This is a genomic window from Sulfuricurvum sp., assembly GCF_028712165.1.
Classification (GTDB): Bacteria; Campylobacterota; Campylobacteria; order Campylobacterales; family Sulfurimonadaceae; genus Sulfuricurvum.
Window position 1 is genome coordinate 1 of sequence record NZ_JAQTQR010000011.1, and the last position, 47047, is coordinate 47047.

Sequence of the window (47047 nt, forward strand, 5' to 3'; positions counted from 1 at the left end):
CTCCCGAAACGGGACTTCGGGTACTCCATACCGTTCGGCAGATGAATCTGCCGATCTCACGGTCGGCATTTACGGCAGGAGAAACCGTCGTCGATTATCTGGATGCATTCGATGTCGATCTCTTCCTCACGACCGATGTAGCCGATGCACAGCAGGTGATCGACAGCCGTACCTGCGCCGCCGCCGTCGTCAAAGCCCCGCCCAAACAGATGGATTCGATCCCGGAGGGGCAAGTTAGGATCGCGTTTGACGGTGATGCGGTTCTGTTCGATGAGAGCAGCGAACTCCTCTTTAAACAACACGGCATCGAAGCGTTTCATGCCGCAGAAGATGCAGCGCAGAATACGCCTCTGGGAGAAGGACCGTATGCGACGCTGCTCAAAAAACTCTCACGTCTCCAAGACCGCCTCCCGATCCGTGTCGAGTATTCCCCTATCCGTATCGCCATCGTCACGGCACGCAACTCGCCTGCTGAGATGCGGGTGATCAAAACACTGCGCGAATGGGGAGTCTATGTGGATGAAGCGTTTTTTCTCGGAGGGGTGGAAAAGAGCCGTGTATTAAAAGCGTTCAAACCCCATATCTTTTTCGATGATCAGGATGTCCACCTCGACAGTGCTTCACACGATGTGCCATCGGGAAAAGTACCTTATCACAGCGATTCATTGCTCAATAAATGAAAATTGTTTTGCTTTTACGGTCTGTCCAACGGTACATCGAATAAAATCAAATGGGCATCTTTTTCTGCCCTGATTTCAAAAGTATCATCACAGATAACTTGAAGTTCATCGCGATGTTTGAGCGTTTGCCCGCATACATTTACCTCTCCGTCAATCACCAATAGAAGTCTGCCGTGTCCCTTTTTGGTTGAATCCGACACAAGGGTATGTCCGGGAAATAAACGGGCCGTCTTAATGCACACATCTTGATTTATCTGCATTGATTTTTTACGCCCGTCACCGCTCACAATGAGAGACCAGCGGTTCATTGTATCCAGACCATTGCAATCGCGCTGCTGGTAATATGGCGGCAGCCCTTTTTCTTTCGGATGAATCCATATTTGGAAAAGTTCTACCCTCTCTGTCGACGATGGATTAAATTCGGAGTGCTGAATACCGCTTCCAGCCGACATATACTGTATCTGACCGGCAGAAATGATACCTCGATTGCCAACCGTATCTTCATGTTCGAGCGAACCTTTCAATACAATCGTAATGATCTCCATATCTTGATGAGGGTGCATTTTAAAACCCCCTTCCGGTTCGATAATATCATCATTGATAACACGCAGGGCACCGAATCCCATTCGATCACGGTTATGGTAATCGGCAAAACTAAAACTGAATCTGCTGTGCAACCAGCCGTGTTCAGCGGATCCCCGTTCATCAGCTTTATGAATCACTGTTCTCATTTTAACCCCCTTTTAGACAAGAGTTTGTACACCCTACCCCGATTTTGGTGTTGCTTTTATTGTTAATTTTATCATACTTATATAAATTATTCCTTGCATAATATAATATAAAGAAACCGTTTATTTCATGATGTTACAATATGCATAATTTATCATAGGAGTTTTAAATGCGTCTTTTATCTTTGATTACAAGTATCCTATTGGCAGGTACAACTTCTCTGATAGCAGGAGAATTCACTCTGCACAGTAATGATCTCTCCGGCCAATTGACCAAAACTCAGGAATTCTCCGGATTTGGATGTGACGGACGGAATATCTCTCCCGAACTGCATTGGAGTGATGCCCCTAAGGGGACAAAAAGTTTCGCCGTAACGGTCTATGATCCTGATGCTCCGACGGGGAGCGGATGGTGGCATTGGGTTGTCGTCAATATCCCTGCATCGGTGACATCCCTTCCGTCTGATTTTGGCAATATTGCAAAACCTCAAAAGCTCAATGTCATCCAAACCGTTACCGATTTCGGCAAAGCCGGATTCGGCGGAGCCTGCCCGCCTAAGGGCGATCATCCTCATCGTTATATGTTTACCGTCCATGCGCTCAATGTCGATCATCTCGATTTGGATGAGAAAGCCTCACCTGCGTTGGCAGGGTATATGATCAATGCCCACTCGATCGGCAAAGCGACAATGGTATCGTATTACGGACGATAATTCCTGCACCGTTTTCTAAACATCATACTCTTCACCAAGTTCAGAGCGAGTCAGTCTAAGCCGCTCTGCCAATACGGCAGCGAGTGAGAGCATAAAATGGAAAGATGCTTTTTTATGATGTTCGGAAAACAGATCGAAAGATTCGCGTGTTATACAATAGACATCGGTATCCGCTCCGGCGATGCTGTTGGTGTAATGCGGCACCCCTTCCAAAAATGAGAACTCTCCGAAAAAATTATTCTTTCCTACCGTACTGAGGTGAACACTCTTACGCTCCGGATAGGGGAGCATAATACGAACCAAACCGCGTCGAATCAGAAATATTTCCCCGTTTCCTTCACCTTGGTTATAAATGACTTCCCCTTTTTTGTACGATCTACACTCAACCAAACTGCGGATCTCATCAATCGTATCCGTTTTACGCCCTTTGAAAAGGTCAAACTCCCCTAATTCCAGAGGCAGCTCAGCACTGTCTTCGGCAATCGTTTCACCTATAATTTTATCTTCCGTCCATTCGATTGCATCATCAAGATCATCAAACACTTTGATCGGGCTCAAGTGTTTTAAAAGTCCGACATGATTGAAATAACTCTCCACATCTTCACCTGTCGGTAACTTGTGAGGCAATCGGCATAAAAGGAGATAGCCCTCTTTATCGTGAAGAATATCTTTAATCTGCAAAAGAATATGGGCAGCCGTCAAATCAACCGTCTGAACCCGCTTCATATCGATAATGATGTATTTTTTGCTTTGTAAATCCTCGCGCAGCATCGTATAAAGCTGATTGGCCGTTCCGAAAAAAAGGCTTCCGTGCAGTTCATAGATAGAGAATTCATCTCCTTTTTCACGTAATATAGCATTCTCCTCCTTGCTTCGGACGATTTTACTCCGAGCATCCGTTCCGTCTTGATGCCGATAAACAACCGAGGCCCCTATCTGCTGAATGATATACAAAAGAATCGCCAGCAACAATCCGACCCCGGCAGCAGCAATCAAACTAATGGTGAGGGCACTGATCGCCACTGCAACAATAATAAAAAAGTCCAAAGCCGTTTGGCGTGTTCGAAGGAGTTTGAAACTATGACGGTCTATCATCCGAAATCCGACTACAATCAAAATCCCTGCCAATGCGGCAACCGGAATCCATGCGACAAACGAACCCAAAATAGCAAATGCGATAATGGCCGTAATCCCCTCAATGAGCCCTGAAAGACGGGTCGTAGCACCGCTGGTCAAGTTGACCATCGTCGCCCCCATCATCCCCGATCCGGGCATACCGCCGACCAATGCTGTGAGGATATTACTCGAACCTTGCGCTATGAGTTCTCTATTCGAATTGTGAAACGAGTGGGTCATTGAATCCAACACGATGCAGGTTTTCAGCGTATCGATCGACAGTAATGCCGCTAAAGTCAATGCCGGAAAAAAGAGCAGATAGAAATCATGCCATGACAGATGCAGCATCTCTTGAAAATGGCGCATCAGAGAATGGATAAAATCACTGCTTCCTGCATTGCTTCCAAGCTCTCCGATGACAAACGGGTTGTTAGGCTGAAGCAAAGCAGGATCAATCATCCCAAGAGTAAAATACGCAACCACACCGACAGATAATGCAATTATAACCGCAGGAATGATCCGGAACAGTCGATCCGCATAGAGCATCGTCCCTATCGTTATGAGCCCTACAGTAATACTCTGCCATTGCCACAGGGCCGGGTATTGGAGAGATTTCCAAAAATGTACTCCCTGAGGAATACCCAAAAATTTGGGGGTCTGTGATGCGACAATATACAAACCGACTCCGCTGAGATAACCGCTGACGACAGGAAAAGGCATGTATTTGATCAAGCGTCCCAATCCGACAGCACCGAAAAGTACCTGAAAGATACCGGCGAGAAGTGCGACGACCATCAGCATAACGATGATCAAATCAGGACCGAAATCAAGATTAGTGTAATTGAGGGCAAATGCGGATAAGACTGCTGCTGCAGGGGCACTCGGAGCGGATATCAGGCGGTGTGTTCCCCCGGCCAACGATGCCGTGATACCAATCACCGCAACCCCTAAAATCCCGGCTATCGCGCCGTAGGCACCGTAACTTTCTCCCATCGTTGCATAAATGGTCACACCAAAAGCGATAGCTGAGGGCATCGCCACCAGCATTGCGGCGGTTCCACCCCAAAAATCACCTGCAAAATTAGCTGTTTTAAACATCAAAGCAATCCCAAAAGTTTCTAAAATTATAAAAGAAATCTATTGTACCCAAAAACCGATATCATGGTACAATCCCATCCATGAAAACAGACCGTACCGATACCCGCAGAGGCATAACCTATATGCTGTTTGCCTCTTTTTTGTTTGCTCTTACCATGTTGTTTGCAAAACTCCTCTCAAGCTCGATGGGCTCGGTTGAGGTAACGTTTTGGCGCAACGCTATCGGTTTGATTGCGATAGGGATGTTTGTTCTTCGAAAACCGATGCAAAATGTCGGCGGCAGACCGTTTACCCTCGTCTTTCGCGGAGTTATAGGAACCCTGGCTCTTTTGACATTTTTTTACACTATCAGTACTTCTACTCTCTCAAATGCCATTGTGTATGCCAAAACAGAACCTATCTTCACCTCGTTGCTCGCCTTTTTCCTGCTCGGTGAAAAATTAAAATTACCTGCCATATTTTCGGTATTCATCGGGTTTGCAGGCGTCGCGATGTTGAGCGGTATGAACATGGGGTATCTCCATATTATGGGAATTTTGACGGGGCTGCTCTCTGCATTGGCCTACACGAGTGTCCGAAGCCTTAAAGCCTATTATGACGAGCGTACCGTCGTCCTCTCCTTTATGCTCTCCGGTGTACTCATCCCGGCGCTTTTAATGATTATTTCGGAATACACTACCTCTGAACTCTTTGCCTTTGCCCTCTCAAGATTTACCATCCCTCACGGTGTCGACTGGATTTGGATCATACTGATGGGAATTGCGGCAGCATATGGACAGATCTATATGACACGTGCCTATTTCTATGCCAAAGCGGGGATCGTCAGTACGGCAAGCTACTCCGTCATACTGTTTGCGACATTGTTCGGAATGATGTTGGGAGATCTCCTCCCGACGCCGATGGTTATTGCGGGAGGATTTTTAATCGTCCTTAGCGGAGTGATTCTTTCACGACAAAAATAGAATATCCTTACAATTTTTTTTCTATTTTATCAGCGATTGAATTCCCTAAACGATCCAATGGGGTATCATTCATTTGATCCTCAAAGCTTTTTGGATGAGTTTTAGTAGTGATATTTTTCTCAATATTAACTGTTTGATTCGACTCTTTTGAAACCTCTTCAGATACATTATTTTCTCTTGCTCTCTCTTCCAAATAGGAATCCAGAAAAAATGCTTTAAACATAAGCAAAACAATCGCCAAAATAATCAAATATACAAATTTCTGCATTAAATCTTTCTCTCCAAATTCAATATTATTAATTATAGAAGACATATTATCCAATATTGTTAAATAAACTAAAAAAAATAGATAGAAATAGAACAATTTAAGCTCTCTTAGAAAGAGAATATGATTACTTATATAATAGTTATTATAATAAGTATTTAAGCTCTGCTGTTCTACAATCCCGAAAATTTAATAAGGATTGTCATGAGTTTCGAATCCGACAAGTCAATAGGCTTTCTCATTGCGAAAGCACGAAATGTCCTCAAAAATGAATTCGAAAAAGAGCTCAAACCCTATTCTCTATCCTATGCTCACCGTATTATTCTCATTCGATTATGTGAAAAAGACGGTTTGACCCAAAAGGATTTGGCGGAAGATACCTATTTCGAACAGTCCAACCTTACCCTGATGCTCAATAAGTTGGAACTCAAAGGGCTGGTCGAGCGGGTTCAAAAAGAGAGTGACCGAAGAGCGTATCTCGTAACCATTACCCCTAAAGGGAGAAAGCTGAGAAATGCATTGGTTCAAATGGGTGAAAATGTAATGGAAAGAGCGTTACACGGAGTCAATGATACACAAAAAACAGAACTTGCGAAATTGCTGCAATCCGTTCATGAAAATCTAAAAAGTACAAAACAATGAGATACAAAAGGCAACTTCTTGCACTGCTGCCGATTCTGTTACTGAGCGGCTGTGTACCAAAAATCAATAAAGCCGAACCGATTTCAGACAATACCGTCACAAGTGATATCGAAAAAAATATCACTATGTATGATACTGCCGATACTCAACTCGTACGTGATTGGTGGAGAGGCTATGGAGATACGCAGCTCGACACAATCATTGCTGAAGCATTGTCGAATGCTCCGACACTTAAAAGCGTTGAAGCACGATATTCTCAGGCCAACAGTATCATCCAAAGCGTTGAGTCGCGCAATATGCCGCATCTTGCTGCAAAGGCAAGTGTTATCCGAGAACGCTTCAGCGAAAACCATATTTTCCCGGCACCTTTGGGAGGAAGCACGAACAATCAGTATCAGCCCTCATTGACTCTCGATTATGATTTTGACTTTTGGAATGAGCGCGGATCGCGAATACTTGCGGCAAAAAACAATGCGTACGCCCAAAAAGCAACGATCGAAGCCTCCAAAATCGCTTTATCAAGCGCCATTTGTGAAACCTATCTCTCATGGAATTTTGATGAGCAAAAGCTGACTGTTTTGAGCACTTTGGAAAAAACAACAACGGAAGAACTCGCCATCATCACCAGACAGCATCGCCTCGGACTGATCGATGCTACCGAAATCAACACTAAAAAAAGTGCCCTTTCCCAAATAACACAACGGATAGCGGAACTCCATCGTGTGATTGAAGGGAAAAAAGAGAGTATCTGCGTATTGGCGGGGTTTCTCCCCTCTTATGCCGAAAGGATGAAAACTCCTCATATCACCAATGCATTCAGTGCCCCTGTGCCGAAAGAGATAATGCTCAATCTCCTCGCACACCGTTCAGACGTTACTATCGCTAAATACATAGCGCTGAGCAAAAGCCAAATGATCGAGAATGCCAAAGCCAAGTTTTACCCTAATATCAGCCTCTCCGGGCTTATCGGGTTTACCTCTTTCAGCTGGGCAAGACTGTTGGATCACTCCTCATACACTCCCTCTGCAGGTGTCGCTCTTTCGTTGCCGCTATTGGATTGGGGTGAGAGAAATGCGAATCTCCAAAGCAATGTAGGCGACTACAACAGCTCTGTATACGATTACAACCAAATCGTAATAAAAGCAGCGAATGAAGTTGTCGTATTGCTCAAGCAATCCAAACTGATCGAGTCCCAACTGCAACTCCATCATGAGGATATGGATGCCCGCAATGCAAACGTAGCCATCAGTCGTAAAAAACACCAACTTGGATTGAGTAATAAGCTCCCATACCTTTCCGCCCAAAAGACAACGTTTGAGGGGGAGATTGAAACATACTCATTGATGGATACGAAGGCTTATATTCAAATCGAATTGATCAAATCTTTAGGCGCGGGATATCGCGACACAAAAGAGTAATCGATGCATGCTCTAAAACTCCCATTTATACTGCAAATGAGACAAGCATCCCTTGAGTGGCTTGAAACAGACGCACCGATTCTCATTTATATGGTCAAAGCTACCATTGCCGGATTGATCGCCCTTTGGATATCTATGAAACTAAACCTTCCGGATCCCCGAACCGCTATTTTTACCGTTTTTATCGTTATGCAGCCTCAGAGCGGTCTGGTTTTTTCCAAAAGCTATTATCGCGTCGTCGGAACGATCGTCGGTGTAGGGATCTCACTGCTTATGATGGGATTCTTTGCCCAGGATCCGATCTGGTTTATCACTTTCTTTGCGATTTGGATCGGTATTTGTACCGCGGCAGGATTCAAATACCGCAATTTTCAGGCGTATGGATTTGTTTTAGCGGGATATACACTCTGTATCGTAGCGCTGCCTGTTATCGAAACGCCGTTGGAAGTATTTGACATTGCCGTTTCCCGATTTTCCGAGGTGGTTGTCGGTATCATGTGTGCAACAATCATCAGTGATATCCTCTTCCCGCGCCATCTCTCCGACTCACTTCTCTCCGCTGAACGTGAACGTTTCGGAAATGTCCTCTCTACCCTTGCCGATCCTGATTCGATTTTCGGCACTAAAGAAGACGTACAAGCTCAGGCAACGAGATTCTCAAGCGGTGTCGTCGGTCTCAATGCCACCCGAATCAATAGCGCTTATGAGAGCGGAGCCGATCGAAAAGACCGCCAACATTCGCAACACCTCAATCATGAGTACATGAATTTATCGACAACCTTCCACTCTCTTAAAAATATGGTTCGAGCCATTGAGCCGCAAACATCGCCGGAGATGATGAGCACTCTTATCGATTTGTATGCTCCGATTGCTTCAAGTCTGAGAAGCTTTCGCACCAATACCTTTTCAGCCGACGATCTGAATCGTATCATACAGGAGCTCTTAGAGGCAAAAAATACCATCGGTGAGCGTGTTAAAGTTGAACAAGAGCATTTAAAACCGGTTTTGGATGAAGATTCCTATGATGCTTTTACATCCACAGCCTATTTGATAATTCGACTCTTAAGTGAACTTCATATCCATTGTGTCACCTACCTTTCACTACTCAAACACCGTTTATCGGGCAGTACTTCTACAGAATTAAGCCGTGTCGTACGCTTTTCAACCCATACGGACAATGTCCTTGTCGGCCTTGCAGCACTGCGTGGCAGCGGCGTTTTGTTAGTAACCATGGGATTCTGGATCGCTACCGGATGGCCTTATGCAACGCAAACCATCACACTCGCCGTCGTTATCGGACTGTTGATCGGAACCCTGCCGAGTCCGCTGGATGCCGTTATCAATTTTTTCAAAGGAGGAATTACCGCCGTCATTTTCGCAGCAGTGTACGATTTTTACATCATTCCGGAGTTCACCTCCGATCTGTTGACTCTGAGTCTGGTGCTGGCTCCGGTTTTGGCGCTCGTTGCATGGTGGACAACTCAGCCCAAATGGAGCGGTTTTTCACTCGGTTTTGTCTTTTTGTTTATGTACGAATGTGCCCTCGACCCGTATTACAAAATCGATCCGACCAAATTTATGGAGAGTGCACTGGCCTATTTGATCGGAATCGTTTTTGCCGGAGCAGCTTATCTGCTTGTCAATTTTTGGTCTTGTTCATTGACGCAGCAAAGGGTAGCCAAAATATTGAGACGCCAAATCGTAACCGTTTGTGAAGGGGAGTTGACGCTTCAGCGCAGTGCATTGGAGAGTACCGGACGTGATCTCGTACAGCAATTTTCGACCCAAGGACGCCTGAATATGCGTTCGAGCCGTCTTGTTTTTGAATGGCTGCTGTTGACGTTGGAAATCGGTCGTGCAATTTTGTCAATCCGACGAAGTCTGGAGCGGCTCTATCCTCACTATCGCCACAAAAGTATCGATAACGCATTGGAATCGATCCGAATATTTTTCGATACACCGTCTGAATCGGTACGTAAAGGATTACTTATCACACTGAAAGATTCCCTTCATGAACTGCGAATAAATGAATTACCGAATGAAAAAGTGCAGTCCAATCGATTACAAACAGTGATGAATGAACTTGCGCTCATCCGTACCGTATTGTTGAATATTGATTCATTCCCTGTGGTAACGGAGGATTCATGCCGCTAGATATAACATTGTTCGGTATCCAAATGCCGACCCTTTTACCTATTTTTGCACTCAGTGCCGTGTTACAGATTTTGGTTGATCGCGTCATGTCTGACACCGGTTTTTACACGTATGTTTGGCATCCTGGGCTGTTTCGTACCGCCGTATTTGTCTGTATTTTTACCCTTCCGTGTCTATTGATTTATCGTTAAAGGAACACTATGAACAAGAATAACAAACGCACAAAGCTACTCCGATTTTTAATTACGTTTTCGGTTGTTTCATTGGCCGTCTTTTTAGGGCTTATGCTATGGCATAACTATATGAATTCCCCTTGGACACGGGATGGTCGCGTTCGTGCCGATGTCGTCATGATTGCACCCGATGTCAGCGGATTGGTCAGTGACCTCCGAGTCAAAGACAATCAGGAAGTACATCAGGGCGATATTCTGTTTCAAATAGATCAAGTCCGATTTCAGCACGCTTTGCACGCAGCGCAAGCCATAGCGCAAACACGTAAAGCAGAATATGAGATGAAAAAACACCAATCAGCACGACGCAACGCAGCAGATGATGAAATTATCTCTGCAGAAAACCGTGACGATGCGCTTTATGATGCCCAAATCGCACATGCAAAATATGAGGAGGCAATGGCACAGGTCGAGACTGCGAAACTTGATTTGGAACGCTCCACTGTCCGTGCCCCTACGGATGGCTGGATATCCAATCTTCTGTTTCGTAAAGGCGACTATGTACAAGCAGGTGAGAAACGTTTAGCCCTCATTACCAGCGGCTCATTTTGGATATATGGCTATTTTGAAGAACATAAACTCTCATTGATTCATGTTGGAGACAAAGCAAAAATGAATATGTTAGGAACAAAATACACGGTCAAAGGGCATGTTGAAAGCATCGCACGAGGGATTTCCGACCGCGATAATACGACAGACGGAAGACTTTTGGCCAACGTCAATCCGATTTTTACCTGGGTACGTCTTGCTCAGCGCATCCCCGTTCGTATCCATATCGACGAAGTTCCTAATGGTTTAACACTTTCTGCCGGTATGACCTGCTCGGTCAGTATTATCCCAAACAAATCTGACAAAAGGAGTGCTGCACAGTAATAACACTAACCGCAATGGCACTTAGTCGCCTCTTTCGAGGCAGAAAACAAAATAGATACAAAGGAAGTAAATTATGAAAAAGGTACTTAAAATAGTTTCATCGTTGATGGTTGCAGGAGTTATTTCATCATGTTATGCCGATAGTTATACAGACGGCAAAAAAGCTTTTGAGGAAAAAATGTATTCGAAATCAGTCGAAGCATTTACTCAAGCATGCAGTGAAAATAATTTTAAAGGGTGTTATGAACTGGGTAAAATGTATGAAAACGGCATGGGAGTAGCACAAAACAAATACGAGGCCGGTACCTTGTATGCACAGGCTTGTAGAGGCGGAGAATCATTAGGATGCAGCAATATGACCCTAAGCTATGATACTCCCTGAAAAATAAATTCAGGCAGTAAGCTGTGCTATGAGTAAAGAAGCCCGAACAGAAGCTTTAAAAGATTTCATTTTCTCTTGAGTGATGATGGCCATAGCCATTTCACGCTCTTTTTTGATCTTTGCATAGAGAGATGCTGTAGGTGTGCTCCGAGCTTCACGGATCAAGGCATGAACACTTTCATCGAATATTTGACTCTCATATGGACTAAGAGCATCATAAAGTGCCATAAAAACGGCTCTCTGCTCATCATCCATTTTGCATGAGTCATCCGTGATCTTTAAAGCGACCGTAACGGAACAATCTCGGGAGAAAATATCAAGATCAGAAGCAACCTTTTCGATCGGCTTCACGCTCACCCTACTTCTTCGAGATCTTCCGGCTCTTCTTGAACAACATGCCCGACACCGCGCATCTCATTCGGAATATCTTTACGATATTTTTTCTCTCTAAATGCCGGAGATTTAGGAACACCGTTTTTCTCTCCGAGTTTATACATCTCTGCATTTAAGAAATGCGCATCAAACTCTTTGGTATACGGCATATCCCATGTAATACATCCGATACTCGGACAAATCGCAGCACATTGTGGATCATCATACACACCGACACACTCGATACACTTCTCCGGTTGAACGTAATAGCGTTTATTACCGGTAGGGTTGTTCATATCATCCACGATCGCATTGACCGGACATTGTTGCAAACACGCATCACATGTGATACAGGTATCATCAATAATTACAGACATTTTATCTCCTTAGCAAATCTGCCCCAAAGGGGCAAGCTTTAGTGCCTTAGCGGCAAGCGTAGCTATCTGGATGTATTCAGATAGCGTTATTATCTTTGGACGTGTGAACAATACGCTGTAACCACGGCGGCGGATTGCCCAGTAAGAGCTCTTGAAGTTTGACGATCGTCTCATCGATTCGATCGTTTTCTCCAGAGCGCATCGGATATATTTTTGATGCCAACACCATTTTAGAAGCGGTTGGCCCGATTTGAGAGCAGTACATAATGTCTGCTTCTTTGACCGTACTTATTTTATAAGCCAGTTTTTCGTGTTCGTCTTCAATCGCATCTTGGGAACTGTCCAATGTTTTGACAAATTCGGCACTATCTTCGGTGATGCGGTAAAGCTCAAAACTCTTCGACCATCCAAAATGCTGATTGACAGTGATCCCATCCGATGAAGCAAACGCGATAAGCATGACTTATCCTTTAGACCGCTACTGCTTCACGCGCTTCGCGAGCTGCAATAGAGATATCATCACGGAAGGTTTGCGGAGCAACTTCCGGAGTCAAAACACCACGTTTTTTACTTGAACCAATAACATACTCAGAACTGTTGACATAATAGTCATTGTACTCTGCTGTATACGGCATATCCCATACGATACAACCCTCAGTTGGACATTCCGCTGCACAGGCAGGTGTTTCTGCATGACCCACGCACTCAATACATTTTTCCGGTTTTACATAGGTATATTCCCAGTCATCACGCGGTGAATCGCCTTCACTTGCGATTGCTCCTACAGGACATACTTCGACACAAGCGTCGCAGTTGATACATAAATCAGTTATTAATACAGCCATAATTTACTCCTTGGTGGCTAGATATAATTTGTCTTTGCAATTTTCATACGAGGTTGAATCCAATACCGGAAGAAGTTTGATATCGACGGCTTTAAGCAGCAAAGTTACCGAGCACCCCTCACAAAGTTCCATCCGCTCAAACGCATCGGTTGTTATGAGAGAATTGAGTTTCCCGCATGGGGTATCGACACTCACTTCACTGAGAACCAAACCCTTACGAAAATGTTGCAATTCTCCGCTCAAGTGATTTTCGATCGATACACTTCCCTCTTTGCTTCCGGTGCAAAGTGCAATTGCCGCTTCTTGGATACGGCACTCGACTTCATCACCGATACGAAGCCATTTCGGTGCTTCGGTTTTCAGCAGTTTCAAATCCGTATTGTTTACCCGTACGGTAATGCAACTGAAAAACTCATCGCTTTTGATATCTTCAACCCGTGCAACCATCGCATTCATAACACCCTCCTACCAAAGATAGATAACGATTCTTTTATCAATAACGTTTTCGAATTGCTCTAAAATCATTCCTGCTGTGGAAGTCGGCCCAAGATGACATCCCGAACACGCTCCCAAATAACGAAGCCAGATTTCAGGAGTATCTCCGCTGACATAATTTACAAGTTCAACCCCGCCGCCGTCACTTGCAAGTATCGGAGCGAGATTTTCAGCAATGACCATTTCGACTTTGGCCCGTTGAGAAGATTCATCCATCATCCGAAATGCGACATTTATGTCGGACGCATCATTTTGATTACTGACATAGGTGAGGAGAGCATGGGCCTGAGCTTCTCCGGCATGAGCCGCTTTGATCATCCATTTCATAGAGTTCACTATATCGTCGTTGCGCAACAAGATTCCGAGTTTCAGTTGTGCGGTCGGCATATTCGCTTCAGCCGCAACCGTATAATGACGGATTGACAGATCTTTATCCGCCGTTACACCGATCCCATTTTCGTACATTCCGCCCAGATAAAACGATGCCGTTTCATGCCCCATGGATGCAGCACGTTCAAACAGAGTAAATGCGGTAGAAATACTTTTAGCGACTCCGAATCCTTTGACATACATGGTTCCGAGGTTAACCATCGCATCCGGGTTAGTATGAACCAACCCTTCCCAGATCGATTTTGCAACCATATAATCTTTGCGATCATAGGCAGCAATCGCTTCCTCCATCAATGATTGTGCTTCCATATTTTTCTCCTCGTTTCGTTTTAAATTTCTACGTAAATCGCTCATAGCCTCGTCATAGGTATCACCATACCCTTTGACTTCCGGAAAATCACAACTATAAATCTCATAACCGTCACCCTCTTCATTACTGAAATAGTGATAATGGGTACGAAGTTCATCCATCGTTAACTCTTTTATTTATTTTGAACACAATCGGAGCAAAGCCCCGATTTGCTACGCTAGCCGCTATGGCACTAAAGCTTGCCTCATAACGAGGCAGAATTTTCATCTCTACTTTAAATTTCTACCTTGCAATTGCCGTTCTAAATGCTATGAATAAAAAATGCATAACCGTTTTAAAATACACACAAAGGAACAGCAATGATCGCAATCCCTGTGGAATCCGATAATGGTACCCCTATGAGTACCAAGCTCTTCGGTAACGCTAAATTTTTTGCTATGGTTGAACCCTCCGGCAAGGAGTACACCATCATCCCAAACGAAGGCTGCGGTAACGGTATCCAAACGGCTAACTATTTGTTAGAGCAAGGTGCTTCGTCAGCTTTATACGGTTTTTTAGGAGACGGACCATTCCACGTTATGGTTCGTGGAGGAATGGACGTTTATTGGCTTGGAAAAGAGACGATGCCTCTGAACAAAGCCATAGAAACCGCACTTTCTGAGTCGTTAGTACACGTCACGACAGAAAATGCCGCGCTCTACCTTGATCCGGGCACTGCCGCCGGTGCGTGCGAATGCGGGTGTACCCATGACTGAAGTTATCACATCCGAGATGGAAGAAATTCGTCGCCTAATCGCCGAAACCGTCGCTAAACGCAATGCCCTTAAAACCGAAATGGCACAATGGTACGAAGCACACAGCAAACGCTTTGAGCGAACCAATGAGCTCATCACTGTTGATTCGACGTTGAGTGAACTCGATAGCCATTACAAACGTTTATGGGATTATCATAACGGCCGTTCAAGAGCGTCATGAGCACCTTTTCATCCGATGGACGTCTGCTTACCGATATCGGTGAAATCGACCAATATCGGCGGATTTTAGACAAAGACAGCGTCAAAAGCGGTGAACCCCATTGGGCAAGTATGGGGAAAAATACGATCACCCTGTTTCAGGTTTTGATCGATCAGGATTTGACCCATTTGGTGATGGTTCTTCGCCATTATCCCAAATACATTGAGGCGGTGTGTGAACATTTTCGTTATGCTTACAGTTACAGCGAAAACAGTGCAAATATTGACGCGGCATCCGAACTTTTGGAGATGGGCGAACCCTATTTCACACGACAATTTGTCCGTAATGTCATGCGAAAACTCCCTCGGATCGAGAGTGATGATCGTGATGCGTTACAGACCTTTATCGATCAGATTAATGAGAATCAACACCGATGGCATCCGATTATTACGATGCATTATCGCGCTATGATTAAACATGCAATTAATCAATCCCTCCTCCATCCGCTGCAACGGATTGTTCTGGAGAAAAAAATTGCTTCGATACAAGAAGTGATCACCTATGATTACGAAGCGAGTGATCGTGATTCGAATCTTGATATACCGTATATGACATAAACTTAAGGAGACTATTATTATGAATGAAAAACTACGAAGTGAAGTTTTAAAACACGCACGAAACGCTTTTGAACGGGCATGTACATTACATGATAATGAACGCATCGAAGTGTATGTTTATGATGGTGAGGTCAAAACAAGCGACGTTTTAAGCGAAGATGAAAAAATCGTTTACAGCCCAAACCGTATTTTATGCTATCAGGTATGGGGACATGATTACCTCGAAGATGAAATCAGTGCGTGGATCGATCATGCCCGCCAAGAGATCAGTCCTAAACCGCTTGAAGAGAGTATTGTCGAAACTCTAAACAACGTTGCCGCTGCAAAAGGTGTATCAAAAGACGAAGTGAGTTCATATGAAGTATTTGCCAACCTGCGAATGGATCAAATCGAACAGATCGAACATGCCATTATCGAATACTGGTGGGACAACAAAGAGATCGAAAATGCGAAGTCATTGGCATTGCTACAAATCGACGAAGCCCTAGAGAGTATGGAAGGATGATCCTCACGCTCCGTTCTTTGGCGGATACCGTACATATCGATATTACCGCAGATCAGTTCAAACGTCTGCGCGATCCGCAGATCACTAACGATGAAATTAGTGACATTGCCGCTTTATGCGGCTGTGATGCTGCATTATTAAAAGAATATGTTGATGATCTGAAACGTGCTATGAAAGAGACGATAGAGCTTGATGGATCGTGTGATTATTCCGATCATCTTTAAAAATATATTGATAATTTCCTTCTAATATATGATATAATTGAGAATTAATTATATTATAAGGAATTATTTTATGTTATCAAAACCTGCTTTTAACTTGCTAAAACTTGTAGTATTGTCATTCATTCTTGGCGGCTGTACATCAATAACTCCTCATGAATCTCTTAAAAATGCCTTGAATAAAACATTTGACACTACAGGGTATAACTATACTTCATCAACACGTATCACCAAAATAGTTTTTCCTAAAAATGAGACCAATACCACATCAGAAGAGGAACAAACGGCTACGGAAAAGCTTTCATCTCTTTACGTGCAAAAAGGTATTAGTGTTCTTCGTGGATTTTCATTTGGACTAAACGGTGCTGTTGACTATGCTGATAGTATCAAATCAGAAGCAACCTATGACTTTCACTACAATCGTGACAATGTCGAAACTTCTATAAAACTCCCGTTTTTATTTGATTATTCTACAAAAACACTCTATATGGGAAAAACATTTTTAAATACTATCTTCCCTATGAAAGAAGAAGACGAAGGGAAGTTGATTCGACTTGATCTTAACGACTCGTTCATTACTACCCTGATCAGTGAAGAATCGATGAAACAGTTTGACGAGGACAAAGTACGAAGTCTCAATAGTGCTATGAAAGAAGGAACACTCAAAGCATTCAGCGATATTAACGGATCATATTTCAAATACACACCTCTAACATCCGATGAAAAGCTCTCAGGCAGTATCCAAAAAATACATATTTCACTTGATCGCAATCAATCGATTAAATTAGTATTAACTATCACCGATGCGATGATTCAAAAAATGTATTCCGAATCAATACTTTCAAAAGAGATATACGGGTCCTATATGTTCTTAAGTGACCCAAAACAACTGACACACCTTATGGAAAATGTTAATGTCCGATTTGATTTCGATTTCGGTATCAATGCCAAAGGTCGAATCGCTCTAGTTGAATCCCTTATTAACGCATCGGATAAAGAAGAAAAATTTGCCCTCGGAATTGAAAATATTACTTCATTAAATAACTTCAACACTCCACACTTCACACTTGATCCAAAAAGCTCCGGCAGCATCGATTATATGGAAGTTTTCCGGAGTTGGAAAGAGTTTTTCCCGGATAAAACTCCAACCGATTCATTGCCTGAAGAAGAACAAATTAGTGACTACGAGCAAAATCTAACCATCTAAGAATCACATTTTACAGCCATCCCTATCCAAAAAATTCCAAATGGATTTGGATGTCCCAAATTCATCTTATTAAAAACAACTTCTTTCATTAGTAATTTCAAGGTACAATTCCCTCCATTGCGCACGGAAGTGCCTTATCTAAATACTTTTTGAGACCATGAAGCGAACCCAGTCTTTTTCTCTTTACGCATTAATAATCGCTTTATTGGTTCACCTCATAGTCATTTTATTGCTTATTTTATTGGATCAGATCAAACCAAAACCCCGTCCGCCGGTTACTCCTCCCCCACTGAAAGAAGAACGTTTCAAACTCTCTCTAAAAGATATGCCGAGTATAAAGAAAGAGGCGATCATCAAAAATGATATTCCAAAACCTCCTGCCAAACTCCCGATTCCACGCGGTGAGCAGCTCGTTAAACCGCCTAAAAATGTCCCTCTGTTACCGAAAGCTCAACCTGTTACGCAGCCTCAACCTCCGGTGAAACAACCGGTCAGCGAGCCGATCCCTGTTCCGCCTGAACCTAGAAAAGCTTACGAGCAGCACGTTGCCAAACCTGTTGCTACCATCCAAAGAACTTCGATCAAGCAAAACCAGGGACTCTACGATATCCTCTCCAAACCCGATCCCTCAGCGCAGGAGAGACCTACCCAAAGTACCACCAAAATCACAGATACGATTCAACGCCTCTACGGTGATAAATTTAACGATCTCTCTGCAGGGGAACAAAAATACATTATCGACAATCAAGAAGTAATGCGGCGGATTACCCAAGAGGTACTGGATCGTTACGGCCATTCTCGAATCCCTGACAATATCCGAACAAACGATACCAATATGATCGAGTTTTATCTCCATCCCGACGGCAGTATCTCTGATCTTCGTTTTCTAAAAAACAGCCAACTCTCTATTTTGGACGATACGACCAAAGAGGTGATCGAGTTAGCCTATGCCAAATACCCGCGTCCGCAACAAAAAACACTGATCCGTTATCGTGTTTGGTATAACCTTTCGGGATATTAAATGCCTCATTTATCGTTATAATTGAGTATGCAATCGACTAAGCCCTTTATGTTCCCCTCTTTTATTCTTGCCTTAGTTATTCATATAATACTGCTTGTCGTACTTTTTTTTCTCTTTCGGCAAACACCGCCGAGTAAACCTATTCACCCTGTATACGAAAAACGGATGGCTCTCTCGATATCCCATCCACACCTCTCACAACCTCCCATTACGGCGTTGATCCATCCTCAAAAACCTCAAAAACTGCCCATACCCGACAAACAAAAAAAGCCTTTTCTATCCAAAGAAAAAATAACTGAGACCAATACGTCTGTAACGGTGCCATCCGATAATAACACTAGAAAATTGACTCGTAACGATATAAACATTTTACCTAAGTCGATTCTTCACCATTACGGAGATGATTTTTTTGAACTATCAGCTCCAGAGCAGCACTACTTGCTTGATAATCTCCAAAAAATCCGTAGAATCAATGATATAGTCGGCAATCGATTGTTACAAACCAAATCTGATGAAGAAATCGATACAAAAGAGAACAATATCGTTGAATTTTATCTCCATCCCGACGGTTCTATCTCGGATTTGACATTGTCCAAGGAGAGAGAAGGTTCGTTACTCGATGAGTTGACATTAGAGACGATCGAACTGGCCCATACGCAGTATCCGCGACCTAAACAGACAACATTGATTCGTATTCGAGTATGGATACTTGTTAAGTAAACTATCGTACATTTAAAACAGCCAACGCACCTTTATAAATCGGCTCATCGATAAATCCGTAGCGCAAATCGCTAAATCCGGTTATACCGCGTGCGGCATGTTCTTCGAATAACTTTACGATCTCGTGACATCGGGCTATCTCGTGGTCACTATCTCCCAAAATCTCATGGATAAGCTCCACTTGAGCCGGAGCAATACACCCTTTGGCATCAAATCCCATCATTTTTTCCAATTCCAGCCAGTTGCGCAGTCCTTCACTGTTTTTATAGTCCTGATAGACAAACGAAACTGCTTTTACACCGCACGCGCGTGAAGTGATCAAAAAATGGGAAAGGAGATGTTGAACGGTCGGATTTTCAGGAAGCAATAACGTTTGCGAAAGTCCCAAATCAGCAAAAAGATCAAGGATTCCCAAATAATAGGTCGTGATACGCGGGTCGATAGCAAGTTCGCTGAGTGCCAGCCACGCCTCTTTTGTTTCGATGGAGAGATGAACTTCGATCCCTTCATCCACCAACGTGAGGATTCGGCGTACATCCTGTACCGAACGGATTTTCGGCACACGGATAGCATCGGGCATGAAGGGATTAAGATATAGAATCTCTTCTACTCCCCCCTCATCGAGCGGATTAACGCGTACTACCAGTTTTTTTTCACATACCGGATTAGCGGCTAAAACAATCGCACACAAAACCAGCGCATAGGGTTTTTGCTCACGACTGACCCCGTCTTCGAGATTAAGCATTAAACATTCGCTGCTGAGGGTTGGGATTTTGACTAGATGTTTGAGATTATGGGTAGAGAGCATCATCGCCGAGCGAAACGACTGCGAATGGTTTAGCTGCCGGATTTGGGGAATGGCTAATTCCTTAAGCCCTTGCAGATTACCCGATTCTAAGAGATCAGTGAGTTTTTGGATGTTTTTGAGCAGCACGTTGAAACTCCTCACGATGAAGATAATAATAGAGAATTTGAATTTCGTTGTCCGTCAGATAGTAGCGAGGCATCCCTACAATCCGGCTGTTAACTTTTTCATCAAATTCTTTGAAGGAAAGTTTATTGATCGGTTTTCCCGCAAATACTTTCATCTCTCCCTCATCCTTGTAGCGGGCGATCAGTTTCCCTTCTCCCGCTTCGCCGTGGCATAAATGACATCCCACTCCACGAGGATTATGGTACAAACCGCTCGCATATTCCTCTTTCGTTATAAACGAATCGGCATGCGATATCATGAAGGCTAAAAACAGAACAAAAACCCCGCGCACTTGATCCCTTTAACCAATTATTAGTCTTTACTCGGTATCATACCCAAAAACAATTTGACGGTGATTAAATGCAAATACTTGATGGAAAAGCGCTCGGACAAAAAATCGAAGAAAAAGTCTCTTTAGGAGCCAAAGAACTCAAATCCCTTACAGGGAGAGTTCCCGGTTTGGCGGTGGTTTTGGTCGGACACGATCCCGCAAGTCAAGCGTATGTCGGAATGAAAAAAAAGGCGTGTGACCGTGCAGGATTTTACTCTGTCACTCACGAAATGCCCGAGGATATTTCCCAAGAAGCCATCATAAAAACCATCGAAATGATGAACCTGAACCCTAATATCGACGGTATTTTGATCCAACTGCCTCTCCCTGCGCATATTGACACCACTAAAATCCTCGAAGTCGTAGCCCCGACTAAAGATGTTGATGGATTCCATCCGTATAACGTCGGTCGTCTCGCCACAGGATTGGACGGATTTGTTCCATGTACTCCTCTGGGCGTTATGGAGCTTTTGTCCGAATATAACATCGATCCCAAAGGGAAAAACTGCTGCGTTATTGGCGCTTCCAACATCGTCGGAAAACCGATGGCGGCGCTTTTGCTCAATGCCAATGCTACCGTCGAAATCTGCCATATTTTTACGGATGACCTTAAAAAGCACACTCTTGCCGCTGACATTATCCTAGTCGGTGCCGGAGTGATCAATTTGATCAAAGAAGATATGGTACGTGACAATGCCATCATTATCGATATCGGAATCAACCGAGCACCCGATGGACGACTTGTCGGAGATGTCGATTATGATGCCGTTGCCCCTAAAACATCGTATATTACCCCTGTACCGGGCGGCGTCGGACCGATGACGATCGCCATGCTGCTCAGCAACACCCTCAAAGCCGCCCAAATTCATGCCAAAGAAGAGAGTAAATAACCCCCCATATGAAGAAAAAACTATTCCATGCCGCTCATCGCGCCTACCGCTTTTCTAATACCTGGACAGGGACGGTCATTATTGTCTTGTTCGTTATTTTCTTCGTTGCACAGGCGTTTCGTATCCCCAGCGGATCAATGAAAGACTCCCTCCTTGTCGGCGATCATCTTTTCGCTAAAAAATTTGCCTATGGGATTTCGACTCCCCATATCCCATTTTTAGAAATTCCCCTGATCCCCGGAACAGACGGACATATTCTCAACGGAGCTGAGCCTAAACGCGGAGATATCGTCATTTTCCGTTATCCGAATAATCAACAGCTCCATTACGTTAAACGATGTGTCGCCCTTTCCGGTGATGAACTCTTTGTTAAAGACAAAGTTCTCTACCTCCACCCTCGTGAAGGGGACGAATATGCCAAAAAAGCGTTCCCCAATTATGAGCTAATCGAACAAGACGGAAAACTGTGGGTCAAAGATCCCTACACCAAAGAACATCCGGGTATCCATCATGATGAACGTATCACGAAAGATGATCCGAACATTGCCTTTATCCAAAATGGGGAATACATCTTTGATTTTCCTCCGACAATCGTTCCTGACAAACAGTACTTCATGATGGGGGACAACCGTGACCACTCCAATGACAGCCGATTCTGGGGTGCCGTTCCCTACGGCCTGATCGAAGGGACACCGTGGTTTGTCTATTTCAGTCTTGATGCTGATTACAAAGTACGTTGGGATCGAATCGGTAAAACACCTGCCGATTTGGAGCAAAAAGGTCCGTTAAGCCGTGCAATAGCCGAACGAGTACGTGAAGACGCCAACGACCATGAACTCTATTAATCTGCTCGAAATACCCGCCGCTATCATCGCATTGCTGATTGCCATCATCGGCCATGAGATCATGCATGGGTGGGTCGCCTACAAATACGGAGACACGACTGCAAAAAATAGCGGACGGCTCAGTATCAACCCTCTTATTCATCTTGACCCTTTCGGATCTATCCTCGTCCCTTTAATGACCTATTTCATCCCATTGCTTTTAGGTGCTTCCAGCGGCTTTTTATTCGGATGGGCAAAACCGGTTCCGGTAAATCTCCTGACCGTTATCCGCAATGGCGGATATAACGCGGCGATGCAGGTGAGTCTGGCGGGAATCGTATACAATCTTTTTTTAGCCACCCTCATGTCAATCGTCCTTGTCGCTCTCCCACAACCGACGGAAGCCGATGGAATCGGATATCTTTTCCTCTATCTGTTGGTTATGAAACTGATGCTGATCAACGTCATATTGGCAGTGTTCAATCTCCTCCCGATACCAAGTTTTGACGGCGCCCATTTCATCAGCTATCTTGCGCTGAAATATAATATACGTGTCGTTGCCGAATTTTTCGCCAAAGCCGAACCTTATGGAATGATTGTTATCATCATCATATTGGTTACTCCGCTTAAAATACCACTTGTTATGTGGCCTATTGAAGCACTGTTACATTTATTATTAAACTAAGGAATTGTATGAAATTTTACATCGCTACCGACCATGCCGGGATTGATCTAAAAGATTTTAGTGTTGAACTGTTGCGCCAAAAAGGGCACGAAGTCATTGATTTAGGACCTTTTTCAAAAGAGAGAGTCGATTATCCTGATTACGCGGTAAAAGTATGCGAAAGTGTTCTTGCCGATCCAACTGCACAAGGGATATTGATTTGCGGTTCCGGAATCGGAATGAGCATGGCGGCTAATCGCTTCCACGGTATCCGCGCGGCACTGTGTCATGATGCCTATACTGCAACCGTTGCTCGTGGACACAACGACGCCAATGTATTGTGTTACGGAGAACGTATCGTAGGTCAAGGGGTTGCAGAATCGATCCTTGATGCATGGATTGCAGGAAAATTCGAAGGAGGCCGTCACTGCGGCCGAGTGGATAAAATCGAAGCGATACAAGGATAACGTATGTTTTTAGAGTGGTCTTTGCTCACGGTTGTCACTTTAGGGGCACTTTTCTTTTTAGTCAAAATGTTCTATTTTCGGAGCATTACCGTTAAAGAACAACGTACCAGTGAAATGATGAAATTGACTCTCAAAGAGGCCGAAGTATTGATCCGGAAATATCAAATTCAGCTCCAAAGAGCATTAGGGAATGTTGATATTCTCAGCGAAGAACTTAATAACCTGCGGAATGAACTTAAATCGCTTAAGCAGCGCAACTCTAAACACCGTTCCGAAACCGACCGACTCCAAAATAAAATCAAAGAGCTCGAAGGGCGTATTGACGCATTAATTTAATGCAACCATTTGCCTCAAATTAGGCAGAAAATTTTAGAAAAGGGATGGCCCATGAGTCTCAGCATCAGTGACAAAGCTATTTTGATCAACGCTATTCGCGATATACCCGATTTTCCGAAACCCGGAATCATTTTTAAAGATATCACTACCCTCCTCTCAGATGGAGAAGCGTTCGGTGTTTTAATGCAGCATTTGCGCGATCGTTATGCAACCTATGATCTCACCCACGTTGCAGGAATCGATGCACGCGGCTTTATCTTCGGTGCGGCTTTGGCACAGATGCTGGGTGTCGGATTTGTCCCCATCCGGAAAAAAGGAAAACTCCCCTACACGACCGTTTCGGAAAAATACTCTCTCGAATACGGCGTGGATGAAGTGGAAATCCATATTGACGCTTTCTCAGGGGTTGAAAAACCGCGTGTCCTCCTTATCGATGATCTGATCGCTACCGGCGGAACGGCCTATGCTGCTGCCAACCTTATCAACAAAGTGGGTGCGGAGTGTATCGAAGCATGTTTTGTCATGGGACTTGATTTTTTGAGCGGACAATCCAAACTGCGTGATCTTGTTGAAGTTTATACTGTAATTGGAGTTGATTAATGTACATCCCATCCCCCTCAAAATTCGATCCTGTTGATGGCCATTTCGGCATATTCGGTGGACGTTATGTCCCTGAAACTCTAATGCCGGCTCTGCTAGAGCTCGAAGAAGCCTATAAAGAGATCCGTTTTGATGAAGCCTTTTGGAAAGAAGTCGACGGATACCTCACCGATTACGTCGGTCGTCCAAGCCCCCTCTATTTCGCTTCAAATCTTTCCGAGGAATTAGGGGCTAAAATCTACCTCAAGCGTGAAGATTTGAACCATACCGGTGCGCACAAGGTCAACAACGTTATCGCGCAAGGACTCATGGCAAAACGTTTGGGCAAGAAAAAAGTCATTGCCGAAACAGGTGCAGGACAGCACGGTGTGGCTACCGCAACCATTGCCGCACTTCTTGGATTGGAATGTGAGATTTTTATGGGAGCGAAAGACGTAGCCCGACAAGAGCTCAATGTCTTTCGGATGAAACTCCTCGGAGCAAAAGTACACGCCGTTGAAAGCGGTTCCAAAACCCTCAAAGATGCGATGAACGATGCCATCCGACACTGGGTCACTCATGCACGCGATACTTTCTATATTATCGGAACGGTTGCGGGACCTCATCCGTATCCGATGATGGTACGCGATTTTCAGGCGATCATCGGATGCGAAGCACGCGCTCAGATTCTTGAAAAAGAGAAACGTCTTCCCGATTACGTCATCGCATGTATCGGCGGAGGCTCCAACGCCATAGGCACGTTTCAGCATTTCCTTGAAGACAAAGAGGTTCGCTGTATCGGGATTGAAGCAGGAGGCTTGGGAGTTGAAACCGATAAACACGGATGTTCACTTCTCAAAGGACGCCCGGGAGTGTTACACGGACAAATGAGCTACCTTCTCCAAGACGATGACGGTCAAATCCTTGAAGCCCATTCCATTTCTGCAGGGCTTGATTATCCGGGTATCGGACCGGAGCATGCATTTCACAAAGACAATGACAATGTCACTTATGACAATATTACGGACCAAGAAGCACTCGATGCCTTTGTATGGCTTAGCCGAGCCGAGGGGATCATTCCTGCATTCGAATCGGCTCATGCCGTCGCATATTTGAAAAAAATGACCGATATCAAAGACAAACTCATCATCGTCAATCTCTCCGGACGCGGAGACAAAGATATGATGCAGGCAAAACAAATTTTGAATTTCGATAATTAAGGCTGTCCGTGGAAGATCTGTTAATTGGGTGGCTTAGAGACTACGGCTACATCGTCCTCTTTTTTTGGAGTATTTTAGAAGGGGAAATGGGGCTTATTATGGCCGGTATCTTTTCCCACATGGGGGATATGTCTCTTCCTATCTCAATTGCGGTCGGAGGATTCGGCGGATTTATCGGGGATCAGATCTATTTTTATATCGGGCGATTTAACAAACGCTACATCCATAACAAGCTCCGTTCCCAGCGCCGTAAATTTGCCATTGCCCATCTGTTGCTCAAAAAATATGGATGGCCGGTTATCTTTATCCAACGCTATATGTACGGGATGCGTACCGTCATCCCTATGGCGATAGGACTGACCCAATATTCCAGCCGTCAGTTTGCCTTTATTAACTTTATTAGTGCTATATTTTGGGCAAGTATCACGATCATCCCTGCCTATTATTACGGTGATGCTATTCTAAATATCCTCAAATGGATAAAAGAGCACTGGTTTTTTGCCATCCCTCTGATCGCTTTAGCGGTATGGGGAATCATTAGCAGCATGAATCGACTTGAAAAAAATCTTTTGGAGAAACGCCGTGAACGTCAAACTGTATAATCAACTACTAGAAAAAATCGGAGCCGAACTTACACTCGAATTTGTAAGTTCCAAAACACTCGAAACCCATCCTCATCATGCACTGCTAACACAGGCTGGATTCAAAGCGGAGCACGAACAGATTTGTGCCCTGCATGAACACCGTCTTCTCGTATGCGGTATCGACAAAGAGGAAAGCGATGAGCTCTATCGATCCGCAATGGCCGCAGCCATTAAAGCTGCTATGAACTATGCCTACACGTCACTCAAATGCGCGCAATACACTCCTGAACGCTTCTGTGCATTGATCGAAGGGGCTGTGCTGGGCAGTTACAAATTTGAAAGCTATAAATCCGAACCGAAACCTTCTCTGCTTACAGAAGTGATCTTTTCCCATGAAAACAATGACGGTTCATCGAACGATTTTAACGCATTGGAAGCCGTTTTACACCGAACCCTCATCATTGCCAAAGCGACCAATTACGTCCGTAGTCTGGTCAACCAAACTCCCGATGATATGACACCTCAACAGATGTCGGTTACTGCAGATGCGCTCGCGACAAGCAACAACCTCGAATGTACTATTTTGGATGTCAACGGACTCGAAGACGAAAAAATGTTTGCGATGCTCTCCGTCGGTCGCGGTTCTGCCCACCCTCCCCGCCTGATTCACCTCGCCTATAAACCTGAAAATCCGAAAAAGGTCATTACCCTCGTCGGTAAAGGTCTCACCTACGACAGCGGCGGGCTCAGTCTCAAAGCAGCTACATCGATGGTAACGATGAAAATGGATAAAGCCGGCGGCTGTGCCGTCATGGGAATGATCAAAGCGATCAGCGAACTGGAACTCGATATCGAAGTACACGCATTCGTCGGAGCGGTTGAAAACATGATCAGCGGCAACGCTTACAAACCCGATGACGTTCTCCGTGCCAAAAACGGAAAAACGATCGAAGTGCGCAACACCGATGCTGAAGGGCGTCTCGTCCTCGCAGACGTTCTCGGTTACGCTCAAGAGAATGTCAAAGCAGACTATCTCTTTGATTACGCGACCCTCACAGGTGCTTGTATGGTTGCTCTGGGGCCCTACACCACAGGAGTCATGGGACACAACGAAGAGCTCAAACACTCGTTTATCAAAGCAGGCGCTTCTGCGGGCGAATACTGCGGAATGCTCCCGTTCAACCGCCATCTCAAAAAACTGATCAAAAGCGACCTCGCAGACGTATGTAACGTCTCTAGCAAACCCTACGGCGGAGCGATTACAGCCGCGCTGTTCCTCGATAACTTCATCGATGAGGATATGAAAGAGAAATGGGTCCATTTCGACATCGCAGGCTCTGCCTACACCGAAAGCGCTTGGGATGTCCATACTTACGGCGGGACGGGTGCGGGTGTACGTATGACACTCAACTGGCTCATGGAACACTGCAAATAATCTTTTCATTCCCGACTTGTTCGGGAAATCCCTTTCTCATTTTCCCCCTCAGTCCCTTATCAACAACACTGTATTATAATTGCGCCAATACTTTATGCATCGAAACACTATTAAGGAAACACTTCATGGGCTTATCAATCGGACTCGTAGGATTACCAAACGTCGGAAAATCGACCACTTTTAACGCACTTACCAAAGCACAAAATGCCGAAGCGGCGAACTATCCGTTCTGTACCATCGAGCCGAACAAAGCAACCGTTCCGGTACCGGATACACGTATCGATGAACTCGTAAAGATCGTCAAACCTGAGCGTGTTCAATACTCGACTCTCGATTTCGTCGATATCGCCGGTCTCGTAAAAGGGGCAAGCAAAGGTGAAGGTCTTGGAAATAAATTCCTCTCTAACATCCGTGAAACCGAAGTAATCTTGCAAATCGTCCGTTGTTTTGAAGATGATAATATCGTCCATACCGAAGGGCGTATCGATCCTCTTCAAGACGTTGAAATCATCGAAAACGAACTTATTTTTGCCGATATCGAAGTATTGACCAACCGTATCGAGAGACTTAAAAAACAGGCGAAAAATGAAAAAGATGCGGCAGCGATGATGGCATTTGCTGAAGAGTTGGCGGAGTTTTTGGCAGAAGGGAACCTTGCGCGTAACTTCCCAAAAGCCGATTCGGAAATGTACGAAAAGCTGATGAATGAAACTCGACTTCTCAGTGCCAAAGAGATCATGTACGGGGCTAACGTCGATGAAGACGGCCTCACAGAAGACAACGAATACGTCGTCCGTCTTCGCGAGCATGCCGCTAAACACGGCTGTGAAGTCATCAAACTCTGCGCAAAAATCGAAGAAGAGCTTGTCGGTATGGAAGATGATGAGCGTGACGAGTTCTTGCGCGATATGGGAGTCGAAGAATCAGGACTCGAGCAGATCATCCGTAAAGGATTTGATAAACTCGGACTCATGAGCTATTTTACCGCCGGAGTCAAAGAAGTTCGTGCGTGGACGATTCATAAAAATACAACGGCTCCTAAAGCGGCTGCCGTTATCCACAACGACTTTGAAAAAGGATTTATCCGCGCCGAAGTCATCGGGTACGAAGACTTTGTTGCATGCGGTGGCGAAGCCAAATCAAAAGAAGCCGGAAAAATGCGTTTGGAAGGAAAAGAGTATATTGTGGCTGATGGTGATATCATGCACTTCAGATTTAATGTATAATAATTAAAATTATTGCCTCTTATAGGGAGGCATACTTTGCCAAGGAGTGATTTATATGCCTCTTCAGTACGCCGGACCAAAGCCTCTAATCTCAGCACACGGTATTACATTCGACCTAAACAAAGAAGATAAATTTGCCTATATTAGTATTGTTGCAGAACTAATTCAAGCACTCGACCATAACTATCAGGCGAATGAACGGTATACCTATCTTGCAAAAGCAGAGCCGCTGAATGCTGACATCATTTTCAATCTTATCAAAAGTAAAGATACAACTCTCGTCGATCAGATCGAAGAACGTCGTAAAATTGCGGAAAATGAAATTGCAGATGAGTTAAATCGGGCACATGAGAACAAAGTTCTTGGAGAAGAAGAACGTGATGTTCTGATCCGTAATATCGAGTTAATGCGTAATTATCAGATTAACCGTTCAGTCAATAAAGCAGTCTATTATGCCGGAATCAATGTCATAGCCAATGAGATCAAACAAGGGCACATTGATTACATCAAGGCTCCGATGTTCCAAAAGTTCATGCACGTTTTTCACTCCGTCCAAGGAGCTTTAAGCAAACTGCATCCAGCGATCGACAGTACCATCGATATCCACGAAGAAGACGGTCATCTGCAATTACGTTTGGATATTATCTCGAGGAAGTAAGTCTTGCAATTATCTGTCCAAAGCGGACATTGTGCCCTGTAGAGATTCCGAGTTCCAGCATCTCTTTCTCGCACAGCATGACAATAGTCGAACCCATTCGAAAACATCCGAAATCATCACCTTTGCTGAGATATAGATCTCTGTAGCTGTATTGACTCGGTGTTAATACGCTATTCGTTCGGATACGCGGTTCAAAACTCACTTCCATTTCACCGACATTGAGAGCACCTACGAGAATCAGGAAAAAGCGTTTTCCCTGAGCACTTAAACACTCCAAAATAACCCGCTCGTTCTCGATAAAGAGATTCACCTGTTTTTTGAGTGAAGGGATATTGACCGGATAGAGTTTGCCGGGAATATGAACCGCATGAAGCACCTGCATATCGATCGGAGCATGGTAACGGTGATAATCGCGCGGAGAGAGATAAAAGTTGACAAATGTTCCGTTACGGATGCTTTTTTTCGAATCGCTTGAAATCCCCTCGCCCAATACACCATCAACACTGTAACTCATCCCTTTAATCTGCAATGCCAGATCTTCATTGATTGCTCCACACTCTGTGATCAATGAATCGCAAGGGCTGATCATATCGAGAGGATCGTGAGAAAACGATCGTTTATGACGAAACTTTCGGGTAAAGAGAGCATTCAGACTCGGATACGACTCAGGCGGCTCGAAATCAGACATATCCAATCCCATCGCCCGTACATAGGTGCGATTGATCATATTTTGAAAAATTCTCCCATGCTCTTTGGACGCAAAACGTCCAAAAGTTTGGGACAAGGCCGAGGTAAAATGTTGCTTCATGATTACTCCTGAGTTTCGTCGGTTTGAATTGGGCGTTTAGCGATCTCTTCGATCAAAACGGTGGCATAACACCCTTTTGGAAGGGTAAAATGGAGTTCAAACCATGCCTCATTCTCTTTATACTCCCCTTCGATCTCTTCGGGAAAAATCCATCCGTATCGACGTGCCCCGTCGATTCCAGTGGTGATGGTATCGTATTCTTTTTCAATCGTCTCCGCCAATCCGACGGCACGTGTCGCACGCTTACCGCTGAGAAGCCCGCTAACGGAAATATCCCGTTTATTAAAGCGCTCAATCTCCTCACTGCTCTCATAATGAAACAGTTTTCCATACGGGTAATGCATCATCACATCGCCATGGATCAATTTAAACGGGTGCTTTTGGGATTTCATCGTTTCGAGTTCTTCTTTTGGAAAAGGCAAAATTCTAGTCAATTCTTCAATTCCAAAGCCTTCAACAAGTTTGGACATCTCGATACGACGGCTCAACCAATCATTAAAAAGATAGCTCTGATACGCATTAATATAAAATTGAGACAATTTTTTATTACGCTCTTTTAGAGTGCCGGCTAAAATCGCTTCCCCTTTTTTATAATTTTCTCCATCCAATCCAAAACGCTGAAATCCGAAATAGTTTGGCATCCCCTGTTTTTTGATCATTTTAAGAGCCTCTTGGATCTTCATTGCAGCTGTCGGATTGACTTTTTTAAGACGGATAAAAAAGCGATTCCCTTTGAGATGTCCGACACGTATTTTGTTATTATGATACGTTTTCGCAAGGATTTTGATCCCTTCATGTTCGAAATTTTCCAATACCGATTCAAATTTACGAGGAAGCGAAATATACTGTTTCGTCTGGGCATTTTTATCCTTTAGCCCTGCGTAACCGATATCCCGTCCTTTAATTCCCAAATGATTGCTGAAAATATCGACCATTTGCCACGTAGAAAGATTTTTTTTGCGTACATGCAGTACTAAATGTTCTCCATCTCCGCTAAAAGGATACAAAGGGATCTCATCAACCACAAAATCCCGTGCTGATTGGCGGAAATGAAATTCTATAGGGCTATGAGGTAAATAATATTGACGTTCCATGAAACTCCTAAAAATGATGACGCTTACAGCGATTGGTGAATCTTCCCCGTTGTACTTTGCCGACAACGGTAACAGGTGTTCGGGACACTGCGGCAATACGCCGAATTGTCGCCAGCTTGCGAGGAGAAAACGCAATCAGCATTTCATACTCTTCTCCGCTGCATCCGATTTTTTTGGCAATTTTATTCGTAAATCGAATCCCCATCCGATTCGTATTGCACAACTTCTCGATATCACTGAAAAGCCCGTCTGAAATATCCATACCGGCTCGTAAATAACGGCGTGTTTGCCGAATAAACGATTGACGTAAACGAGGTGCAACAAAACGACTTTTTGAATGCACTTTTCCCCCGGAAAGAAGATAGTTCAGCTCTTTAGCCGAATTTCCTATCTTTCCGGTATAAGCAATCATATCTCCCTTTTTTAACCCACGACGCAAAAGAGGTTCTGTTGCATGGGAAACGATGGTAATCGATAAATCAAGCTTAGCATTGCCGATCGTATCTCCTCCGATAATCTCAATACCGTATCCCGCAGCAGCTGCTTGCATCCCTCGTGAGAGTTCATCCATCTGATGAAGTGACATAGACTTTGGCATTGCAACTCCGAGCAATGCATATTTTGGAGTAGCATTCATCGCAACCGCATCAGAGATATTGATGATCATCGCCTTGTACCCGATCTGATACGCGCTCAACCACTTCCGTTTAAAATGGACATTTTCAAAAAAAAGATCTTTGCTGTAAATCCATTGTCCGATACATGCACCATCATCACCGATGTACTTCTGAGAAGAACGGAAAGTGGAGATAAAATAGTTTTCAACATTCACGCCATGTATCCGTCTGTTAAATAAAATGATCTTATTATAAACAAAATTAGATTATGAAACCGTTAAAATCCATATTATAGATGTTTCTATGATAGAATATAGTCAAATAATTTATATAAACCCAATTTAACGGGAGACTTAATCAGTATGATTTCAATTCGAAAAGTCTTTTTCAACCTAAAAGTAGCCTTACTTGTTCTAGGCATAGGCATAACAGTGTTAAGCGTGCAGCTCTTTCATATTTCACAATACGGTGAGCGTTTAAGTGCCTTAAAAAATCAGCATTTGCTGATCGAAAAAATCATAAATACCGATTTGAGTGATCCAAAAATGGCATCGATATTGATTAACGGTGCCGTCTCTGAGATCGCCCTTTCCGTCAAACTCTCCGGTCAGGAAGCACTTTTAGATGCATTTGTCACATCCAATGAAGAACAGGCTTCTTTACTCCGTTCTTTGGAACTCTCTTCTGAGGCTTTTCGTGACAGTGCATTAATCTGGGGTGAATCTCTCGCTATATCACGTACTTCCGAAAACAGCAGAATGATGACTGCACGTTCAGCTTTTTTAGCCGATATTGACCGGATGATGGACTATCAGGTTCATATCATTAATCAATCCATTGCAACTGCTAAAACGACTGCAATATTATTATTTTTTACTTGTTTGCTTATGATCTTTTTTTATCGCTATCGCCTGAATCAAATCTATTCTGATCTTGATAAAGTATGCTCTATAGATATTGACGGTAGCAAGAAAGAGGCGAGTACACAAGAAGTTGACTTCATACTTAAACGACTCTTCCGACGATCTCGAAATACAATTAATCCGACCTTCACACACCCTTTAAGCGGACTTAATAATCTAATGGGGCTTGCCAGCCTTTTCAATACGAAAAAAACGGGTAAATCCGGGAATACCGTTTTTCTCGCGCTCTTTGAAATTGATCAATATGAATTAATTAACAGTACCCTCTCCAAAGAAGATATCGGAAATCTTTTTATAAAATTAGGTGAAATCATTTCTTTATATGAACAACCGTTGGATCTCATCGGCCATTTAGAAGATGACCGTCTGGTTTTCATTATGTCTCGCAGCAGCAAACAAACTGCCTTACAAGAGTGTGAAACTATTGTGCAATCTGTCGAAGAATCCAGTTTTAATGCTCAGCTTGGACCGATAAAAATTACGCTAAGTGCAGGTTTCATCCTTAAAACTCCTGCAAAATCAATCGAAGAAACAATAGAAGATGCGAGTAAATTAATCGAAAAAGCCAAAGAAGGGGGAGGCAATCGCGTCGCTCAGCTACGATAACTCTGCAAAACATTACGATTCTTCGTACCCTAAAATGTAACTTTTTCACCCATTATGGGTGAAAGCAATCCTATTATTGTTACTATTTTGGACAACAAATCACTCTTTCTGCTCTAAGAGAGTTCTATAATCCTTTTTAATCTTGGACAAGGAGTGGCGCGCTATAATCATCCACAGATTTTATCAACAAGGAAGGCGTATGAGTATTCCCATTTATACTTATGATGCGGTGATTGTCGGAGCTGGTTTAGCCGGATGTGCGGCAGCTCGCGAATTGCAAAAAGCCGGTAAAAAAGTTGCCGTCGTCACAAAATTACATCCATTGCGCAGTCACTCCGGTGCAGCTCAGGGTGGAATCAATGCGGCGTTCAGCGACGCAGACAGCGTTGAGCTGCATGAGTTTGACACCGTAAAAGGGTCGGACTATCTCGCCGATCAAGACGTTGTTCAGTTTATGTGTGAAAAAGCCCCTGAAACGATCCGTTGGATAGAGCGTATGGGTGCCGCATTTAGCCGTAATGAAGACGGAACAATTGCTCAGCGCCCATTCGGCGGTCAATCGTCACCGCGCGCCTGTTTTGCAAAAGACCGCACCGGACTTACCCTCCTACAAACCATTTATGAACAAGCGTTCCGTGAAGGTGTGGAATTTTGGGATGAGTGGTATGTCGCTGATCTTTTATACAATGACGGAAAAGTGTACGGTGTCAGCGCCTACAACATCCGTAACAGTGAAAAAGCAATTTTCAATGCGAAAGCCGTTATGTTTGCCACAGGCGGATATGCCCGTGCATTTAAAATCAATTCAAATGCTCATGCGAACACCGGTGACGGTCTTTCACTCGTAGCACGTCACGGTCTTCCTTTGGAAGATATGGAATTTGTTCAGTTCCATCCCTCAGGACTTTCCGGAAACGGTGTTTTAATCTCTGAAGCGGCCCGCGGTGAAGGTGGAAAACTCCTTAACTCACTCGGTGAGCGCTTTATGGAAAAATACGCACCGAATGCAATGGAACTCGCATCACGCGACGTTGTTGCCCGAGCAATTATCCAAGAAATTCGCGAAGGACGCGGTGTCGGCCCTCGTAAAGATGCCGTTTATATCGATCTTGTCCACCTCGGTAAAGATAAAATCATGGAACGCCTTCCTGAACTTCGCGATCTTGCGATCACATTCCTCGGACTTGATATGATCAAAGAACCGATTTTGATCTCAGCAACCGCTCACTACTCTATGGGTGGGATTCCGATGGATAAACACGGACATGTTCGCAAAAACAACTCTGAATTTGTCGAAGGGTTCTATGCAGCCGGTGAGTGTTCATGTTCATCTGTTCATGGAGCGAACCGTCTCGGTGCCAATTCAGTTCTTGAAGCACTGTTATTCGGACGATTTGTCGGAAAAACGATGGTTGATGAAGTAGACAGTATTACTCTTCATAAAGCAACGGAAGCCGACGCAAAACAAATGATCGATGAAATGAACTGGGTCCTTACCAACAACGGTCAAGAGTCTGTGTCTGTTTTGCGTAATGAGCTTCAACAATCTATGACCGATAATGCCGGTGTATTTAGAACGGCCGAGACATTGAGTGCCCAAATGGAAATTTTGAAAGATTTGCGTAATCGATACCAACATATCCGTATTGCCGACAAATCAAAAATTTTCAATACTGAACTCCAAGAAGCGATCGAATTCGGTCACATGCTTGATTATTCACTCTTTATCGTTGCGAGTGCATTGGATCGACAAGAGAGCCGTGGAGCTCACTTCCGTGAAGACTTCCCAACACGTGATGATGAAAAATTCTTGAAACACACGATGGCTTACATGGATGAAAACGGTAATGTCACGCTTGATTACATGGACGTGACCCTCGGTCGCCATGAACTCAAAGCACGATCATATTAAGGAAGAGACTATGGATACGATAAAATCGCAACAAGTAACGTTTAAAGTTTTCCGTTTCAACGAAGAGACCGATTACCTTCCTTACTATAATACTTATACTCTCGATGTAACCCATGAAGAGGTTGTCCTTGACATTCTCAACCGAATCAAATGGGATCATGACGGTAGTCTCTCTTACCGTCGCAGCTGCCGTCACGGTATCTGCGGTGTTTGTTCAATCAAAGTAAACGGTAAAGGTATTTTGGCCTGTAAATCACGTCTCTTTGATCTCGTCGATGTTTTTGGCAGCGAATTGGTTATTGAGCCGCTTAGCACTAAACGGGTCATCAAAGACTTGATCATTGATAAAAAAGATTTCTGGGACAAACATGCGGCAGTAAAACCGTACCTTGTCAGCGATATCGTTGAACATCCTGCGAGTGAACATCTTGTCAGCCCTCATGATGCTGAAAAACTTCTCGAAGCGGACTACTGCATTCAATGCGGTGCATGTCACTACTCATGCCCTGCCCTTGCAATCAATGAAGAGTTCATCGGGCCTGCGGCTTTCGCTGCGGCATACCGTTTCTCTGCCGATGTACGTGATGATGCTTCATTAGAGCGTCTACATATCGTCAACGGAGAGGCCCAAGGGGTTTGGGATTGTGTCAAGTGTATGGAGTGTGCCGAGGTTTGTCCTAAAGAGGTCAATCCAATCGAAAAAATCACCAAATTGCATAACATGGTATTTGAAGCCAACATTGCCAAAAACAATGTAGCAACGCGCCATGCCGTCGGTTTTGCCCATTCTATCGAAAAACACGGTTTACTCGATGAGGGTGAACTCGTCCGTTATTCTGAAGGGAATATCGGTGTCCTAAAACACGTTCCTGTCGCACTTAAAATGTTTGCCAAAGGTAAAATCGTATTGCCATGGAATATGCCAAAAGCCGATAAATTAGATGAGATCAAAAAATTAATCAAATCTTCATCAACAGTAAAGTTTTAGGGAGTACTCAATGGAAAAATTAAAATACGCACTTTTTACCGGTTGTACGGCAAAAGAGAGTACGCCCGAGCAGATGATGTCGACTTTGGCCGTTGCAAAAAAATTGGGAATCGAACTTGTAGAACTAACCGAAGCTTCATGCTGCGGAGCTTCACATCTACAAGATTACGATGACTTTTTATCTTTGGTTTTAAATGCGCGTAACATCGCATATGCTGAAAATCACGGTCTTACAATGGTTACCATCTGTAATACATGTCAGCTCAACACTGCTATGACCAAACACAGATTAGATCATAATGCAGAGCTAAAAGCAAAAGTAAATGCAAAGCTCGCAGAAGTTGGATTGGAGTACAAAGGTACATCACAAATTACCCACTTCTTATATGCCATTATCGACGATTTCGGTTTGGATAAAATCAAAGAGATGGTAACGACACCGCTCAGCCAATTCAATATTGCACCGTTCTATGGATGTCACAATATCCGTCCATCAGAACTTCAAAACGAGTCTCACAAAAGCCCTGAAAGCGCTTACAAACCAACGTCACTCGATGATCTCATCGTTGCGTGCGGCGGAGTAAACGTGGATTATGAAGAGAAAAACAAATGCTGTGGTTTCCATGCTGAACTTCAAGCACCTCGTACAGCTGCGATCCTAACGGGGAATGCTGTTGCCGGTGCGATGGATGCCAATGCCGACTGGATGGTCACTCCGTGTCCACTATGTCACCTTAAACTCGATACACAAACCCATCATGCCTCAATTGCTATCGGTCGTGAAGTCTCTCTTCCTGTACTTCATATGCAACAAATGGTTGGTTTGGCGCTTGGATGTACTCCGGCGGAGCTTGGACTAAACCACCACGTTACGAAAGTCGATTTCGTTTAATACACTTTGCGAGGAGAGTTTTTCTCCTCACTCACCTATATCTTCATTCCAAAGAATCGGATTTTCACGAATAAACTTTTTCATCATATCGATACATTTTTCATCATTTATTATATCGATTGTTACACCGCGCGATCGTAACAACTCTTCTTCACCAACAAAGTTTTCGTTTTCACCGACCACAACACGCGGAATTCCGTAAAGAGCAATTGCCCCAGAACACAGAGGACACGGTGAAAGTGTCGTATAAAGAGTACAGTTTTTATATATAGAAGCACTTAGCCGTCCTGCATTTTCCAGTGCATCCATCTCACCATGCAAAATAGTGCTCCCTTTTTGTATACGACGGTTGTGTCCTCTGCCTATTATCTTCCCTTCATATACCAACACCGATCCGATTGGAATTCCCCCCTCTTCCAACCCTTTTTCCGCTTCTATTATCGCTTCATGCATAAATGTGTCCATAAATCCCCTCTCATTTATTACATTATTCCTAAAAGTATATACGCCAATAGGATAAAATAGCGCATTGAAAGTTAAAACAATACTTTTTATTTACGTTGAACCCGTTTTAATACGGTTCACATTGTAGCATCGCTAAAATTCCTTCATTAAACAATCGTCACTAAGGGAAATATATGAGCGATTCTGTATGTATTATTTCTCACAACAATTCAGAACCAAGCCCTTTAGTCGAAGTAGAGTTTCAAATTACGGATAAGAGGTTTAAAATATATTTTAAAAGTGATGGAAACACCTTTCTTTTCGGAAATACAGAAGCCTTTTTAGCATGTGCTCTCTTACCGAGTATGAAAATGGGAGGAGGTCAAATACTCACTAAAGGCGAAGTAAGTCATAAATTTTTATCTTCATTATCCACGATACAGGATATTTATTCTACATGGCAGCCTTCTTTTAAACGAGCAGAAATTATAGCTATACCTACGCGTCCAAATACTCCATCATCCCAAAAAAGAGTCGGTGCATTTTTCACCGGCGGTGTCGATTCTTTTTATACTTTCCTCAAACATCATGATGAGATTACAGACCTGATCTTTGCGCATGGTTTGGATATAAAACTCAAAGATACCGTTCTAAGAGAAAAAGTTTCTAAAAAAATCCATGAGATTGCTTCAGAATTTGGTAAAAATGTCATTGAAATAGAAACCAATGCCCTCGAACTCTTTGATTACTATGTTAATTGGGGTAAACTCGGACATGGAGCTGCCCTTGCAGCAATAGGCCATCTTCTCTCTTCCTCTTTTCATCGCATCTATATCCCTTCGAGCTATACATACTCACATTTATTCCCTTGGGGATCACACCCAATTTTAGATCCTTTATGGAGCTCGGAAACTCTTGAGTTTATTCATGACGGATGTGAAGCGACGCGAGTGGAAAAAGTCGCTCTTTTATCAAAATATGACATTGCGTTACAGAGTCTGCGTGTCTGTTGGACGAATCCGGATAGTGTTTATAACTGCGGAAAATGCGAAAAATGTATTCGAACAATGATCAATCTAAAAATAAATAACGCGCTGAGCCGATGCACGACATTTACGGAAGAGTTGGATATTAAGCAAGTTAGAAAAATAGTTGCAAATACGGAAGGAACACGTGCTTTCATCCAGGAGAATCTGGATGCGCTTGAAAAAAGCAATGATGATGAAAAACTGCGAAAGGCGCTTATTTACGTTTTAAACAAACCGGAAATGCCCCATCTAAAACAGTTTAGACGGAAGATAAAAAAACACATCAAAGAAATTTGGAAACGCATTTTTTAATTATTGTTTCGGTCGGAATGCCTTGATAACCTCTTCATTACACTCCAAGTACGGTCCTTCGATCAAATCAATGCAATACGGTACAGCCGGAAATACGGCATCCAAACACTCACGAATTGATTTCGGTTTACCCGGAAGATTAATGATAAGGCTTTTGCCGCGAATCCCCGCGGTCTGACGCGATAAAATCGCCGTAGGCACGTATTTGAGGCTCACTTGACGCATCAGCTCACCGAACCCCGGCATCATCTTCTCACAGACGTTTTCCGTTGCTTCAGGGGTTACATCCCGCAACGCTGGACCTGTACCGCCGGTAGTAACCACTAGACAACACCCCTCACGGTCACACAGCTCTATCATCGTCGCTTCAATCGTACTTTGAACATCTGGGATACAACGGTACACGATCTCATGTTCCGATTTTAGATAATCTTTCATCGTATCCTGTATCGCTACACCGGAAATATCTTCATAAATCCCTGCACTGGCACGGTCTGAGGCAGTAATAACACCTATTTTGATCATTAACAATTCTCCTGTAAAAAATGGTTGGCTCTTTTGATTGAGGTGACAGTGGCATAGGGGAGAAAAAACTCCCGTGCCCCTGCGACGTCGATCACCTGATCATCAACTCCCAAATAGACCTCAATCACTATCCCCTTGTTCCGAAGGGTTTGCATAAGTGTATCCGTCCACTCAAAATAAAGCAGCTCTTGCAACTCATCACTATTGTTCTCTCCCAATGAAATCGGAGCCACAGGGGACGGGGCAAAACAGCTTGTTAAAAAACTCTCCAAATAACGCTCGGAATCTTTAAAATATCCACTCATCTGCAAACGGCGAAACGACTCTTTTTTGGTTTGAAAAAAAGCGGGAGAAAAAAGCTGAAGGGTGTCGATACGGTGCGTAGCCTGAGCCGCATAGAGGGCAGCTTTTATTGCACCATAGCTAAATCCGGCAACCGTGAATTCACTCTGTTTTAGATAGTTGTGAAAAAATACCTGATCATCAGAGAGGGCAAACCCGCTATAAAATCTCATTCATTGTTGCTTTTGCTAGAGTTTTGGATATTTGCTCATACTCATCCAAGATGGCTTCAAATTTGGAAACAATCTTTTCGTGCCGTTCCAATAGAATACTCATCTCGCTATAGAGGCGATCTGTCAGTTTTGTTTCATCTTCAGTCTTTGGAAGAACGCTACTTCCCATACCGTACTCATACACCATTGAATGCACCAAATCTTTGGCTACGGCAAGATCATGCGAAGCGTTGCTCGCATGTTCTCCGAAACGCAGATGCGATGCTGCAATTCCTGCAAGATGCACTCGTATATGCGCCTCTATTTCATGGCACAGTTGCGGTTCTGCCGTAGGCGGTGTAATCGCATCGTTGGTGAGGGTGATCTTTTCATACGGAAGGTCAAACCATGTAGCGGCAAATACTTTTCCGGCCTGATAACGGACCTGATAACGTCGCTGTTCATCGCTCAGCATTGCTATTTTTTTCTTCCCGAACATCACTTTGTCTTTAACTGCCAAGAAGTGTTCAATTTTTACCTGAATCTCATTTTGGCGCATACATAACAATGCCGCTTCGTTCACCAATGCCGCCAGTGAAGCCCCATTAAAACCGACCGTCATTTTTGCTACTTCATTGATAGAAAGCTCATGAGGAATTGTTCGAAGATATTTATTCAAAATTGCTTCGCGCTCGGTTGCGGTAGGAAGTTCTACAAAAATACGGCGATCAAAACGTCCTGCACGAAGCAACGCCGCATCCATGACATCGATATTATTGGTCGCCGCAATAACGACGATACCGCTGGTATCTTCAAATCCATCCATTTCGGTCAGGAGCTGATTAAGTGTTCCTTCCCGTTCATCGTTGCGTTCGCCGCCGCGCTTTTTTCCGACGGCATCGATCTCATCGATAAAAATAATAGCCGGAGCATTTTTCTTGGCGGCATTAAAAAGTTCGCTCACCCGTTTTGCCCCCATACCGACATAAATCTGAACGAACGAAGCACCGCTTTGATAAAAAAACGGTACGTCTGCTTCGGCAGCTACCGCTTTGGCAATCATCGTCTTTCCGACACCCGGAGGTCCAACAAGTAAGACGCCGCGGGGCATACGTGCACCGAAACTGTAATAACGTTTCGGATTACGTAAAAAGTCGATAATCTCTTCGAGTTCTTCTTTGACATCGCCGATACCGCCGATATCACTGAATCGTACTGTCGATTTAACCGGAGTGACATTGGTTGAGGGTACTTCAGCCTCAGTAGGCGCTTTTACAACTGGAGATTCTATCGGGGTATCATCTTCAAAACCGAGTTTACTTTTCCATGCCCAATATCCTGCTCCGCCGATGAGTGCAAAAAAGAGAAAAAACCATCCCCATCCATTTCCACCTTTAGGTTCAATAACAAGATGGGAGGTAAGAGAAGCAGGCAACTGTGATGAAGCAATCTTAACAACTCCGTTCTCTTTTGTCGCAAAGTAGGTAAAATCGCCGTCACTAAACGCTTTTTCAATCTGGTTATTTTCGATCAGTTTGGTAGCCTGATCGAGAGTCACTGCATTTCCGCTGTCACGTAATAATGCAAAAAGCAGTAAAAGGATAACTATTGCACCTGATGCGGCAAGGATGAGCTGATTACGATTAAAATTTGGCCATGTTATATTCATCGAGCACCTCATATGTATCCAGTTTGATCCAGTCGCCACTGAGATCTTCACTGCTTTCGATTATTACTTTATTAAAGAATTGATCATATCCGACATTTTTACCCGATTCGCTTGTCTCAACCAATACGTCCAAAGGTGTAGAGCTCATCGTATTACGAAACGAACGATTATTGGATTCAATCAAATGCGTGAGCTCACTCATTCTCTTTGCCGAAACTGTTCCGTTCACTTCAGGTTTCATTGTAGCACTTGGAGTTCCATCACGTTTGGAATAGGTGAACGGATGGATATGGGTAAGATGAAGCTCACGGATATTTCGCATCGCTTCTTCCCAAATCAACTCACTCTCTCCGGGATGTCCGACAATAAAATCGGTTCCGAGCGCAAATCCTTTGGCATTCAGTATACCGAATAATTCTACATCGTTGGCAAATCGGTTACGACGGTTCATAAGTCGAAGCATTGAATCCGAACTGTGCTGAATCGCGATGTGTAGATGCCGTTCCAACCACGGTTCATCCAATATTTCACGGAATGACTCATTAATTTGTATCGGTTCGAGCGATCCGACGCGGATGCGGCGGACGCCACGGATTAACGACATTTTTTTCATCAGTTCGGCAATATTACGTCCTTCCCCCTGCCCGTAACTCCCGACATTGGTTCCGGTCAGGACAAATTCGCCAAAGCCGTTGCTCGCTAGTCGTGAAACCTGCTCCAAAATTTTTGATTCGTCCATACTTCGCGCATCACCGCGTACATAAGGGATGATGCAATAACTGCAGCGGAAATTGCACCCCTCTTGGATTTTAATAAAAGCGCGCGATTTTCCGACGAACTCATCCACGATCGCATCGTCAATATAGTTTAAATCTCCAATCTCATAAAAACGGCTCTCACTGGATAAGAGGGTATTAATTTTCATCTTTTCAGAAGGTCCGAAAACCCCCTGCACTTTTCCGGTACCAAAGAGACTTTCCCCTTTTGTATGAGCACCACAACCTGTCAAAAAGAGTTTTTTACCTTGCTTGTCAATCTGGTTGATATAGCCGCGGACACTGACATCCGCACCATTGGTTACCGTACACGAGTTAACAACAACAATATCGGCTTGACTCTCATCTTCCGTCACTTCATAGTCACTCAAAGCGCTCATCATGACCTGTGAATCAAATAGATTCGTTCGACAGCCAAAGGTTTTAAAATAGACTTTTTGTTTCATAATTCTTCAATCGGCATAGGGGATGTAGAGGTGGCTTTAGAGGTATAAATCATTTGTGTAGGGTAGGCAATCGTAATATCATCCTCTTTATTATAGGCATCTACTATCTCAGCTGAGATTGTACTGCGCAATGTCAAAGTAGCATACGCATTGGTCAAATACCACGAACTCACTTTCATCCCGTTCGGCTCAATAAAGGTAAACACACGAGGTTCGACATTCGTATTTTTCAAGCTGTAACGATCACGAAGTTTATTGAGCTGTTTACGGGTAATATCGGTATACCCTTTTGAATACTTACGGCAAATTTCTTTGGCAAGATGAGACGCTTTTTTATGGTTTGAATCAAAGGTAATGACAATATCAATTCCGTCCCAAACCGTTTTGAGAGAACCATGTGTGTAGTTCGCGATTAAAGAAGTAAAAATATAGTTGTTCGGAACAAAAATAATACGTCCGCCCCGACGGTTATGCATTACAGTGGTCAACGTAATATCTTCCAATAAGGTTATCCGTTGCAGTGAAACGTCTAATACGTCTCCCAAATAAATCATTCCATCTTTTTCTACACGGATACGATCTCCGACGTGAATCGAACCTCCGACAACGATAACAAGCCATCCCAAAGCTGACATAAACCAGTCACGCATCGCGATTGCAAGACCGGCAGAAGCAAATCCGAGAACCGTTGCCAAATAGCCTACATTATCAATATAGCTAAACATCAGAATCAGAATGATCAAAGTGACATTCACAAATGTTAATATTTTGTTTGCGGTATAAAAACGTTCATTATCCACAATGTAGCGTTTGATCACCCGTTTGAGTAAAAATGACAAAAAGAATAAAGTCAGAATAACCAACCCTATATTGAGCAATTTATAAAGCTGATCTTTGATCTCTTTGTTGATTTTAGCTTCGGTCGATTCAATCCGCTTTTCATAGACGTCGGCTGTAGAGATCAATGTGTCCAAAGCGAGTTTGAACTTCTCGACCTGAAGAAGCGTCGCTTCCAGTTCTACTTCATAATCGCCTTTCGGATTGAGACGAATCAAATCTTTATAGACGGCGACCTGACGTTCCAACAGCGAAATGAGTTCTTGTAATTCATCTTCTCGAAGAACATAATCATGATATTGACTGTTAAGGCGTTTGACATAAGAGACACCGGTTACGATTTCAAACGGGTTGGTAATTGTAGGAAGGGTTCCGGCTTCATCCGGTTTAAGCAATGAAACGAAAGGAGAAGTCCCCTGCGCTTTCAGCAGTTCTACCTGATCCGTCAGAATTTTTTCTTTCGCTTGAAGTGCTTCAGATTCCAGCTTACGTTCAACACTCGGATTATAATCTTGGAGCTGATCAAGTCTGGACTTTACCTCACGAAGACTTTTTCGTGCTTCTTGGTATGCCATGAATGAGTTATAGCTTTTGATCCAAATACTGCTGTCACGCGAAAGTTCTTTTTTGATTTTGGAAAGCTCGTTTTGCGCATTTTGGAGCTCAGCAGCTTTTGCCGATTCGTCAAGCTTAGCTTGAAGTGCCTTTTCCTCTTTTTGTTGTAATTGCTCTTGTTTTGTTAGCGCATCAAGCGTTGTCGTAAAAGTAAAAAATACCAGTAAAAAAGTGACTAGAATTTTCATCTGCTCAGATTCACACTCTGAAAGGTTGAAAGAACTTTTTTAACCGCAGCAGGCTCGATTGCATCGGTGATTTCTACCGCTCCAATCCCACGCGGAAGAATAAACGTAATGGCACTGTCCGCACTTTTTTTATCCAAGAAAAAAGCTTGATAAAATTTTTCGACATCGGATATATCATACGTGAGCGGCAGAGCGTATTTTGATAAAAGCTGTTTAACCCGCAACGCTTCTTCAGGCTTCATCAATCCGGCTTCACACGCCAAGTCATTTGCCATTACCATACCGATTGCGACGCTCTCGCCGTGCAAATAGGTTTCATATTTTGTTTCATTTTCGATTACGTGACCGAATGTATGTCCATAATTCAAAGCTGCACGGAGGCCCTGCTCTTTTTCATCTTCTTCGACAACACCGGCTTTTGTTTCAACCGCTTTAGCGATTGCATATTGGAGATTATCCCCTTCACGCAGATCGTTCTTTTCTAGCCACTCGAAAAACGGTGCATTAAAGGTCACTGCCATTTTGACGATTTCAGCAACTCCTGCTCCGAATTCACGCGCAGGAAGAGTCGTTAAAAAACTAGGGTCAATGTAGACGGCACGGGGTTGGTGAAATGCTCCGATCAGATTTTTTCCGAAACGGTTGTTTATCCCTGTTTTTCCTCCGACACTTGCATCGACTTGACTTAATAATGTCGTCGGAATTTGTATGAAGTCGATGCCGCGATTATACAAGCTGGCACTGAAACCGCCCATATCTCCGATCACTCCTCCGCCAAATGCGATTAAAAGCGATTTTCGATTCAGACGGTGATCAAACATTCGCTCCAAAACGGATTCAATGCTCTCCCAATTCTTGTACTGCTCTCCGTCAGGAATCGTAATAATATAAATTTCTTTTGCACTAAGTCGTGACAAAAGAGTTTGCAAGTGCAGTCCGGCTACTTTCGGATTGGTTAGAATCGCAACTTTGCCCTCATGCTTTATTTCGGGCAAAGATCCGATATGAATAGAGTAAGAGTCATCAATAACACGTTTGAGGTTGATAGAAATCGTCATAAAAAAGCCTGATGATTAAGTTGCAAGTAATTGAATCAATAATACAGGAATGTGACTTAAAAGCCTCTGTGACCGTTATATTTGTGTTGGGATAAAAAGCTGATGGTAATGTCCCAATTTACAATAAAGGACCTCCGGATCGGTTGAGAAGAATACATGAATCGGGTTCATAAACATTTTAGAGGTAAACGGTAAAACATGGAGAAAGTTTTCTCTCTCCCGCAACTCTCTAATCGGATTGCTTTCTTGTTGAGAAACATGAATCGATTTGGAAAAAATAGCTGAAAGGTTATTAAAATGTTCAATAACTTCATGCTTATGAGATCCCTCTTCGTTAATATAATCTATCAATTCCAGATTAAATCCGAATTGCGAAGAGACGTCAAAAATCGTCGTTGAAATATTTTCTATATGCCCCTCGTCACTTAAAATAACAACACTCTCTTTCAATGAGGAGAAAGATCGTTCAGCAAGTTTCAATACCGGCACATTTGCAGCATAGAGCTTTTTGCGGATTGAGGAAGAGGCAAAAGCCCTATGAGAAACCAAAAACAAACCGATGTGATATTTTTTTATATCATTAAAAATCATCTCTTCATCCGGTTTTCCGTCGTAACAAATATCAATAGTCATATTATCTTGGGCAGAAGCTTTCAGCATTCGCAATACATCAATATCACCCGGATTAATAACTTTGACGATAAGAGGCTGTCGCAGCTTTTTTTGGATAAAAACACTGCGTCGAACCAATGCCATAATCGATGAAGATTTTTCAATACTCATATCAATATAAAGATAAAGCTTAGATCCAAACGGTGCAGGAAACTGTCCAAGTTCCCGTTTAATCGCTCGATAAATTGATCTTAATACCGAAGGTTCTCCGACCAACACCAGCGTATCATTAGGCTGAATCATTTTATTATCACTGGGGATGATTAACTGCCTATTACGATAAATAGCAGCAATTTTCCAATTTTTTTGCTCTATAGAGCCGATATGACGATATACAAATGAGCTTCCGAAAGGGACGATAACTTCCATAATTTCCCCGGAACCCAGTCCGATATTTTTAGCTAAAACAGGGATGTTAGGGAGATAGTCAATCAAATTTGCAGCAATGAGTTCTTGCATATTCACCCATTCGATATCGTCCTCTGGACTCGCCGCATTCCACAAATCCAATGCAATGATACGAATGGAGGGTTTATACATTCGTATATTTTTAATCGTATGTTCTAAATCGTTCGCATTTTCCATTACTAATACGACTTGCCAAAAATCCATTTTCAACAAATTGGAAATTTTGTAAAAGCTGGTGGTATCAAATTGAAAA

Annotated in this window: 55 protein-coding genes; 33 read left to right on the forward strand and 22 right to left on the reverse strand. The window is 43.5% G+C overall.

Features of this window, described 5'->3' with window-relative positions:
• Nucleotides 1-680: 5'-nucleotidase (locus tag PHP90_RS03045; RefSeq protein WP_299925056.1), on the forward strand; the 680-nt coding region annotated here is incomplete at its 5' end.
• A 14-nt stretch (nt 681-694) separates the two neighbouring features.
• Here the strand turns inward: PHP90_RS03045 and PHP90_RS03050 are convergent.
• Nucleotides 695-1411: a pirin family protein gene (locus tag PHP90_RS03050; protein ID WP_299925059.1), complete on the reverse strand. Its 717-nt coding sequence runs from the start codon at nt 1409-1411 to the stop codon at nt 695-697.
• A gap of 167 nt (nt 1412-1578) precedes the next feature.
• Here PHP90_RS03050 and PHP90_RS03055 point away from each other — a divergent pair, with 167 nt between their 5' ends.
• Nucleotides 1579-2121: a YbhB/YbcL family Raf kinase inhibitor-like protein gene (locus tag PHP90_RS03055; protein WP_299925062.1), complete on the forward strand. Its 543-nt coding sequence runs from the start codon at nt 1579-1581 to the stop codon at nt 2119-2121.
• 15 nt (nt 2122-2136) lie between these two features.
• Here PHP90_RS03055 and PHP90_RS03060 read toward each other — a convergent pair whose 3' ends face one another.
• Nucleotides 2137-4335: a SulP family inorganic anion transporter gene (locus PHP90_RS03060; protein ID WP_299925065.1), complete on the reverse strand. Its 2199-nt coding sequence runs from the start codon at nt 4333-4335 to the stop codon at nt 2137-2139.
• Between the two features lie 80 nt (nt 4336-4415).
• Here PHP90_RS03060 and PHP90_RS03065 point away from each other — a divergent pair, with 80 nt between their 5' ends.
• Nucleotides 4416-5297, forward strand: coding sequence for a DMT family transporter (locus PHP90_RS03065; RefSeq protein ID WP_299925068.1), 882 nt, complete (start codon nt 4416-4418; stop codon nt 5295-5297).
• A 7-nt stretch (nt 5298-5304) separates the two neighbouring features.
• On the opposite strand, the gene PHP90_RS03070 is transcribed toward PHP90_RS03065, so the two are convergent.
• The gene (locus PHP90_RS03070) at nt 5305-5610 is read right to left on the reverse strand and encodes a hypothetical protein (RefSeq protein WP_299925071.1); all 306 of its coding nucleotides are present in this window, start codon (nt 5608-5610) and stop codon (nt 5305-5307) included.
• A gap of 156 nt (nt 5611-5766) precedes the next feature.
• On the opposite strand from PHP90_RS03070, the gene PHP90_RS03075 reads away from it, so the two are divergent.
• The 6 genes from PHP90_RS03075 to PHP90_RS03100 all read left to right on the forward strand — a co-directional run bounded on the left by PHP90_RS03075 (nt 5767) and on the right by PHP90_RS03100 (nt 11261).
• A complete protein-coding gene (locus PHP90_RS03075; protein ID WP_299925074.1) occupies nt 5767-6204 on the forward strand; it encodes a MarR family transcriptional regulator in 438 nt (145 codons plus the stop codon).
• Entirely contained in the window at nt 6201-7622 is a 1422-nt protein-coding gene (locus tag PHP90_RS03080; RefSeq protein ID WP_299925078.1) for an efflux transporter outer membrane subunit, read from the forward strand. Before PHP90_RS03075 ends, PHP90_RS03080 begins: the two co-directional genes overlap by 4 nt.
• A 36-nt stretch (nt 7623-7658) precedes the next feature.
• Nucleotides 7659-9776, forward strand: a complete 2118-nt coding sequence (locus tag PHP90_RS03085; RefSeq protein ID WP_299925081.1) for an FUSC family protein — start codon at nt 7659-7661, stop codon at nt 9774-9776.
• On the forward strand, nt 9767-9967 hold the full coding sequence (locus PHP90_RS03090) for a DUF1656 domain-containing protein (protein WP_299925084.1): 201 nt from the start codon (nt 9767-9769) through the stop codon (nt 9965-9967). The genes PHP90_RS03085 and PHP90_RS03090 overlap by 10 nt, the downstream gene beginning before the upstream one ends.
• 9 nt (nt 9968-9976) lie before the next feature.
• Nucleotides 9977-10879 (forward strand): HlyD family secretion protein, encoded by a 903-nt coding sequence (locus tag PHP90_RS03095; protein WP_299925087.1) that lies wholly within the window; start codon nt 9977-9979, stop codon nt 10877-10879.
• Nucleotides 10880-10952: 73 nt separating this feature from the next.
• A complete protein-coding gene (locus PHP90_RS03100) occupies nt 10953-11261 on the forward strand; it encodes a hypothetical protein (protein ID WP_299925090.1) in 309 nt (102 codons plus the stop codon).
• 9 nt (nt 11262-11270) lie between these two features.
• On the opposite strand, the gene PHP90_RS03105 is transcribed toward PHP90_RS03100, so the two are convergent.
• The 6 genes from PHP90_RS03105 to PHP90_RS03130 form a co-directional block, all read right to left on the reverse strand.
• Nucleotides 11271-11612 (reverse strand): hypothetical protein, encoded by a 342-nt coding sequence (locus PHP90_RS03105; RefSeq protein WP_299925092.1) that lies wholly within the window; start codon nt 11610-11612, stop codon nt 11271-11273.
• Between the two features lie 2 nt (nt 11613-11614).
• Nucleotides 11615-12010 (reverse strand): 4Fe-4S dicluster domain-containing protein, encoded by a 396-nt coding sequence (locus PHP90_RS03110; protein ID WP_299925095.1) that lies wholly within the window; start codon nt 12008-12010, stop codon nt 11615-11617.
• A gap of 76 nt (nt 12011-12086) precedes the next feature.
• The gene (locus PHP90_RS03115) at nt 12087-12470 is read right to left on the reverse strand and encodes a NifB/NifX family molybdenum-iron cluster-binding protein (RefSeq protein ID WP_299925098.1); all 384 of its coding nucleotides are present in this window, start codon (nt 12468-12470) and stop codon (nt 12087-12089) included.
• 10 nt (nt 12471-12480) lie between these two features.
• Nucleotides 12481-12855 (reverse strand): 4Fe-4S dicluster domain-containing protein, encoded by a 375-nt coding sequence (locus PHP90_RS03120; RefSeq protein WP_299925102.1) that lies wholly within the window; start codon nt 12853-12855, stop codon nt 12481-12483.
• A gap of 3 nt (nt 12856-12858) precedes the next feature.
• A complete protein-coding gene (locus tag PHP90_RS03125) occupies nt 12859-13311 on the reverse strand; it encodes a TOBE domain-containing protein (protein ID WP_299925106.1) in 453 nt (150 codons plus the stop codon).
• A gap of 9 nt (nt 13312-13320) precedes the next feature.
• Nucleotides 13321-14211 (reverse strand): NifU family protein, encoded by an 891-nt coding sequence (locus tag PHP90_RS03130; RefSeq protein ID WP_299925110.1) that lies wholly within the window; start codon nt 14209-14211, stop codon nt 13321-13323.
• Between the two features lie 198 nt (nt 14212-14409).
• Between PHP90_RS03130 and PHP90_RS03135 the strand changes: the two genes are divergently transcribed.
• From PHP90_RS03135 to PHP90_RS03170, 8 genes are all read left to right on the forward strand, one after another.
• Entirely contained in the window at nt 14410-14805 is a 396-nt protein-coding gene (locus PHP90_RS03135) for a NifB/NifX family molybdenum-iron cluster-binding protein (RefSeq protein WP_299925113.1), read from the forward strand.
• Nucleotides 14798-15025, forward strand: coding sequence for a hypothetical protein (locus PHP90_RS03140; RefSeq protein WP_299925116.1), 228 nt, complete (start codon nt 14798-14800; stop codon nt 15023-15025). The genes PHP90_RS03135 and PHP90_RS03140 overlap by 8 nt, the downstream gene beginning before the upstream one ends.
• On the forward strand, nt 15022-15621 hold the full coding sequence (locus PHP90_RS03145) for a hypothetical protein (RefSeq protein WP_299925118.1): 600 nt from the start codon (nt 15022-15024) through the stop codon (nt 15619-15621). Before PHP90_RS03140 ends, PHP90_RS03145 begins: the two co-directional genes overlap by 4 nt.
• Nucleotides 15622-15640: 19 nt before the next feature.
• Entirely contained in the window at nt 15641-16126 is a 486-nt protein-coding gene (locus PHP90_RS03150) for a hypothetical protein (RefSeq protein ID WP_299925120.1), read from the forward strand.
• Entirely contained in the window at nt 16123-16350 is a 228-nt protein-coding gene (locus PHP90_RS03155) for a hypothetical protein (protein WP_299925123.1), read from the forward strand. The genes PHP90_RS03150 and PHP90_RS03155 overlap by 4 nt, the downstream gene beginning before the upstream one ends.
• A 70-nt stretch (nt 16351-16420) precedes the next feature.
• Nucleotides 16421-17554 carry a hypothetical protein gene (locus tag PHP90_RS03160; RefSeq protein WP_299925126.1) on the forward strand — a complete coding sequence of 378 codons (1134 nt, stop codon included), beginning with the start codon at nt 16421-16423 and terminating at the stop codon, nt 17552-17554.
• 157 nt (nt 17555-17711) lie between these two features.
• Nucleotides 17712-18575, forward strand: coding sequence for a hypothetical protein (locus PHP90_RS03165; protein WP_299925129.1), 864 nt, complete (start codon nt 17712-17714; stop codon nt 18573-18575).
• A gap of 165 nt (nt 18576-18740) precedes the next feature.
• On the forward strand, nt 18741-19295 hold the full coding sequence (locus PHP90_RS03170; protein ID WP_299925131.1) for a hypothetical protein: 555 nt from the start codon (nt 18741-18743) through the stop codon (nt 19293-19295).
• Nucleotide 19296: 1 nt separating this feature from the next.
• Here the strand turns inward: PHP90_RS03170 and PHP90_RS03175 are convergent, their stop codons facing one another.
• Both PHP90_RS03175 and PHP90_RS03180 read right to left on the reverse strand, forming a co-directional pair.
• Nucleotides 19297-20229 carry an aldolase/citrate lyase family protein gene (locus PHP90_RS03175; protein WP_299925133.1) on the reverse strand — a complete coding sequence of 311 codons (933 nt, stop codon included), beginning with the start codon at nt 20227-20229 and terminating at the stop codon, nt 19297-19299.
• Nucleotides 20198-20560, reverse strand: a complete 363-nt coding sequence (locus PHP90_RS03180; RefSeq protein WP_299925135.1) for a cytochrome c — start codon at nt 20558-20560, stop codon at nt 20198-20200. The genes PHP90_RS03175 and PHP90_RS03180 overlap by 32 nt, the downstream gene beginning before the upstream one ends.
• A 68-nt stretch (nt 20561-20628) precedes the next feature.
• Between PHP90_RS03180 and folD the strand changes: the two genes are divergently transcribed.
• The 11 genes from folD to PHP90_RS03235 all read left to right on the forward strand — a co-directional run bounded on the left by folD (nt 20629) and on the right by PHP90_RS03235 (nt 29482).
• Nucleotides 20629-21489: a bifunctional methylenetetrahydrofolate dehydrogenase/methenyltetrahydrofolate cyclohydrolase FolD gene (gene folD / locus PHP90_RS03185; RefSeq protein WP_299925137.1), complete on the forward strand. Its 861-nt coding sequence runs from the start codon at nt 20629-20631 to the stop codon at nt 21487-21489.
• Between the two features lie 8 nt (nt 21490-21497).
• On the forward strand, nt 21498-22334 hold the full coding sequence (gene lepB, locus PHP90_RS03190; protein ID WP_299925139.1) for a signal peptidase I: 837 nt from the start codon (nt 21498-21500) through the stop codon (nt 22332-22334).
• On the forward strand, nt 22321-22998 hold the full coding sequence (locus tag PHP90_RS03195; RefSeq protein WP_299925140.1) for a site-2 protease family protein: 678 nt from the start codon (nt 22321-22323) through the stop codon (nt 22996-22998). The genes lepB and PHP90_RS03195 overlap by 14 nt, the downstream gene beginning before the upstream one ends.
• An 8-nt stretch (nt 22999-23006) precedes the next feature.
• On the forward strand, nt 23007-23444 hold the full coding sequence (gene rpiB / locus PHP90_RS03200; RefSeq protein WP_299925141.1) for a ribose 5-phosphate isomerase B: 438 nt from the start codon (nt 23007-23009) through the stop codon (nt 23442-23444).
• A 3-nt stretch (nt 23445-23447) separates the two neighbouring features.
• Complete coding sequence (locus tag PHP90_RS03205) at nt 23448-23780, forward strand: hypothetical protein (RefSeq protein ID WP_299925142.1); 333 nt, start codon at nt 23448-23450, stop codon at nt 23778-23780.
• Between the two features lie 51 nt (nt 23781-23831).
• The gene (locus tag PHP90_RS03210; protein WP_299925143.1) at nt 23832-24380 is read left to right on the forward strand and encodes an adenine phosphoribosyltransferase; all 549 of its coding nucleotides are present in this window, start codon (nt 23832-23834) and stop codon (nt 24378-24380) included.
• Nucleotides 24380-25579: a tryptophan synthase subunit beta gene (gene trpB, locus PHP90_RS03215; RefSeq protein ID WP_299925145.1), complete on the forward strand. Its 1200-nt coding sequence runs from the start codon at nt 24380-24382 to the stop codon at nt 25577-25579. Before PHP90_RS03210 ends, trpB begins: the two co-directional genes overlap by 1 nt.
• Before the next feature lie 8 nt (nt 25580-25587).
• Nucleotides 25588-26181, forward strand: a complete 594-nt coding sequence (locus PHP90_RS03220; protein WP_299925147.1) for a DedA family protein — start codon at nt 25588-25590, stop codon at nt 26179-26181.
• Nucleotides 26162-27598 (forward strand): leucyl aminopeptidase, encoded by a 1437-nt coding sequence (locus PHP90_RS03225; RefSeq protein WP_299925150.1) that lies wholly within the window; start codon nt 26162-26164, stop codon nt 27596-27598. The genes PHP90_RS03220 and PHP90_RS03225 overlap by 20 nt, the downstream gene beginning before the upstream one ends.
• Nucleotides 27599-27723: 125 nt before the next feature.
• Nucleotides 27724-28824: a redox-regulated ATPase YchF gene (ychF, locus tag PHP90_RS03230; RefSeq protein WP_299925153.1), complete on the forward strand. Its 1101-nt coding sequence runs from the start codon at nt 27724-27726 to the stop codon at nt 28822-28824.
• Nucleotides 28825-28879: 55 nt separating this feature from the next.
• On the forward strand, nt 28880-29482 hold the full coding sequence (locus tag PHP90_RS03235; RefSeq protein WP_299925156.1) for a hypothetical protein: 603 nt from the start codon (nt 28880-28882) through the stop codon (nt 29480-29482).
• On the opposite strand, the gene PHP90_RS03240 is transcribed toward PHP90_RS03235, so the two are convergent.
• The 3 genes from PHP90_RS03240 to PHP90_RS03250 are packed head-to-tail and all read right to left on the reverse strand — an operon-like array spanning nt 29466 to nt 32216.
• Nucleotides 29466-30290 (reverse strand): phosphatidylserine decarboxylase, encoded by an 825-nt coding sequence (locus tag PHP90_RS03240; RefSeq protein WP_299925159.1) that lies wholly within the window; start codon nt 30288-30290, stop codon nt 29466-29468. The two genes, PHP90_RS03235 and PHP90_RS03240, sit on opposite strands and share 17 nt — an antisense overlap.
• Nucleotides 30291-30292: 2 nt before the next feature.
• Nucleotides 30293-31384 (reverse strand): tRNA pseudouridine(13) synthase TruD, encoded by a 1092-nt coding sequence (truD, locus tag PHP90_RS03245; RefSeq protein WP_299925162.1) that lies wholly within the window; start codon nt 31382-31384, stop codon nt 30293-30295.
• 7 nt (nt 31385-31391) lie between these two features.
• Entirely contained in the window at nt 31392-32216 is an 825-nt protein-coding gene (locus tag PHP90_RS03250) for a thiamine-phosphate kinase (protein ID WP_299925165.1), read from the reverse strand.
• 225 nt (nt 32217-32441) lie between these two features.
• Between PHP90_RS03250 and PHP90_RS03255 the strand changes: the two genes are divergently transcribed.
• The 4 genes from PHP90_RS03255 (at nt 32442) to PHP90_RS03270 (ending at nt 37322) form a co-directional block, all read left to right on the forward strand.
• Nucleotides 32442-33530 (forward strand): diguanylate cyclase, encoded by a 1089-nt coding sequence (locus PHP90_RS03255; protein WP_299925168.1) that lies wholly within the window; start codon nt 32442-32444, stop codon nt 33528-33530.
• Between the two features lie 199 nt (nt 33531-33729).
• On the forward strand, nt 33730-35442 hold the full coding sequence (locus PHP90_RS03260; RefSeq protein ID WP_299925172.1) for an FAD-dependent oxidoreductase: 1713 nt from the start codon (nt 33730-33732) through the stop codon (nt 35440-35442).
• Nucleotides 35443-35452: 10 nt separating this feature from the next.
• A complete protein-coding gene (sdhB, locus tag PHP90_RS03265) occupies nt 35453-36430 on the forward strand; it encodes a succinate dehydrogenase iron-sulfur subunit (RefSeq protein ID WP_299925175.1) in 978 nt (325 codons plus the stop codon).
• A 10-nt stretch (nt 36431-36440) separates the two neighbouring features.
• Nucleotides 36441-37322, forward strand: a complete 882-nt coding sequence (locus PHP90_RS03270) for a CoB--CoM heterodisulfide reductase iron-sulfur subunit B family protein (protein ID WP_299925178.1) — start codon at nt 36441-36443, stop codon at nt 37320-37322.
• 27 nt (nt 37323-37349) lie between these two features.
• On the opposite strand, the gene PHP90_RS03275 is transcribed toward PHP90_RS03270, so the two are convergent.
• Nucleotides 37350-37787: a nucleoside deaminase gene (locus tag PHP90_RS03275; RefSeq protein ID WP_299925180.1), complete on the reverse strand. Its 438-nt coding sequence runs from the start codon at nt 37785-37787 to the stop codon at nt 37350-37352.
• A gap of 173 nt (nt 37788-37960) precedes the next feature.
• On the opposite strand from PHP90_RS03275, the gene PHP90_RS03280 reads away from it, so the two are divergent.
• The gene (locus PHP90_RS03280; protein WP_299925182.1) at nt 37961-39106 is read left to right on the forward strand and encodes a hypothetical protein; all 1146 of its coding nucleotides are present in this window, start codon (nt 37961-37963) and stop codon (nt 39104-39106) included.
• On the opposite strand, the gene mog is transcribed toward PHP90_RS03280, so the two are convergent.
• The 7 genes from mog to PHP90_RS03315 form a co-directional block, all read right to left on the reverse strand.
• Complete coding sequence (gene mog / locus PHP90_RS03285) at nt 39107-39631, reverse strand: molybdopterin adenylyltransferase (RefSeq protein WP_299925184.1); 525 nt, start codon at nt 39629-39631, stop codon at nt 39107-39109.
• Nucleotides 39631-40146, reverse strand: a complete 516-nt coding sequence (gene bioV, locus PHP90_RS03290) for a pimelyl-ACP methyl ester esterase BioV (RefSeq protein ID WP_299925186.1) — start codon at nt 40144-40146, stop codon at nt 39631-39633. The genes mog and bioV overlap by 1 nt, the downstream gene beginning before the upstream one ends.
• Complete coding sequence (locus tag PHP90_RS03295) at nt 40133-41794, reverse strand: AAA family ATPase (protein WP_299925188.1); 1662 nt, start codon at nt 41792-41794, stop codon at nt 40133-40135. Before PHP90_RS03295 ends, bioV begins: the two co-directional genes overlap by 14 nt.
• A complete protein-coding gene (gene mtaB / locus PHP90_RS03300) occupies nt 41769-43016 on the reverse strand; it encodes a tRNA (N(6)-L-threonylcarbamoyladenosine(37)-C(2))-methylthiotransferase MtaB (protein ID WP_299925190.1) in 1248 nt (415 codons plus the stop codon). The genes PHP90_RS03295 and mtaB overlap by 26 nt, the downstream gene beginning before the upstream one ends.
• Nucleotides 43013-44656 carry a mechanosensitive ion channel domain-containing protein gene (locus PHP90_RS03305; protein WP_299925193.1) on the reverse strand — a complete coding sequence of 548 codons (1644 nt, stop codon included), beginning with the start codon at nt 44654-44656 and terminating at the stop codon, nt 43013-43015. Before PHP90_RS03305 ends, mtaB begins: the two co-directional genes overlap by 4 nt.
• A complete protein-coding gene (aroB, locus tag PHP90_RS03310) occupies nt 44653-45714 on the reverse strand; it encodes a 3-dehydroquinate synthase (protein WP_299925195.1) in 1062 nt (353 codons plus the stop codon). Before aroB ends, PHP90_RS03305 begins: the two co-directional genes overlap by 4 nt.
• Before the next feature lie 75 nt (nt 45715-45789).
• On the reverse strand, nt 45790-47047 hold a 1258-nt coding region (locus PHP90_RS03315; protein ID WP_299925197.1), incomplete at its 5' end, for a TrkA C-terminal domain-containing protein.

Excerpts from the sequence above, each read along its gene's own strand:
- PHP90_RS03050 (WP_299925059.1), bottom strand. The coding sequence starts at position 1,411 with ATGAGAACAGTGATTCATAAAGCTGATGAACGGGGATCCGCTGAACAC.
- PHP90_RS03155 (WP_299925123.1), top strand. The coding sequence starts at position 16,123 with ATGATCCTCACGCTCCGTTCTTTGGCGGATACCGTACATATCGATATT.
- truD (WP_299925162.1), bottom strand. The coding sequence starts at position 31,384 with ATGGAACGTCAATATTATTTACCTCATAGCCCTATAGAATTTCATTTC.
- PHP90_RS03110 (WP_299925095.1), bottom strand. The coding sequence starts at position 12,010 with ATGTCTGTAATTATTGATGATACCTGTATCACATGTGATGCGTGTTTG.
- PHP90_RS03095 (WP_299925087.1), top strand. The coding sequence starts at position 9,977 with ATGAACAAGAATAACAAACGCACAAAGCTACTCCGATTTTTAATTACG.
- mog (WP_299925184.1), bottom strand. The coding sequence starts at position 39,631 with ATGATCAAAATAGGTGTTATTACTGCCTCAGACCGTGCCAGTGCAGGG.
- folD (WP_299925137.1), top strand. The coding sequence starts at position 20,629 with ATGCAAATACTTGATGGAAAAGCGCTCGGACAAAAAATCGAAGAAAAA.
- PHP90_RS03145 (WP_299925118.1), top strand. The coding sequence starts at position 15,022 with ATGAGCACCTTTTCATCCGATGGACGTCTGCTTACCGATATCGGTGAA.
- PHP90_RS03080 (WP_299925078.1), top strand. The coding sequence starts at position 6,201 with ATGAGATACAAAAGGCAACTTCTTGCACTGCTGCCGATTCTGTTACTG.
- PHP90_RS03160 (WP_299925126.1), top strand. The coding sequence starts at position 16,421 with ATGTTATCAAAACCTGCTTTTAACTTGCTAAAACTTGTAGTATTGTCA.
- aroB (WP_299925195.1), bottom strand. The coding sequence starts at position 45,714 with ATGACGATTTCTATCAACCTCAAACGTGTTATTGATGACTCTTACTCT.
- PHP90_RS03135 (WP_299925113.1), top strand. The coding sequence starts at position 14,410 with ATGATCGCAATCCCTGTGGAATCCGATAATGGTACCCCTATGAGTACC.
- PHP90_RS03165 (WP_299925129.1), top strand. The coding sequence starts at position 17,712 with ATGAAGCGAACCCAGTCTTTTTCTCTTTACGCATTAATAATCGCTTTA.
- PHP90_RS03090 (WP_299925084.1), top strand. The coding sequence starts at position 9,767 with ATGCCGCTAGATATAACATTGTTCGGTATCCAAATGCCGACCCTTTTA.
- PHP90_RS03260 (WP_299925172.1), top strand. The coding sequence starts at position 33,730 with ATGAGTATTCCCATTTATACTTATGATGCGGTGATTGTCGGAGCTGGT.
- sdhB (WP_299925175.1), top strand. The coding sequence starts at position 35,453 with ATGGATACGATAAAATCGCAACAAGTAACGTTTAAAGTTTTCCGTTTC.
- PHP90_RS03115 (WP_299925098.1), bottom strand. The coding sequence starts at position 12,470 with ATGCTTATCGCGTTTGCTTCATCGGATGGGATCACTGTCAATCAGCAT.
- PHP90_RS03195 (WP_299925140.1), top strand. The coding sequence starts at position 22,321 with ATGAACTCTATTAATCTGCTCGAAATACCCGCCGCTATCATCGCATTG.
- PHP90_RS03240 (WP_299925159.1), bottom strand. The coding sequence starts at position 30,290 with ATGAAGCAACATTTTACCTCGGCCTTGTCCCAAACTTTTGGACGTTTT.
- PHP90_RS03205 (WP_299925142.1), top strand. The coding sequence starts at position 23,448 with ATGTTTTTAGAGTGGTCTTTGCTCACGGTTGTCACTTTAGGGGCACTT.
- PHP90_RS03075 (WP_299925074.1), top strand. The coding sequence starts at position 5,767 with ATGAGTTTCGAATCCGACAAGTCAATAGGCTTTCTCATTGCGAAAGCA.
- PHP90_RS03150 (WP_299925120.1), top strand. The coding sequence starts at position 15,641 with ATGAATGAAAAACTACGAAGTGAAGTTTTAAAACACGCACGAAACGCT.
- PHP90_RS03210 (WP_299925143.1), top strand. The coding sequence starts at position 23,832 with ATGAGTCTCAGCATCAGTGACAAAGCTATTTTGATCAACGCTATTCGC.
- lepB (WP_299925139.1), top strand. The coding sequence starts at position 21,498 with ATGAAGAAAAAACTATTCCATGCCGCTCATCGCGCCTACCGCTTTTCT.
- PHP90_RS03085 (WP_299925081.1), top strand. The coding sequence starts at position 7,659 with ATGAGACAAGCATCCCTTGAGTGGCTTGAAACAGACGCACCGATTCTC.
- PHP90_RS03270 (WP_299925178.1), top strand. The coding sequence starts at position 36,441 with ATGGAAAAATTAAAATACGCACTTTTTACCGGTTGTACGGCAAAAGAG.
- PHP90_RS03070 (WP_299925071.1), bottom strand. The coding sequence starts at position 5,610 with ATGTCTTCTATAATTAATAATATTGAATTTGGAGAGAAAGATTTAATG.
- PHP90_RS03125 (WP_299925106.1), bottom strand. The coding sequence starts at position 13,311 with ATGAATGCGATGGTTGCACGGGTTGAAGATATCAAAAGCGATGAGTTT.
- PHP90_RS03120 (WP_299925102.1), bottom strand. The coding sequence starts at position 12,855 with ATGGCTGTATTAATAACTGATTTATGTATCAACTGCGACGCTTGTGTC.
- PHP90_RS03100 (WP_299925090.1), top strand. The coding sequence starts at position 10,953 with ATGAAAAAGGTACTTAAAATAGTTTCATCGTTGATGGTTGCAGGAGTT.
- PHP90_RS03065 (WP_299925068.1), top strand. The coding sequence starts at position 4,416 with ATGAAAACAGACCGTACCGATACCCGCAGAGGCATAACCTATATGCTG.
- PHP90_RS03305 (WP_299925193.1), bottom strand. The coding sequence starts at position 44,656 with ATGAAAATTCTAGTCACTTTTTTACTGGTATTTTTTACTTTTACGACA.
- trpB (WP_299925145.1), top strand. The coding sequence starts at position 24,380 with ATGTACATCCCATCCCCCTCAAAATTCGATCCTGTTGATGGCCATTTC.
- PHP90_RS03055 (WP_299925062.1), top strand. The coding sequence starts at position 1,579 with ATGCGTCTTTTATCTTTGATTACAAGTATCCTATTGGCAGGTACAACT.
- bioV (WP_299925186.1), bottom strand. The coding sequence starts at position 40,146 with ATGAGATTTTATAGCGGGTTTGCCCTCTCTGATGATCAGGTATTTTTT.
- PHP90_RS03275 (WP_299925180.1), bottom strand. The coding sequence starts at position 37,787 with ATGGACACATTTATGCATGAAGCGATAATAGAAGCGGAAAAAGGGTTG.
- mtaB (WP_299925190.1), bottom strand. The coding sequence starts at position 43,016 with ATGAAACAAAAAGTCTATTTTAAAACCTTTGGCTGTCGAACGAATCTA.
- PHP90_RS03280 (WP_299925182.1), top strand. The coding sequence starts at position 37,961 with ATGAGCGATTCTGTATGTATTATTTCTCACAACAATTCAGAACCAAGC.
- ychF (WP_299925153.1), top strand. The coding sequence starts at position 27,724 with ATGGGCTTATCAATCGGACTCGTAGGATTACCAAACGTCGGAAAATCG.
- PHP90_RS03235 (WP_299925156.1), top strand. The coding sequence starts at position 28,880 with ATGCCTCTTCAGTACGCCGGACCAAAGCCTCTAATCTCAGCACACGGT.
- PHP90_RS03140 (WP_299925116.1), top strand. The coding sequence starts at position 14,798 with ATGACTGAAGTTATCACATCCGAGATGGAAGAAATTCGTCGCCTAATC.
- PHP90_RS03295 (WP_299925188.1), bottom strand. The coding sequence starts at position 41,794 with ATGAATATAACATGGCCAAATTTTAATCGTAATCAGCTCATCCTTGCC.
- PHP90_RS03170 (WP_299925131.1), top strand. The coding sequence starts at position 18,741 with ATGGCTCTCTCGATATCCCATCCACACCTCTCACAACCTCCCATTACG.
- PHP90_RS03130 (WP_299925110.1), bottom strand. The coding sequence starts at position 14,211 with ATGGATGAACTTCGTACCCATTATCACTATTTCAGTAATGAAGAGGGT.
- rpiB (WP_299925141.1), top strand. The coding sequence starts at position 23,007 with ATGAAATTTTACATCGCTACCGACCATGCCGGGATTGATCTAAAAGAT.
- PHP90_RS03060 (WP_299925065.1), bottom strand. The coding sequence starts at position 4,335 with ATGTTTAAAACAGCTAATTTTGCAGGTGATTTTTGGGGTGGAACCGCC.